The sequence below is a fragment of the Paraburkholderia sp. J12 genome, from assembly GCF_905220215.1.
Classification (GTDB): Bacteria; Pseudomonadota; Gammaproteobacteria; order Burkholderiales; family Burkholderiaceae; genus Paraburkholderia.
The window spans coordinates 1-57,671 of record NZ_CAJMZC010000008.1 but is presented as its reverse complement, the minus strand read 5'-3'; the positions used below and the strand labels follow the sequence as shown (position 1 = coordinate 57,671).

Annotated in this window: 43 protein-coding genes and 2 pseudogenes (1 of these 45 running past the window's edge); 32 read left to right on the top strand and 13 right to left on the bottom strand. The window is 65.3% G+C overall.

The genetic code is table 11. The features are described from left to right. The 3 genes from msrA to cynS form a co-directional block, all read right to left on the bottom strand. Positions 1–576 carry the 5' portion of a peptide-methionine (S)-S-oxide reductase MsrA gene (msrA, locus tag U5760_RS18130; RefSeq protein WP_322013666.1) on the bottom strand. 189 nt of this gene lie to the left of the window's left edge, so the window shows 576 of its 765 coding nt (coding positions 1–576); the start codon lies at positions 574–576; the stop codon falls past the left edge of the window. A 46-nt stretch (positions 577–622) separates the two neighbouring features. Beyond that, complete coding sequence (locus U5760_RS18125) at positions 623–2,392, bottom strand: cytochrome c biogenesis protein DipZ (RefSeq protein WP_322013665.1); 1,770 nt, start codon at positions 2,390–2,392, stop codon at positions 623–625. A gap of 454 nt (positions 2,393–2,846) precedes the next feature. Then, positions 2,847–3,317 carry a cyanase gene (cynS, locus tag U5760_RS18120; protein WP_322013664.1) on the bottom strand — a complete coding sequence of 157 codons (471 nt, stop codon included), beginning with the start codon at positions 3,315–3,317 and terminating at the stop codon, positions 2,847–2,849. Between the two features lie 460 nt (positions 3,318–3,777). Here cynS and U5760_RS18115 point away from each other — a divergent pair, with 460 nt between their 5' ends. The 13 genes from U5760_RS18115 to U5760_RS18055 all read left to right on the top strand — a co-directional run bounded on the left by U5760_RS18115 (position 3,778) and on the right by U5760_RS18055 (position 17,443). Beyond that, positions 3,778–4,707, top strand: a complete 930-nt coding sequence (locus tag U5760_RS18115) for a VOC family protein (RefSeq protein WP_322013663.1) — start codon at positions 3,778–3,780, stop codon at positions 4,705–4,707. Continuing rightward, the gene (locus U5760_RS18110; RefSeq protein WP_322013662.1) at positions 4,704–5,342 is read left to right on the top strand and encodes a nuclear transport factor 2 family protein; all 639 of its coding nucleotides are present in this window, start codon (positions 4,704–4,706) and stop codon (positions 5,340–5,342) included. Before U5760_RS18115 ends, U5760_RS18110 begins: the two co-directional genes overlap by 4 nt. After that, positions 5,342–5,854: a cupin domain-containing protein gene (locus U5760_RS18105; RefSeq protein WP_322013661.1), complete on the top strand. Its 513-nt coding sequence runs from the start codon at positions 5,342–5,344 to the stop codon at positions 5,852–5,854. The genes U5760_RS18110 and U5760_RS18105 overlap by 1 nt, the downstream gene beginning before the upstream one ends. Position 5,855: 1 nt before the next feature. Continuing rightward, the gene (locus U5760_RS18100) at positions 5,856–6,866 is read left to right on the top strand and encodes a VOC family protein (RefSeq protein WP_322013660.1); all 1,011 of its coding nucleotides are present in this window, start codon (positions 5,856–5,858) and stop codon (positions 6,864–6,866) included. 12 nt (positions 6,867–6,878) lie between these two features. Continuing rightward, entirely contained in the window at positions 6,879–7,874 is a 996-nt protein-coding gene (locus tag U5760_RS18095; protein ID WP_322013659.1) for a fumarylacetoacetate hydrolase family protein, read from the top strand. 40 nt (positions 7,875–7,914) lie between these two features. After that, complete coding sequence (locus U5760_RS18090; RefSeq protein ID WP_322013658.1) at positions 7,915–8,571, top strand: TetR/AcrR family transcriptional regulator; 657 nt, start codon at positions 7,915–7,917, stop codon at positions 8,569–8,571. 90 nt (positions 8,572–8,661) lie between these two features. After that, on the top strand, positions 8,662–9,576 hold the full coding sequence (locus U5760_RS18085; protein ID WP_415914131.1) for a 3-keto-5-aminohexanoate cleavage protein: 915 nt from the start codon (positions 8,662–8,664) through the stop codon (positions 9,574–9,576). A 144-nt stretch (positions 9,577–9,720) separates the two neighbouring features. Continuing rightward, positions 9,721–10,872: a porin gene (locus U5760_RS18080; RefSeq protein WP_322013657.1), complete on the top strand. Its 1,152-nt coding sequence runs from the start codon at positions 9,721–9,723 to the stop codon at positions 10,870–10,872. A gap of 136 nt (positions 10,873–11,008) precedes the next feature. Continuing rightward, positions 11,009–12,589, top strand: coding sequence for an NAD(P)/FAD-dependent oxidoreductase (locus U5760_RS18075; protein ID WP_322013656.1), 1,581 nt, complete (start codon positions 11,009–11,011; stop codon positions 12,587–12,589). Then, entirely contained in the window at positions 12,586–13,581 is a 996-nt protein-coding gene (locus tag U5760_RS18070) for a quinone oxidoreductase family protein (RefSeq protein ID WP_322013655.1), read from the top strand. Before U5760_RS18075 ends, U5760_RS18070 begins: the two co-directional genes overlap by 4 nt. Before the next feature lie 76 nt (positions 13,582–13,657). Next, positions 13,658–14,989, top strand: a complete 1,332-nt coding sequence (locus tag U5760_RS18065) for an MFS transporter (protein WP_322013654.1) — start codon at positions 13,658–13,660, stop codon at positions 14,987–14,989. A gap of 53 nt (positions 14,990–15,042) precedes the next feature. Then, entirely contained in the window at positions 15,043–16,695 is a 1,653-nt protein-coding gene (locus U5760_RS18060) for a CocE/NonD family hydrolase (RefSeq protein ID WP_322013653.1), read from the top strand. 106 nt (positions 16,696–16,801) lie between these two features. Then, positions 16,802–17,443 (top strand): TetR/AcrR family transcriptional regulator, encoded by a 642-nt coding sequence (locus U5760_RS18055; RefSeq protein ID WP_322013652.1) that lies wholly within the window; start codon positions 16,802–16,804, stop codon positions 17,441–17,443. A 36-nt stretch (positions 17,444–17,479) separates the two neighbouring features. Here U5760_RS18055 and U5760_RS18050 read toward each other — a convergent pair whose 3' ends face one another. From U5760_RS18050 to U5760_RS18035, 4 genes are all read right to left on the bottom strand, one after another. Continuing rightward, entirely contained in the window at positions 17,480–18,601 is a 1,122-nt protein-coding gene (locus U5760_RS18050; RefSeq protein ID WP_322013651.1) for an alpha/beta hydrolase family protein, read from the bottom strand. Between the two features lie 89 nt (positions 18,602–18,690). Beyond that, positions 18,691–19,752, bottom strand: coding sequence for a zinc-binding alcohol dehydrogenase family protein (locus tag U5760_RS18045; RefSeq protein WP_322013650.1), 1,062 nt, complete (start codon positions 19,750–19,752; stop codon positions 18,691–18,693). 36 nt (positions 19,753–19,788) lie between these two features. Further along, a complete protein-coding gene (locus U5760_RS18040; RefSeq protein ID WP_322013649.1) occupies positions 19,789–20,295 on the bottom strand; it encodes a VOC family protein in 507 nt (168 codons plus the stop codon). A 19-nt stretch (positions 20,296–20,314) separates the two neighbouring features. Further along, positions 20,315–21,361: a CDP-6-deoxy-delta-3,4-glucoseen reductase gene (locus U5760_RS18035; protein ID WP_322013648.1), complete on the bottom strand. Its 1,047-nt coding sequence runs from the start codon at positions 21,359–21,361 to the stop codon at positions 20,315–20,317. Positions 21,362–21,661: 300 nt separating this feature from the next. On the opposite strand from U5760_RS18035, the gene U5760_RS18030 reads away from it, so the two are divergent. The 11 genes from U5760_RS18030 to U5760_RS17980 all read left to right on the top strand — a co-directional run bounded on the left by U5760_RS18030 (position 21,662) and on the right by U5760_RS17980 (position 33,841). Beyond that, on the top strand, positions 21,662–22,597 hold the full coding sequence (locus U5760_RS18030; protein WP_322013647.1) for a LysR substrate-binding domain-containing protein: 936 nt from the start codon (positions 21,662–21,664) through the stop codon (positions 22,595–22,597). After that, positions 22,594–23,529 carry a LysR family transcriptional regulator gene (locus tag U5760_RS18025; protein ID WP_322013646.1) on the top strand — a complete coding sequence of 312 codons (936 nt, stop codon included), beginning with the start codon at positions 22,594–22,596 and terminating at the stop codon, positions 23,527–23,529. The genes U5760_RS18030 and U5760_RS18025 overlap by 4 nt, the downstream gene beginning before the upstream one ends. 310 nt (positions 23,530–23,839) lie before the next feature. Continuing rightward, positions 23,840–24,601, top strand: coding sequence for an SDR family oxidoreductase (locus tag U5760_RS18020; RefSeq protein WP_322013645.1), 762 nt, complete (start codon positions 23,840–23,842; stop codon positions 24,599–24,601). A gap of 13 nt (positions 24,602–24,614) precedes the next feature. After that, positions 24,615–26,261: a (2,3-dihydroxybenzoyl)adenylate synthase gene (locus U5760_RS18015; protein WP_322013644.1), complete on the top strand. Its 1,647-nt coding sequence runs from the start codon at positions 24,615–24,617 to the stop codon at positions 26,259–26,261. A gap of 29 nt (positions 26,262–26,290) precedes the next feature. Then, positions 26,291–27,133 carry an amidohydrolase family protein gene (locus tag U5760_RS18010; RefSeq protein WP_322013643.1) on the top strand — a complete coding sequence of 281 codons (843 nt, stop codon included), beginning with the start codon at positions 26,291–26,293 and terminating at the stop codon, positions 27,131–27,133. Beyond that, entirely contained in the window at positions 27,133–28,344 is a 1,212-nt protein-coding gene (gene pcaF / locus U5760_RS18005; protein WP_415914130.1) for a 3-oxoadipyl-CoA thiolase, read from the top strand. Before U5760_RS18010 ends, pcaF begins: the two co-directional genes overlap by 1 nt. 5 nt (positions 28,345–28,349) lie before the next feature. After that, positions 28,350–29,162: a crotonase/enoyl-CoA hydratase family protein gene (locus U5760_RS18000; RefSeq protein ID WP_322013641.1), complete on the top strand. Its 813-nt coding sequence runs from the start codon at positions 28,350–28,352 to the stop codon at positions 29,160–29,162. Beyond that, positions 29,159–29,959: an enoyl-CoA hydratase-related protein gene (locus U5760_RS17995; RefSeq protein WP_322013639.1), complete on the top strand. Its 801-nt coding sequence runs from the start codon at positions 29,159–29,161 to the stop codon at positions 29,957–29,959. Before U5760_RS18000 ends, U5760_RS17995 begins: the two co-directional genes overlap by 4 nt. A gap of 214 nt (positions 29,960–30,173) precedes the next feature. Further along, positions 30,174–31,133 carry a fumarylacetoacetate hydrolase family protein gene (locus U5760_RS17990; RefSeq protein ID WP_322013637.1) on the top strand — a complete coding sequence of 320 codons (960 nt, stop codon included), beginning with the start codon at positions 30,174–30,176 and terminating at the stop codon, positions 31,131–31,133. Positions 31,134–31,296: 163 nt separating this feature from the next. Further along, a complete protein-coding gene (locus U5760_RS17985; RefSeq protein WP_322013635.1) occupies positions 31,297–32,448 on the top strand; it encodes a porin in 1,152 nt (383 codons plus the stop codon). Positions 32,449–32,497: 49 nt separating this feature from the next. Beyond that, a complete protein-coding gene (locus U5760_RS17980; RefSeq protein ID WP_322013634.1) occupies positions 32,498–33,841 on the top strand; it encodes an MFS transporter in 1,344 nt (447 codons plus the stop codon). Between the two features lie 138 nt (positions 33,842–33,979). On the opposite strand, the gene U5760_RS17975 is transcribed toward U5760_RS17980, so the two are convergent. From U5760_RS17975 to U5760_RS17950, 6 genes are all read right to left on the bottom strand, one after another. Further along, positions 33,980–35,107, bottom strand: coding sequence for an ABC transporter permease (locus U5760_RS17975; RefSeq protein WP_322013633.1), 1,128 nt, complete (start codon positions 35,105–35,107; stop codon positions 33,980–33,982). Position 35,108: 1 nt separating this feature from the next. After that, positions 35,109–37,844, bottom strand: a complete 2,736-nt coding sequence (gene rbbA / locus U5760_RS17970; RefSeq protein WP_322013632.1) for a ribosome-associated ATPase/putative transporter RbbA — start codon at positions 37,842–37,844, stop codon at positions 35,109–35,111. After that, entirely contained in the window at positions 37,844–38,911 is a 1,068-nt protein-coding gene (locus U5760_RS17965; RefSeq protein ID WP_322013630.1) for an HlyD family secretion protein, read from the bottom strand. The genes rbbA and U5760_RS17965 overlap by 1 nt, the downstream gene beginning before the upstream one ends. Positions 38,912–38,927: 16 nt before the next feature. Beyond that, positions 38,928–40,595, bottom strand: coding sequence for an efflux transporter outer membrane subunit (locus U5760_RS17960; protein WP_322013629.1), 1,668 nt, complete (start codon positions 40,593–40,595; stop codon positions 38,928–38,930). Positions 40,596–40,937: 342 nt separating this feature from the next. Further along, complete coding sequence (locus tag U5760_RS17955) at positions 40,938–42,026, bottom strand: hybrid sensor histidine kinase/response regulator (RefSeq protein ID WP_322013627.1); 1,089 nt, start codon at positions 42,024–42,026, stop codon at positions 40,938–40,940. Positions 42,027–42,117: 91 nt separating this feature from the next. After that, the gene (locus tag U5760_RS17950; RefSeq protein ID WP_322013625.1) at positions 42,118–43,791 is read right to left on the bottom strand and encodes a HAMP domain-containing sensor histidine kinase; all 1,674 of its coding nucleotides are present in this window, start codon (positions 43,789–43,791) and stop codon (positions 42,118–42,120) included. A 653-nt stretch (positions 43,792–44,444) separates the two neighbouring features. Between U5760_RS17950 and U5760_RS17945 the strand changes: the two genes are divergently transcribed. The 8 genes and pseudogenes from U5760_RS17945 to U5760_RS17915 all read left to right on the top strand — a co-directional run. Further along, the gene (locus tag U5760_RS17945) at positions 44,445–45,716 is read left to right on the top strand and encodes an EAL domain-containing protein (protein WP_322013624.1); all 1,272 of its coding nucleotides are present in this window, start codon (positions 44,445–44,447) and stop codon (positions 45,714–45,716) included. 111 nt (positions 45,717–45,827) lie between these two features. After that, positions 45,828–45,923 (top strand): annotated as a pseudogene (locus U5760_RS31685) (ESPR-type extended signal peptide-containing protein); the annotation flags it as partial. A 483-nt stretch (positions 45,924–46,406) separates the two neighbouring features. Continuing rightward, a pseudogene (locus tag U5760_RS17940) lies at positions 46,407–52,541 on the top strand (YadA-like family protein); the annotation flags it as partial. 179 nt (positions 52,542–52,720) lie between these two features. Continuing rightward, complete coding sequence (locus U5760_RS17935; protein WP_322013621.1) at positions 52,721–53,401, top strand: OmpA family protein; 681 nt, start codon at positions 52,721–52,723, stop codon at positions 53,399–53,401. A gap of 68 nt (positions 53,402–53,469) precedes the next feature. Next, on the top strand, positions 53,470–55,164 hold the full coding sequence (locus U5760_RS17930) for a hypothetical protein (protein WP_415914133.1): 1,695 nt from the start codon (positions 53,470–53,472) through the stop codon (positions 55,162–55,164). A 17-nt stretch (positions 55,165–55,181) separates the two neighbouring features. Further along, complete coding sequence (locus tag U5760_RS17925; RefSeq protein ID WP_322013619.1) at positions 55,182–56,339, top strand: DUF2827 domain-containing protein; 1,158 nt, start codon at positions 55,182–55,184, stop codon at positions 56,337–56,339. Next, positions 56,336–57,490, top strand: a complete 1,155-nt coding sequence (locus U5760_RS17920) for a DUF2827 domain-containing protein (protein ID WP_322013618.1) — start codon at positions 56,336–56,338, stop codon at positions 57,488–57,490. Before U5760_RS17925 ends, U5760_RS17920 begins: the two co-directional genes overlap by 4 nt. A gap of 36 nt (positions 57,491–57,526) precedes the next feature. Further along, positions 57,527–57,671 (top strand): DUF2827 family protein (locus U5760_RS17915; protein ID WP_322013880.1); only part of this gene is annotated, 145 nt, incomplete at its 3' end.

Here is a 57,671-nt window from a genome sequence, read left to right as displayed (position 1 = left end):
GGTCGTGACGGGCGGAGCGGAGAATGCGTGCGCATCGCGCAGTTGCGCGAGATAGGCGCGCGCGATGCGGGCCTGGTCGGGCGTCGTGGGGAAGATCGTGGAGCGGTATTGCGTGCCGGTGTCCGGTCCCTGGCGGTTCAGTTCGGTCGGGTCGTGCGCGACCGAAAAGTAGATCTGCAGGATCTGGCCGTAGCTGACGACGCGCGGATCGAACGTGATGCGAACCGATTCCGCGTGACCGGTCGTGCCCGTGCTGACCGTCTCGTACTGCGCCGATTCGCGATCGCCGCCGGTGTAGCCCGACACGGCTGCCGTCACGCCCTTCACGTGCTGAAACACCCCCTGAACGCCCCAAAAGCAGCCGCCCGCCAGCACGGCGGTTTCGGTAGCGGGAGCGCCGCCCGTGGCGGCCTTCTCGTCGACAGCCGGCGCCGGCACGACATGGATCTCGTCGGCTTGCACGCGCGGCTGGACGAGGACGGCCGCGACGACGAGCGCCGTTACCGCGGCGGCGAGCGGCCAGCGCCAGCCGTGACGGCCGGCGGTAGAGCGGGAGACGCGGGTTTCTGTGTCCATGACGATGGCTCCATGAGGAAGTCGACGAAGCGGCTGCGCCGTCTCGCTAACCGAAAGTGAACGAGAACGCTTGCACGCCGGGATCGAGGAAGCGGATCTCGAACGTGTGATCGACGATCGTGCCGTGCTGGCGGATCAGCTGGTACAGCCGCTGGCCGGTGACGGTGCCGTTGCCTTCGGCGTCGACGTCGGCGCCGTGGCTGTCGCCGGGCGGCTGGCCGTCGATCGTCACGCGCAAGCGCACCGGGCGGCCGTCGGCGCCGGGTCCGAGCACGAGATGCAGATCGCGCGCATGGAAGCGATAGACGATGGCGCCGCCCGCGCGGTCGAGGTCGGTGTGTTCGGCGCCGAGCGTCCACGAGCCGGCCAGCGCCCACTGGTTCAGGTCGAGCGGGCCGGCCGCGTAGACGTGCGGCTCATCGGCCACCGGCGCCCCCGGCGACGCGAAGCCGTGCGCGCGCTCGTAGCCGAGATAGGTTTCCGGCGAGCGGACGTCTTCCATCGCCGGCGGCGCTTCGGCGCCCGAGCCGGTATCGTCGACGAAGCCGGTCGGCAGGTCGCGCGCGCCGGCCTCGGTCAGCAACTGCCGGATCACCTGCTCCGATTCCTGATAGTTGCCCTCGCCGAAATGATGATGACGGATGCGGCCCTGTGCATCGACGAAATAGTGTGCGGGCCAATACTGGTTGTCGAACGCGCGCCAGATCGCGTACTGATTGTCGATGGCGACCGGGTAGTCGATCTTCAGGTCCGATACGGCGCGCCGCACGTTGCCGATGTCTTTTTCGAACGCGAACTCGGGCGCGTGCACGCCGATCACGACGAGGCCGGCCGCGCGGTATTTGTCGGCCCAGGCCTTCACGTAGGGCAGCGCGCGCAGGCAGTTGATGCACGAGTAGGTCCAGAAGTCGACGAGCACGACCTTGCCGCGCAGCGCGGCGGGCGTGAGCGGCGGCGAGTTCAGCCATTGCACGGCGCCGTCGAGCGACGGGAGCGTGCCTTCGACAGGCAGCGCGTCGGCCGATGCCGGCTGCGCGGCCTGCAACGACGGGGCTGCCTGCATGGAGCCGCTTGCCGCGGCCGCCGCAGCCGGATGAAAACGGTCAAGCAGCGTTTGTTCGAGCTGGTTCGTTCCGGCGAGCGAGAGCCGCGTGAGCACGCCGGTATCGAGATGCAGCGCGATCGCCGCGACTCCGGCCAGGACGGCGACGCCGAGCACGCGTCGGATCCATTCGCTGACGCCGAGCGAGCGTTTCATCGCGGCGAAGACCCGGCCGCCGGCCGCGAGCGCCAGCGCGAGCGAAGTCGCGGCGCCGGCCGCGTAGGCGAGCAGCAGGAGCGACGTGTGGACGCTCGCCCCTTGCAGCGCGGCGCCGGTCAGGATCAGGCCGAGAATCGGGCCGGCGCACGGAGCCCAGAGCATGCCGGTCGCGACGCCGAGCAGCAGCGACGCCGCGACGCCGGCGGGCGGCCGCTGGGGATCGTCACCGGGCGCCGAGAGCCGGGCGCCGAGCGCGACGACGGGGCGGGCGAGCCGTTCGGCCAGCGACGGCAGCAATAGCGCGACGCCGAAAACGGCGATGAGCGCGAGCGCGACATACCGCGCGTACTGGTTGGCGGCGACGGCCCAGCCGCCGCCGACCGCGGCGAGCGCGCCGACTGCGCTGAACGCGACGGCCATGCCGGCGAGCAGCGGCAATCCGCTGCGCACGAACGGCTGTCCGGTGCGGGCGAACACGAAGGGCAGTACGGGCAGGATGCAGGGGCTGAGGATCGTCAGCACGCCGCCGAGCCAGGCGACCAGAAACAAGGGCATGAACAGGGTGCTCCAAAGCATTCGCTTGCCGTGTGCCGGCAAGGTGAGTACAGGCAATCTGACTGGTGAACGTTCGATTCCACCGGTTATTCCGCAGCGGATGGCGATAGCGCCCGGGTGTCGTTCGCAGTGGGATTGGCTAATGCTATTTCGTCGAGACCGGGGCGAAAGTTACAGAGGGGATCCGGCATGACGCGGCCCGGTCCCCACCCGTGCAGCGGGCTGAGCGACCGGGCAGAGAGGCGAACGATACGGAAGGGGTGTTCCGCCAGGAGGCGAAACAGGGGAAAGGGCGTGCAATTCGTCGCTTGCACGCTCGCGGTGCGGCGTTCGCCCCTTAGCGGCCCGAACCGGCGGCGCGCACGCCGAAAGGCCCCCGGCTCTGCCGCCACCGGGGCATGGTTTCAGAAAGACGATTCGTGCGTCAGTGTGAATCAGAACGAACCAGAACAAATCAGAACGGCTTGTAGGGCAGGAACTTGCCGTCCAGCGTGATCACCGCACGCGAGCCGCCTTCGGGGTCGTCGACCTTTTTGATGCTGATCCGGAAGTTGATCGCGCTGATAATCCCGTCTCCGAACTGCTCGTGAACGAGCGCCTTGAGTGTCGTGCCATAGACCTGCACCATTTCATAAAAGCGGTAGATGGTCGGGTCGGTGGGCACACCGCCGGGAATGCTGCCCCGCAGCGGTATGGTCTGGAGCAGGGCGACCGCATCGTCGCCGAGGCCCAGCTTTGTTCCCACCGCTTTCGCGGCCTCTGCGGGCAGGGGGTGCTGGCCGAGCAGGGCGGCCGTGACATATTCGACGCTCAGGCCCGTCCCCTGCGCGATGTCGGCAAACGATAGATCCCGGGCGCCTTTGGCGGCAAGAATTCCGGCGGTCAGGCCAGCACGTTCGTCCTGCGTCGTTTGCGACTGGATCATGGTGTTCTCCATGTGAATAACGAAAGGGGCCCTGGCCTGACATCGCTTCTCGCGGCGTGGGCCAGGCTCGTACGCGGTCTTCGCATCTTCAGCTTGCTGAATTCACAAAACTAGCCGCTCTTCGCTCCGCCAGCAACGAAAAATAAATGTATCGGCGGAGCCGTTCATGCGGTGCCTGTCTCAACGCGCGGACGCGTCTAGTCGGGTTGCCCGAAGTGTTATCGCGTTCTTTGCACTCCACTCGATCCCGCCCGGATCGCTTCGATTCAATCCGGTCGACTCCATCCGTTCGTCCCCGGACTGCGTTCAGCTACATCTGCCCTTGCCTCTACACATCGGTACAGGAATTCCCTGGCCACAAAAAACTATATCGTGTTCTAAAAATAGAATAGACTTCAAAAATGCGAGTGGCCAGCAAGGCACGCACCAACGGTCAATCATTGAAAAAGTAGGGGTGGAGATGGCGATTAAAGGCCTGGACCTCGTGACGTTCGGCGTCGACGATCTGGACGCGGCGGAGAGATTCTTGTCGCAGTGGGGGTTGCAGAAGGCGGTCGCGGGATCGGCAGCCGGACACTACGTCTGTGCAGACGGCTCGGGCGTGCGCTTCGCGCCTTCGGATGAGCCGTGGCTGCCGCCGGCCGCGCAAGCGGGCCCGACGGTCCGCGAAATCATGTGGGGCGTCGAATCGGTTGCCGACCTCGACCGGTTGAACGACGAACTCTCGAAGGATCGGGCCGTCGCCGTGGACAAAGAAGGCGTGCTGCGCACGATCGACCCGTCGGGCTTCGCGCTTGCGTTTCGCGTCTCCGTGAAGGTGCCGCTGCAGGCCGACCCGCTGCGCTTCAATACGCCCGGCGACCCGCAACGCGTGAATAGCCCGTCGCGCTTCTACAAGTCGGCGCAGCCTCAGGAACTGAGCCACATCGTGCTGGGCGTGGAGGATTTTGCGGCGGCCGAGCACTTCTACCGGCAGCGGCTTGGCTTTACGGTATCCGACCGCTACGAGGGCCGTGGCGTATTCCTGCGCGGTGCGCTGCGCGGCAATCACCACCACCTGTTCCTGCTCGACGACGGCAAGGTGAGCTTCAATCACCTCGCCTTCAAGGTGCGCGACATCCACGAAATGATCGGCGGCGGTCAGCACTTCCGCTCGCTCGGCTGGGAGACGCACATCGGCCCGGGCCGTCACTACGCCTCGTCGGGATGCTTCTGGTACTTCAAGAGCCCGTTCGGCGGCGCGCTGGAGTACGTGGCCGACGAGGACATCCTGACCGAAGCCTGGCAGGCCAGCACGTTCACACCGACGCCGGAGATGTTCTCCGAATGGCATTTCGCTGCGCCGGCGCCGCAGTTGGGTCCGCTCGCGAAGCCGGAGAACCCGTCGTGAGCGCGCCTTCGGTCAACGCAGATGTCGCAGCGATCCGCGCCGTGGTCGACGCGTGGATTCTGCTGCGCGACACCGGCGACTGGGCGGGCCTCGCGGCCTGCTGGCATGCCGGCGGCACGATGAGTTCCACCCGCTACTGCGGGCCCGCGGACGCATTCGTCGCCCAGACGCGTGCGGCGTTCGAACGTGGCGCGAACGTTCAGCACATGCAGTGCGGGTTCTTGTGCGAGGTGGCGGGCGATCGCGCGATTGCCCAGGTGCGCATGCAGATCCGTCAACGTGCGCCATTGCATGGCATGCAGGTGGAGGCGACCTGCACCGGGCGCTTCTACGACTTCTTCGAGAAGCGCGAGGGGCGCTGGGCGATCGTGCGGCGCCAGCCGGTGTACGAGGTGGACCGGCTCGATACCGTCGAGCCCGGTGCGCGCCTCGAACTCGACGCAGCGCTGCTCGCGCAGTTTCCCGCGTCGTATCGCCATCTGGCCTACCTGCAGACGCATAACGGATTCGAAGTGCAGCGCGACTTGCCGGAACTGCGCGGGCCGCGCGTCGAGGCGCTTTACGAAGAGGGCCGCCGCTGGCTGCAGGGTGGGGGCGTGCGTGCCGCCGGCACCGATCAACGAGGAGAGGGGTGATGAACGAGCAGGATCAGGAAGCGACGACGGCGTTTGTGCCGCTGCGGCGCGTGGTGACCGGGCACGACGAGCAGGGGCGCAGCACGGTGTGGCTGGACGGCGCCGCCAGCAATCAGCGCGAACCGGCCGATCGTCTGCGCACGACGCTCATGTGGCTCACCGGTGCGGCGCCCGACTACCTGCGCGACGAGGATGCCGGGCTGCATCGTACCGGCATCGCGCCGCCGGCAGCGGGCAGCCGCTTTTCGGTGCTGCAGATCGCACCGGGCAACGAAGTCGCGGGACTGCACCGCACCGACAGCATCGATTACGCGATCTGTCTGCAGGGTCCGTTGCAGATGGTGCTCGACACCGGCGAGACGACGCTGCAGACAGGCGATGTCGTAATCCAGCGCGGCACGAACCACGCCTGGCGCAACCGCTCGGACACAGTGGCCGTGCTGGCGGTCGTGCTCGTCGACGCATGGCCCAAGCGCGCGGATTCGATCAGCGGCGAACAGATGGCGCATTGATATGGAAAACGCACTGAACAGGCGAGCGGACGCGGCGCCGCTGCCGCTCGCCGGACTCGCCTATCTGGGCGTGGGCGCGAAGGGACTGGAGAGCTGGCGCACCTTCGCGTCCACGATCCTCGGCGTCGCGCCCGTCGAATTCGATGCCCGTACGCTCGCCCTCAGATTCGATGCGTGCGTCGCGCGGCTCGTCGTCGAAGATGTGCTGGACGACGATGCGCAGGGCCTGCGCTATATCGGCTGGCAGCTTGCCCCGGGCGTGTCGCTCGACGACGCGGCTGCCTGCCTGCATATGCACGGCATCGAGGTCGAGCGGGGGCGCGAGGAGGCGTGCGCGCGGCGCGGCGTAGCAGGATTCATCGGCTTTCACGATCCGCTGGGAAACCGCGTCGAATGCTGCGCGAGTCAGCACGAAGCCCTGGAGCCGCCCGTGTTCACGCGTCCGCTCGCGGGCTTCAAGACCGACGAACTCGGTCTTGGCCACGTCGTGCTGCTCGCGACCGACCCGGCACCCGCGCTCGACTTCTACCAGCGCGTGCTGGGTTTTCGCGTGAGCGACAGCGCGGCGCGGCCGTTCGACGCGACCTTCCTGCACATCAATGCGCGGCATCACAGTCTCGCCGTCATCCGCAGTCAGCGCACGGGATTGCATCACCTGATGCTCGAACTGCTGTCGCTCGACGACGTGGGGCAGGCCTACGACCTCGTCGCCCATCATCGCGTGCCGCTGGGCGCGAGTCTCGGCCGGCACAGCAACGACTACATGACCTCGTTCTACGTGCGCACGCCCTCGGACTTCATGATCGAGCTCGGCTGGGGAGGCCGTCTCGTCGATATGGCGAACTGGGAGCCGGAGGAACTCAGCTGTGGCCCCAGCCTGTGGGGCCACGAGCGGACCTGGCTGCCCGAACCGGCGCGCAGCGAGGCGGAACGGATGCGGCTGGAGGCCGCCGTGGCGGGATTGAAGGCGCCGGTGCAGGTGCGCGCCGGCTTTTTTGACGAAATCAGTTGAGGAATCGAATTCATGAAACTCGCAACGCTCAGGAACGGGGGACGCGATGGCCGCCTGGTCGTGGTCGACAAGAGCCTGCAGTACGCATTGGCCGTGGGCACGATCGCGCCCACCCTGCGCGAGGCCATCGAGCGGTGGGATGAGGTCGCTCCGCGGCTCGAAGCGGTGTACCGCTCGCTGCACGATCCGCGGCAGTTGCCCGCAGACGCTTTTGCCTTCGATCCGCAGCAGTGCATGGCGCCGCTGCCGCGCAGCTTCCAGTGGCTCGACGGTTCGGCCTACCTGAACCATGCGGAGCTCGTGCGGCGCGCGCGCAACGCCGAGATGCCCGAGCTGCTGTATCGGGAACCGATGATCTATCAGGGCGCGTCGGACAGCTTCATCGGCTCGCGCGAGCCCATCCTCGTCGCCGACGAAGCCGCCGGCATCGACCTCGAAGCCGAGATCGCGGTGATCTGCGACGACGTGCCGATGGGCGTGAGCCGGGAAGCGGCACGCGGCCATATCAGGCTGCTCATGCTCGTCAACGACGTCAGCCTGCGCAATCTGATGCCGGCCGAGCTCCCGAAGGGTTTCGGTTTTCTGACCTCCAAGCCGGCGACGGCGTTCGCACCGGTTGCGGTGACGCCCGACGAACTCGGCGACGCCTGGGACGGCGTCAAGCTCGCGCTGCCGGTGCATAGCCACGTGAACGACGCCTGGCTCGGCGCTCCCAACGCGGCCGTGGACATGGACTTCGACTTCGCCGACCTGATCGCGCACGCGGCCAGCACGCGCGAACTCGAGGCGGGCACGATCGTCGGCTCGGGCACCGTGTCGAATCGGGACCGGGCGGCGGGCAGTTCGTGCCTGCAGGAAAAACGCATGCTGGAAGTGCTGGAGTTTGGCGCCGCGCGCACGCCGCATCTGCGCTTCGGAGACGTCGTGTCGATCGAGGTGGTGGACGATGCCGGCGAGTCCGTATTTGGAGCGATCGTCCAGGAGGTCGTACCATACGCATGCGCGTAGCCGCGCCCCCGTTTTCCCCTACCCCCATTCGAGCCACCCTATGCCCAGCGTGACGACGCCTCCCACCGACAACTCGAAGCCACTCGGCCTTCGCGAGCGCAACAAGCTCGAGAAGTTCGCGCGCATTCAGGACGCTGCCCGCATGCTGTTCGGCTCGAAGGGTTACGACGAGACCACGATGCGCGAGGTGGCCGACACGGCAGCCGTAAGCCTCGGCACGCTGTTCTCCTACGCGCACGACAAGCGCGACCTGTTGTTTCTCGTCGTGACGGATGGCCTCGAGCGCAAGAATCGCGTGGTGTTCACGACGATTCCAGAGAACAAGCCCCTGCTCGATCAGCTGATGTACGTGTTCCGCGGCTTCTACGAATTTTTCGGCACCGAGCCGCAATTGTCGCGACTCGTCCTGCGCGAGATGGTGTTTTTCTCCGAGGGGCCGCACGCCACCCGCTTGCAGCAGGACCGGGCGTCGATGCTCGAACAGTTTGGTGCTCTCGTCAAGGCCGCACAGAAGCGCGGCGAAGTCAGGACGTTTGGCGGCCGGCGCGGCCCGGCGAAGATCGGCGAGCTGGTCTTCGCGATCTATGCCGCACACGTGCGCAAGTGGCTGCAGGAACCCCTGCTGCCGCTCGATGCCGGCCTCCAGGAGTTGCGCGACTCGCTGACTCTCTTGTTCGAGGGGATTTCCGTCACGTAATCACGAACCGCGCGCGGCGCGGGATTTTCTTTCAATTAATCAGGATTGCGAATCATAGAGAAAACTAAAAATACCGTTCGACGACGCAAGGTGATCGTGAGTTGTGCGATTACCGGGTCGATCCATACGCCTTCGATGTCGCCTTACCTGCCGGTCACGCCGGCCCAGATCGCGGCCTCCGCAATCGAGGCGGCCGAGGCCGGCGCGGCGATCGTCCATCTGCACGCGCGCGACCCGCAGAGCGGCCGGCCGACGCAGGACCCGGCCATATATCGGCAGTTTCTGCCGGTCATTGCTAACGGCTGCGATGCCGTCATCAACGTGACGACGGGCGGCTCGCCGGTGCTGTCGCTCGAACAGCGGCTGGAGCCGGCCCGGGTGTTCGAGCCCGAGATCGCCTCGCTGAACATGGGGTCGATGAACTTCGGCATGTACGAAATGCTGGGCCGCTTCAAGTCCTTCGATCATGCGTGGGAGCGGCCCTATCTGGAAGGCAGCGATGATCTCGTGTTTCGCAATACCTTTCGGGACATCGAGCAGATCCTGCGTCAGTGCGGCGCAAGCGGAACGCGCTTCGAGATCGAGTGCTACGACATCGGCCACCTGTACACGGCTGCCCATTTTCTCGACCGCGGTCTGCTGCACGGACCGCTCTTCATTCAGAGCGCGTTCGGCATTCGCGGTGGCATTGGCACGCATCCCGAAGACGTGCAGATGATGAAGCGGACCGCCGACCGGCTATTCGGCGAGGACTATGTGTGGTCGGTCCTGAGCACCGGGCGCACGCAGATGCCGGTCGCCACGCTGGCGATGGCAAGCGGCGGCAACGTGCGGGTTGGGCTCGAGGATTCGCTATGGGACGGCCCCGGCCAGCTCGCGACCAGCAACGCGCAACAGGTGCGGCGCATGCGGACGATTATCGAGGCGCTCTCGTGCGACGTCGCCACACCGGCCGAAGCGCGGGAGATGCTGCGCTTGAAGGGGCGCGCGGCGACGCGCATCTGAAATACCGATTTATACCGATTGAATCAGGAGACGGGCGACGGTCCGCTTCGAAGGAGGAGAGAGCAGGGGAAACAGGTTGTCTCGCGGTTCGGTGGTTTCGTGTCAATCATTCAGGTATCCAAACAAAATATCAAGGAGACAGACGTGAAACGAGGCTTCGGGTTGGGCGGGTGGGTGGGTGCGGTCGCGCTGGCGGGGTTATGCCCGCTGGCGCAGGGTCAGAGCGTAACGCTGTTCGGCACGCTCGATACGGGCGTGGAGTACATCAACCACGCCAATGCAGCGGGGCAGTCCGTAGTGCGGATGCCTTCCTATACGGGCGAGTTTCCCTCGCGCTTCGGGTTGCAGGGCAACGAGCCGCTAGGAGCCGGCTACAAGGCGATCTTCACGCTGGAGAGCGGCGTAAATGTCGGCACCGGCGCGTCGAGTCAGGTGGGGCGTCTGTTCGGACGCCAGGCGTGGGTGGGGATTTCGAGTCCTTATGGCGACCTCACGTTCGGCCGCCAGTATTCGATGATCCTCTGGACCATCATGGATTCTGACCTGGTCGGCCCGAGCATGTACGCGATGACCTCGCTGGATCCGTACATTTCGACTTCGCGCGCCGATAATTCGGTCGCGTGGCGCGGCAAGTTCGGCAACTTCACGGCGGGCGCGTCCTGGTCGTTCGGGCGTGACGGCTCGCAGGCCGGCGCGAGCAACACACCGGGGCAGGGCAACTGCGCGGGCAATCTGCCCGGCGACGCCGCAGCCTGCCGCGACTGGTCGGCGATGCTCAAGTACCAGGGCGCCTATGGCGGCGGCGGGGTCGTGTACGAGCGCCAATACGGCGGACCGGGTGCCGCGATCAATCTGTTCAACGGCCTCGCGCCCCTGGGGTTCGCGGCGAGCGGAGATCACGATTCGCGGCTCATCCTGGCAGGTAACACGACGTTCGGCAGCCTGAGACTGGGTGCGCTCTGGATCAACCGCCATGTCACGTTCACGGAGCCCGCGGCGGCGGGCGGCATTACGACCAACCAGTATGTGCTGGAGGCGGCCTATCAACTCACGCCGTTCCTGAATGTGGACAGTCTCGTGCAACGCATGATCAACAGCCAGCAGGACACGCGCGCGACCATGGAAACGCTGCGCGCGACGTATTTCCTGTCGAAGCGCACGTCGGTCTATGCCCAGTGCGGCTGGCTGCAGAACAGTGCGCGTGGCGCGTACACGGTCACGGGCGGCGGCCCCGCCACGCCCGGTCGCGGCATGAACCAGTTCGGCACGATGATCGGCATGAGGCACGACTTCTAGTCGAGTCGCGTGCGACGCGACCTGGGGTATCTATTTAATTTACTGAACAGTTTAGTATAATTTATAGTGGTTCATGGAAGGTGCTGCTTTGTCCGCAGCGCCGTTTTGAGCGGGACATGATTCAAAGGAGACAGACGTGACAGACAGACACTATGACGTGGTAGTGGCCGGCGGCGGCCACAACAGCCTGATCTCGGCGGCCTATCTGGCCAGCGCGGGCTACAGCGTGGGGCTCGTCGAGGCGATGGACGAGGTCGGCGGAAACTGCGTGACCGACGAGTTGTTTCCGGGCTATTTCTTCGACACGTGTTCGTCGGCGCATAGCCAGATCCAGTCGAATCCCATCATCAGCCGCAACGAACTGGGGCTGCTCGATTTCGGGCTCGAGTACATCTACCCGGAGGTCAAGTCGGTTTCGGTGTTCGAAGGGGGCGATTCGATCGCGTTCATGAAGGACGTGGACGCGACGGTGGCGCAGATCGAGGCGTACTCGAAGGCGGACGGCGAGGCGTATCGCCAGTTGCTCAAGGAGATCGCGGGATTTCGCGACTTCTTCCAGGTCGACGCGACGACGCCGGGCGGCGTGCCACCGCAAACGCGCGACCCCGGCCTCATGAAGCTCTCGCGCTTCCTGTCGCTGTCGGCCTACGACATCGTCAAGGAGCGCTTCAGGCATCCCGTCGTGCAGGCGAGCCTGTTGTTCAAGGCGTCGCTCACGATCTATCCCGTGAACTACCCGGGATCGGCGCGGCCGCTCCTGACCGGCATCGTCTCGAACCACCTGGGCGGCTGGGCAACCCCGAAGGGCGGGGCCGGGCAGCTCACCCAGGCGCTGCGCCGCCTGATCGAGGCGCGCGGCGCCGAGATCTTCTGCGGCCGCCAGGTGGGCGCGCTCATGCTGGAGGGCGATCGTTGCGTAGGCATCGAAACGCTCACGGGCGAGCGCTTCTTCGCACGGCACGCCGTGATTTCGACCATCCACGTCAAGCACCTCGTCGACATGGCGCCGGCCAGGCTCTGGGGCGACGAGTTCCTGTTCGGCGCCAGCACGTTCAAGCCCGGTTTCACGCTCTTCGCGCAGTACCTGGCGACCACGGAGCCGCCGCGCTTCCAGTGTCGCGATGGCGAGCGCGTCACGATCGCCGGCGAACTGCCGTTTTCCGCGGAGGAAATGGTGCGAGGCATGGCAGACCACGTGCTCGGACGTTTCAATCCGCGCACGGGCATCGTCGTGCACACGGGTAGCGTGGTGGACGACGGACGCGCGCCCGCCGGCTGTCACACAATCAAGATCGTCGGACCGCAGCCCTACGCGTTGGCGGGCACCGGCGCGGCAGGGTGGGACGCGCGCGGGCAGGAGTACGCGGACGCCATCCTCGCCGAGGTGCGCAAGGTGGCGCCCAATCTCACCGACGACAAGATCGTGCACCGCGCGATCAAGACGCCGCTCGATCTCGAACGCCGCAATCTCCACAACATCGAAGGCTCGTGCCACGGCGGTTCGTCGCTGCCCTCGCAGAACGGACACATGCGGCCGGTCCCCGGCTGGGCGCATCACCGCATGCCGATCAAAGGCCTGTACCAGACCGGTGCGACCACTCATCCGGGCGGTGCGATCTCGGGCCACCCGGGCCGCAACGCCGCCCGCGTGGTGCTCGAAGATCTCGGCGGCAGCCTCGAAGCCGTGGTCGCAAACGTAACAGGAGGCCGCGCATGAAGGCCGTGCAACTCGTCGCGCTCGGCGGGACCGAGAATCTCCACGTCGTCGATTTGCCGGTTCCGGTGCCGGCTGCGCGGCAGGTGCTGATCGAGGTGGAAGCGGCCGGGGTCATCTTCGCCGATACGCTGCTACGCCGCGGCACCTATGTGCACCATCCGGCGCTGCCCTATGTGCCGGGTCGCGAAGTGGTGGGCCGGATCGTCGCGGCAGGCGAGGAGGTCAGGGGTTATGCCGTCGGGCAGCGCGTGCTCGCCATCATGATGGGCGGCGGTTACGCGCAATACGTGGCCGCCGATGTGGAGAGCGGCGTCACGGCCGAGGGGCTGAGGCTCGGGCGCGTGCTGTTTCCGGTGGGCGACGAAGTGGACGCCGCGCAGGCGGTCTCGCACGGTTCGAACCTGCGCATCGCCTATCTCATCCTGCATGGTCGGGCCAACGCGAAGGCCGGGCAGCGGGTTCTGCTGCATGCGGCGTCGGGCGGCGTGGGCGCACATCTCACGCGGCTCGCGCGCGAACACGGGCTGCACGTGATCGCTCTCGCGGGTTCGCCCGAGAAAGCCGGTTACTGCCGGCAAAACGGCGCGCACGACGTCGTGCTCTACAAGACCTGCGACTACGTCGAGGCCGTGCGCGAACTCACCGGCGGCAAGGGCGTGCACTTGTCGATCAACAGCGTGGGCGCCGATACGCTGGGGCGCGATGCGACGATTCTTCTGCCGGAGGGCGAGCTGCTCATCACGGGCAAGGCGGCGGGACCCGGCTCGATCGAGCCGGCCCGCTATTCGAAGTCGCTCACGTACAAGCACTTCGCGAGCTACGTCCACTTCGGGCGCCCCGAGGACGACGCGGCGTGCGATTACGTGGCGCGTCAACTGCTCGCGCCGTCTCACGAGGACCGCATCGTGCGCGTGCCGCTCGACGACGTGCGGCACGCGCACGACATGCTCGAAGCCGGGGCCAATTTCGGGAAGATCGTGCTGATGCCTTGAGCGTCGGCATGGCGATGCCCGCGGGCCAGCCCGGTTCCTTCGAGGCCGGCCCACGGGCGAGCAGAAAGGAGGAGACATGAAATACCCAGTTCCATCGCCCGATTCCATGCGGCGCGAAACCCTGCGTGACGGCGGCGGGCACCTGTACGCCGGTTGGCGGAGTACGTTTGGCGCTGCGGCGGCCCTCTCGGTGGGCGCCAGTACCACCACCATCATCTGCTTCGGCGTGTTCGTGCCGTATCTGCACCGCGCGTTCGGCTGGGGCATCGGCGCGATTGCGATGGCCGCCACGCTGATCTCGGTGGCGATCATGGTGATCTCGCCGATCCAGGGGCTGCTGGTCGACCGCTTCGGCGCGCGTCCGATCATCCTCGCGTCGATTCCGCTGTTCGGCGCAGGCTACGCGTCGCTGTCGCTGCTGTCGGGCGACATCCACCAGTTCTATCTGATGTGGGTACTCGTGCCGCTGCTGGGATTCGGCGTCTGGCCGTCGAGCTACATCAAGGTCGTCTCGGGCTGGTTCGAGCGCCGCCTCGGGCTGGCCATCGGCGTGGCCAATGTCGGCATCGGCGTCGGCTCGGTGCTGCTGCCCGCGCTGATCGGCGTGGTGGCGAGCCGCTACGGCTTTCGCACGGCGTTCGTCGTGGTCGGCGCGCTGTCCGTGGCAATCGCGTGGCCCTGCGCGTTCTTCTTCGTTCACGAGCGACCGCGCGCGGAGCGCTCCACGGCGCGGCTGCCGGGCGCGGATACGGTGCCCGGCCTCACGCTAGGCGAGGCATGGCGCGACGGGGCGTTCTGGAAGATCGTCGTGTCGTTCCTGTTCCTGGGCGCGTGCAGCACGTCGCTGCTCGTGAACCAGGTCGCCATTCTCGTCGACAACGGGGCGAGCGTGCGCACTGCCGTGGCCATGCAGTCGGTCGTGGGGATCGCCACGCTCGTCGCGCGGCTGGCGGTCGGCTGGCTGCTCGACCGCGCGTCGGTGAAGCTCGTCATGCCCGTGCTGGCGCTGTGCGGCGCCGGCGCCATGGTCCTTTATGCGGGCGGCGCGGCCGGTGCGCCGGGCGCGTTGTGCGCCGTGCTCATCGGCATCATGACCGGGGCCGAGTTCAATGTGATCGGCTATGCGCTGCGGCGTTATTGCGGCCCGCGCGCGCTCGGCGCGCTGTTCGGCTGCGTGTTCGCCGTGTTCCAGCTGGGCGGCGCGGTGGGGACCGCCGTTATCGGCTATCTGCGCGGCCAGACCGGTTCGTACCACGACTGCCTTTACGGGCTGACGCTCGCAACGCTCCTCACCGCGCTGCTGTTCGGCACGCTCGGCCGCTACCGCTATCTCGAGCGCGCGCCCGGACTGCCGGACGCCCCGCCTTCCGCCGCCTGTCCCGAAGACACGCAGGGGCAAATGCATTGAGGGCGGCGCAAGACGCCGCCTGCCATTCTCAAACGCTATGGAGTCAGACTGAGATGAACCTCGTCGATCAACGAGACGTATCCATCACCCTGAGTGACGGCGTCGAAGTCGCCGTGCGCGTATTCCGTCCGATGGGCGATGCGCGCGTGCCGACCTTGTTCGCCGCTTCGCCGTACCGCTACGACAACGACGACCTGCCGCCGGGCACGGTGTTCTTCTGGCACGAGACGGGGCCGATCCACTGGTACGTGTCGCACGGCTATGCCTATGTGCATCTCGACGTGCGCGGCACCGGCAAGTCGAAGGGGGACTATGGCTTCCTGAACGAGCGCGAACGTCGGGACCTCTACGAAGTGATCGAATGGATCGCTGCCCAGCCCTGGTCGAACGGTCGCGTGGGCGGGATCGGTCAGTCGTACTATGCGGCGTCGCAGTGGGCGATGGCGGCCGTGCAGCCGCCGCATCTCACCTGTATCGCGCCGTTCGACGGCAACATCGATCCGTATCGCGGCTGGGCGTATCAGGGCGGCATCGCGTCCAGCTTCATGGCGGGCTGGTGGAACGGATCGGTTCGGATTGCGAATAAATTTCCGCACAACGGCTCGGAGCCGCGAGACGTGCCGGTCGATCTGCCCGCGATCGTCATGCAGCATCCCACGCTCGACGCCTTCTGGGACGAGCGGCTGGTGGCGCCGCTATTGCGCGACGTGACGATTCCGGTCTATTCGATCGGGGTGTGGGCGAAGCGCGACATCCACCTCGAAGGCAATATTCGCGGCTATGGCCTCGTGCGCGGGCCAAAAAAGCTCAAGCTCATGAGCGCGGCGAACGGCGCGGCCACGCTCGGCCTTTACGCCTCGGAGCGTTTTCACGAGGACGTGCTGCTGCCGTTCTACGACCACTGGCTCAAAGGCAAGGAGACGGCGTATCCGTCGCGACCGGATGTGGAGTTTACCTACGACGGCACGAACATCACCGACGCGGCGTCCTCGTGGCCGCCGCCGGACGTGCAGCAGGCCACCCTGTGGCTGGCGCAAGGGCCGACAGGAAGCGTGAAGTCGGTCAACGACGGCGCGCTGGTCGGGCAGCCGGAGGAACGGGAGGCGGGTTCGTCGTATTCCTATCCGGCGCCGGACTGGATCGGCGGCCCCGTGGTCGCGACGCCCTACGGCCTCGATCCGGTGCGCGGCGTGCTCACCTTCACTTCGGCGCCGCTGGCCGAAGAACTGGCCTTGGCAGGCCCCGTCGAACTCGTGCTGCATGCCTCCTCGACGCGCACCGACATGAACGTGATCGTCCGTCTCTCGGAGCAGTCGCCGCAGGATCCGCAGACGGCGCAGGGGCGCCAGCCCGCGGCGCGCGTGGTCACGAAAGGCTGGCTGCGGGCTTCGCACCGCGCGATCGACGAAGCGGCCAGCATGCCCGGCGCGCCGGTGCACCCGCATCGCGAGGCCGTGCCGCTCGAGCCGGGCGTTCCTGTCGAGCTGCGGATCGCATTGATGCCGTGCGCGCACCTGTTCCGGCGCGGCTCGCGGATTCGCATCGAGATCGCCTGCGCGGATTCGGCGCTCACCGACCAGCAGTTCACGCATATTTTCACGCCGGACATGGTCGGCACCGACACGGTCCACCACGGCAAGGCGTTGCCGTCGCGCTTGCTGCTGCCCGTCATCGGCGGCTCGGCGCTGGCGTTCGAAAGCGCGTGAGCGTCCGGCGTGGCGCGCGCGGCGATTTGCCGGGCAGGCGCGCCGCGTCGTACAGTACAGGTTTTTGTGTCTGGCGCTGCTGCGCCGCGCTTTCAGGCCGTCGAACATGACACGTATCGCTTCCGTTACCGCACCCAGAGGCCGTCCGAAGGATCCCGCGAAACGCGAGGCCCTGCTGAACGCCGCGCGCGACCTGTTTCTTTCGCAGGGCCCGGACGGCGTCACCGTCGACGAGATCGCCGCGCGCGCGGGCGTTTCGAAGGTCACGCTCTACGCCAACTTTGCAGACCGCAACGCGCTGCTCGAGGCGGTCATGGCGCGCGAGTCCGAACGTATCATCTCGAACGACTACCTCGCCGACACGGCGGGCCGCGATCTGGAGGCGGCCTTGTGCGGGCTCGGCGAGCGCGTGCTGGGTTTTCTTGCCAATCCGCAGATGGTCGGCCTCGAGCGCCTGATCGCCGTGGCTGCGGAAAGTCACCCGGAAAAGGCCCGGCGCTTCTTCGAAGTCGGCCCCGGCCGCAACCGCGACATTCTCGTCAAGCTCATCGAAATGGGGATTGAGCAAGGGCGGATCGCCACCGACGACCCGGTCGAGGCGGCATCCGACCTGATCGGACTCTGGCAGGGCTTTCTGCGGCTCGAAACGATCTTCCGCTATCGCCAGCCGCCGGGGAACGCGGAGATTCGACGCCGCGCGGCGCGCGGAGTCGAACTGTTCATGCGTCTGTATGGTTGTACGAAGTAGTCGGATCGTGGCGGCTGACTTGCTCCGTCCGCTCCGTCACCCTGCGATCCCGAGCGTCGCCTTGAGCCAGCCGATCATCAGCGGGATGGTTTGCGCGCCGGGACCCATATGGCCGCCGGGATAGAAGCGTGCGGTTTTCGCCTGGCCCTGGCGCAGCAGCAGATACATGTCGTCGATCGGAAAGATCGAGTCGTCCACGCCGTTGACGAGCAGCATGGGCGCACACGGCGTATCGACCACGCCACTGCGCAGTAGCGACAGCGACGGCGCGTACGCGATCCATTCCTCGCGCGTCGAGAGGCCCCAGGCGCTGGCGAGCGTCTCCGGCAACTCGAGCGCGTATTCGCCCTGATCCATCGTCGCGATCCAGCTCTGATCGAAGGCGTAGTGCGCGCAACCGCCCTGGTTGATCGCCGCCGCGATCCGGTTCTTGTAGACATGGGCCACCTGGGTCGCCCAATAGCCGCCGGTGCTCAGTCCGTGCACGGCGACCCGCGCATGATCCACGTCGTCGCGCGCATCCAGCCAGTCGAATACCGCACCCCACACACGCAAGGCGTCCGACGCGCCGTTGACCGGACTTTCGCCGGTCCCCGGCATATCGATGGCGAGGACGGCGAAGCCCGCCTTGAGGAAGGGTTCGACGAGCACCGAACGCTCTTCCTTGAACGTGTCGATGCCGCCCCAGGTGAGTATCGTCGGCAGTGCATGCGTGCCGCTGCCCGGCGGCCGGCGCAGGAAGGCGGGAATGACACGGCCCTCGGATTCGCGGCCGGAAAACGGAATTTCGACGCGCTGCGCCTCGGGATCGAGCCGGTGCAGCAGGTGTCGATGATTCGCGCGCGCACGGGCGTAGGCCGCCCGTTTTCCGGCCGAGTTGGCCGCCGGGTAGCGACCGAGCCAGCACAGGCCATAGGCGATCTTCAGGGCGGCGAGTTCGTCTTCGGGGCGCGCTTCGGCACGCGCCGCATCGGCCTGCCGTTCGTAGGGGATGGCCGCTTCCAGGAACGCGTGCGCCCATGCGTCGCGGTCGGTGCTCGTGAGCGGCGCCATCGCTTCGGTCAGGATTTCCGGCGGTACGAAAACCACCGGGTTGAGCTTGCGTCTGGCCTTGTCGAGCAGAACAGCGCGTATTTCGTCGAGGGTCCGTTGAGGCATGATGGCGTTTCAATGAGTGGAGTAAACCGGGCATGCGCGGTGCGGAGTGCCGTGCACGACGCACCGGGAAGGCAGCTCTCGTAGCGGCATCAGGCCCACGGATCGAGCACGATGCGGCCTGCCACGTCGCCGCGTTCGAGCAGCGCCTGGGCTGCTCGTCCCTCGGACAGCGGCATCACGGCGTGGATGGCGGGGTGGATCGCGCCCTGGGCCAGCAAGCGCAGCACGGTGCGCTGGTCGTGTAGCGTCGAGGCGCGCGCGCCCCGGATGTTCAGTTCGAGGCGTACGCAATCGCTGGCCGTGATCGGCATCGGACTGCGCACGCCTTCGCCCGCGACCGGCACGAGTGTGCCGCCCGGACGCAGCACGTCGACGCCGAGCCGCAGCATGTCCGGGTCGCCGCTGTAGTCGACGGCGCCGTCGAGTCCCAGCGTGTCGCCCACCGCGCGAATCTGCGCTGCCGCCTGCTCGCCGGGCACGATGAAAACGTGGGCGGCGCCGCGCTCTTTCAGGAACGCTGTCTTGGCGGGCGAGCGGGTGACGGCCACCGTGCGCACGCCCATCAGCCGGGCAAGATCGAGTGTGGCGGAGCCCATGCCGCCCGATCCGCCCACCACGAGCACGCAGTCGCCTGCGCGTGCCTGCAGCCGGTCGTTCAGGATGCGGTGCGAGGTGGCATACGACCACATCGCCGCGGCCGCCAGTTGCGGCGATACGCCTTCGGGCAGCGGAAGCCAACAGGATTGCGGCCGCGCCACGAATTGCGCGTTGCCGCCGAATGACGTATGGCCCGGATAGTCGACATCGGTCGAGAGGTTGCTCAAGCCGCGAAGGGTCATGGGCGAAAGGGGATTCGCCGGATGCACGAGGCCCACTACGGCGTCCCCTGGCTTGAACGCGCGCACGCCGGCGCCGACTGCTTCGACCACGCCGGCCGCGTCGCGTCCGGGCTGCATCGGCAGCGGGAACATCTTGCGTCCGGGCAGCGCCGTGCCTTTCATCTCGCCGATGCGGAACTTGATGTCCCAACGCGAAACAGTGGTTGCGAGCACGCGCACGAGCACGTCGTGTTCGCCGACTTCCGGCATGGGGAAGTCGTCATAGATCACTTCGTTCAGGTCGCCGTGGCGAAATATACGAATGGCTTTCATCATAAATTCGTAGGGAATGCTAAGCGTGTGTGCGCATCAGGACTGTGCAACACCGGAAGGCGCGCGCGTGAAGCGGTCGCCGAAATCGAAATAGTCGTCGTGGCAAAAGCCGTTTTCGTAGTACTGGATTTCCCACCAGTTGTGGTCGAGGTCTTCCATGTAGAACGAATAGACGCCGTGCATGTGCTGGACGTCGAGAATCTGCCGGATGCCGTACTGCTCCTTGTACTCGTGTGCGAGCGCATGCGCCGCGTCCACTTCGTCGCGGCTCGCGACATCGAGCCCCCAGTGATTCAGCACGTTGCACGGATGCACTTCGTTGCCGACCTCGACGCAGACGATGTGAAAACGCATGCCGAGACGTAGCGAGAGCGCGGTGATCGCGTGCTGAACGACTTCGAGGCCGAGGAACTCTTCGTAGAAACGTCGGGACTGCGCGAGATCGGCGCACTCGAGCGTGCCGTGGCCGAGGCAGTAGGGTTTGAGCACCGATTGGCGGCTGGCCGGATCGACGCGGCAATTTTCGGGAAGCGGAGTGGTCATGTTCGGTCGGGGAAACGGGTCAGGAAATCGTCTGCGCAACGGCAAGGTCGGCTTGCGAGACGAATGAGTCGGCAAAGAAGCGGTCTTCCGGGAGGTTGCGCCGTGCGCAGAAGTCGCGCCGCGCCGCCTCGACCATCGCGGGCGCGCCGCAAGCGTAGACGTCGAATGCGCCGAGGTCGCCGTGATCCTCCAGCACGGCTTCGTGCACGAAGCCGGTCCGTCCCTGCCAGTCGCACGCCGGGGTGGCGGCGCTCAGCACCGGCGTATAGGCGATGTGCGCATGGTCGTGCGCCCATTGCCGCGCGAGGGCGTCGAGGTAAAGGTCCTGGCGTGCGCGGCCGCCCCAGTAAACATGCAGCGGCCGGTGGCTCGCCGCGGCGAGCGAGGCTTCCACCATCGCCTTGATCGGCGCGAAGCCCGTGCCCGATGCGAGCAGGATAGCCGGGCGGCGGGCGTCGTCGCGAAGATGAAACTGGCCAAGCGGCGCTTCGATGCGCAACATGTCGCGCACTTTCACCGTCGAGAAGAGCCGGTCGGTGAAGAGCCCGCCCGGCATGTGGCGGACATGGAGATCGAACTGACGCAGACCGTCCACGTGCGGTGCGCTCGCGATCGAGTAGGCGCGGCGCACGCCGTCGGCGAGCAGCACCTCGACATATTGGCCGGCATTGAAGCGGACCGGCTCGTTCGGCGGCACGCCCAGTTGCACGCGCATGACGTCGGCGGCGAGGCGTTCGAGCTGAAGCACGCGGGCGGGCAGTCCGAGCACCGGAAACGACTGCGCCGGATCGAGCTCGTCGATTTCGATGACGCAATCGCTGAGCGGCCGGGCCTGGCACAGGTGCACGTAGCCAGCGGCGATGTCGGACGCGCTCAGATAGTTCGGATGCACGAGGCCCGGATCGGCCGAGCCCGAGACGATCTTGCCGCGGCACGTGCGGCACACGCCCGAGCGGCAGCTGAACGGCAGGCGGCTGCCTGCGTCGAGTCCGGCGCGCAGCAGGGTCGTTGCCTCGTCGCATTCGAAGCGGGTGCCGCCGGGTTGAAGGGTAATGCCGAACTTCATGATGCAGGGATTCTCCTTGTCGCGAAGGACGCCGGGAACGTCGTGGTTTGAACCGACTATACGAACCGCTCGGCGCGGAATCCAACAAAAAGGCGTGATGGTCCCAATCACCGGAAGAAATGGGCGGCCGCCGCGGCGCTCGCGTGCTGCGATGCGGCGTGAGGGGGCGTGAGGCGGCCTGAAGCGGTGGCGCTGCGCACGCGGACCTGGGTGAAGTGCTGAATTGTCAGGGATACCCTGGCTGCATCAGAATCCGCCGTGTGATCGGGAGCAGGTATCACTGGAAACAGAGGCTGGACAATGAGGCTGAATCACTTTCGCGACATGGTCGCTATCGTCGAGCACGGCAGTTTGCGAGCGGCGGCGCGGCACCTCGGCATGGCGCAGCCCGTGCTGACGCGCAGCATCCGTTCGCTCGAACGCGAGCTCGGTGTCGTGCTGTTCGAGCGCGAGGCGCGCGGCATGACGCTCACGGCGCTCGGCCGGCTCTTTTATCAGCGCGCGAGCGCGGTCGTGAACGAAGTCCAGCGCGCGCAAGACGAGCTGGCGCAGAATCAGGGCGACGCGGGCGGCACGCTGGTGGCGGGCCTCTCGATCATGCCGCACGTCGGCATGCTGCCGCATGCGCTGTCGCGTTTCAGGCAGCGTTATCCGCTGGTGCGCCTGCAACTGATCGAGGGCTTGTTTCCCGATGTCGAAGCGGCGCTGCGCAACGGCCAGATCGACTTCTACCTCGGCGCCGCGCCGCGCGTGCCACCGGCCCCTGGACTCACCACCGAGCGGCTCTTCGAGAACACCCGCGCCGTGGTCGCGCGGCGCGGGCATCCCCTTTCGGCGGCGAAGCGGTTCAAGGACCTCGCGGGCGCGGAGTGGGCGACGACGTCTGTCGACTACAACGCCGAAGCCGACCTGCAATCGCTGTTCGCGCGCTACCGGCTCGGCGAGCCGCGCGTGATGCTCAAGACGCGTTCGGCGCTTTCCATGATGGTGGGTCTCGCGCATAGCGACCTGCTGGCGCTCCTGCCGGTGCAATGGGGCGAGTTTCCGCTCACGCGCGACGCGCTCGCGCTCATTCCCATCAAGGAGCGGCTGCCCGCGCCGCCCATCGTGCTGATCCGGCGTTCGGGGCTGCCGCTCACGCCGGCGGCCGAGTACTTCTGCGACGTCATGCGGCGCTACGCCCCCGACACCGCCGCCACGCCACCTGCCCCGAATTCGTCCGGACGCACGACATGAACATCAATACGGTCGACCTCAATCTGTTCCTCGTATTCCGGGCGATCTACGTCACGCGCAGCGTCACCCAGGCCGGCGACTCGCTCAACATGACGCAGTCGGCGGTCAGCAACGCGCTCAAACGCCTGCGCGAGCGCTTCGACGATCCGCTTTTCGTTCGCACGCCGTCGGGCATGGAACCGACGCCGATGGCGCGCGAGATCATCGATCTCGTCGAAGAGGGGATCGAGAAGTTCACGCGGGCCATCGACCAGGCGCGGCGCTTCGAGCCTGCGCAGTCGGACCGGCGCTTTCGTCTCGCGATGAACGATATCGGCCAGTTCGTCCTGATGCCGGGCCTGCTGTCCGCGGCACACGGCATCGCGCCCGGCGTGCGCTTCGAGACGGTCGGCGCGTCGTCGGCCGAAGAGGCGCGGGACCTGCTGATCGAAGGCAAGATCGACGTGGCGATCGGCAGCTGGCCGCTATTCGGCCAGGGTTTTTGCCGCGCGAAGATGTGCGACGAAACCTTTGTGGTCGTGCTCGGGGCGGGACACGAGATCGTCTCGGAAACGCTGAGCACCGAGGAGTACCTGGCTGCGGAGCACTTGACCTACCGCCCGAGCGGCGCGAGCGACGCGGCGTTGCAGCAGACGCTGTTCGCGCACGGCCTGCTCGCACAGCGCAAGGTGGTGCTCACCGCGGCGCATTCGCTCGGGCTCGATCGCGTGGTGGCAAGCTCGCGGCTCTTACTGACCGTTCCTTCACGGCTCGCGCGGGCCATGGTGGAGGCGAATGCGGGATTGCGGCTGGCTCACCTTCCGTTCGCGGTCACGCCGTTCCAGATCTGGATGCAGTGGCACGAACGCTTCGACTCCGATAGCGGCAACCGCTGGCTTCGCACGCTCACAGAAGCCGTCTTCCACTCGCTGCCGCTACCCATCGTCGCCTGAGGGGCATACCGTCGGCTGCGGGGTGTATGCCTCGCGCCGCGTCGTGCCTGTGGGGATACCAAAACGGTATCGCCTCGCACTTCGAGATATCTTCTGTGAAGCTGCCCTCGCTTCTATAGTGGTTTCCAGTCCGGCGCGAGACCGGCATGAGGAGACCTCCCAAGGCACGACTTCATGCCCGGTCTTGCCGCGTGACAGACGGCGGCCACGCGGCCGCCCGCATTCCCGACGTTCGTTCGCCAACCGGTGCCTCCCGCGCCGGCGGACGGCGCACGCCGGTTCAATGCGTTCATCTTCAGGAGACAGAAACATGACGGATCGAAAGAGGGCGCTCGTCACGGGCGGGGCGACGGGCATTGGCCGCAGCGCCGTGCTGGCACTCGCGCGGGCGGGTTATGACGTCGCGCTCAACTATGCGACGAGCGCGGCCGGGGCCGAGGAAACGGCTGCCGAGGCGCGCGAACTCGGGGCGAAAACGCGGGTGCTGCAATGCGACGTCAGCGACGACGCCCAGGTGCGCCGCATGATGGCGGAGATCGACGGCGAATTCGGCGGCCTCGAAGCGCTCGTCAACAACGCGGGCACCACGGCGAGCTGGAAGGTCAAGGACCTCGAAAGCCTGGATCTGGCGGAATGGGATCGTACCTTCGCGGTCAATGTGCGCGGCACATTCCAGGTCACGCGCGCGGCGGTGCCGCTGCTGCGCAAGGGTCATCAACCCGCCGTCGTCAACACCGCGAGCATCGTGGGTCTGCGGCCCGGCCCCCAGCCGCTGCCGTACGCGGCGAGCAAGGCGGCTGTCGTCAATCTGACGAAGACGCTGGCGTGGAATCTCGGCCCGGAGATCCGCGTGAATGCCGTGGCGCCGGGCTGGATGGAAGGCGAGTGGATGGAGCGCATGCTCGGCGAGCGGTATGGCGACCTCATGGGCAAGCGCGCCCGCGCGACGCCGCTGCGCCGCTGCGTGACGTCGGACGACGTGGCCGAGACGATGCTGAACCTGCTGCAGGGCAACCGCTTCGTGACCGGCGAGATCGTCGTGATCGACGGCGGCTACACCAGCTCGACGTGAGGAGGGCATACGCATGTTGAACGGTTTCGTTCCCTTTCCGGCGGAGTTCGCCGAGCGCTATCGCGCGCGCGGCTACTGGCAGGATCGCTCGCTCGCCGCCGAGTTCGCGGATGTGTTCGCGCGCTTCGCCGGGCGCACCGCGCTCATCGACGGCGAGCGCGTCTACACCTACGCGGACGTGGACCGGCTGTCCACGAATCTCGCGCTGAACCTCTACGCGCTCGGCCTTCGGCCCCAGGATCGCGTGGTCCCGGCGCTGCCGAATGTCGCCGAGTTCGTGCTGCTTTACTTTGCATTGCAGAAGATTGGCTGTATTCCCATCGCGGCGCTGGTCACGCATCGCCATACCGAGCTGAACCAGTTCGTGAAGCTTGCCGGTGCGCGCTGCTGCATCTACCCGGAGCGGGCTGGCGATTTTGCGTTCGCGCCCGTCGTCTCGCGCATTCAGGACGAAAACGCCTGCCTGCAATGGCGTATCGTTCTCGGGCAGGCGGGCCCCGGCGAGCACTCGTTGACCGCGCTGATCGAGCAGCCGGCCGAACTGGCTCCCGAACTGCTCGCCACGCTGCATATCGATCCGCTCGACCCGTGCATTTTCCAGCTATCGGGCGGCACGACCGGCATCCCCAAACTGATTCCGCGCACCGGCAACGACTATGCGTACAACTCGCGCGTGGCGGCCGAAGTGGCCGGCGTGGACGCCGAATCGGTCCTGCTGCTGGTACTGCCCATCGCGCACAATCTGCCGCTTGCGTGCCCGGGCATCCAGGGTTTCCTGTTCAACGGCGCGACGGTCGTCCTGCACGCGAATACGCGGCCGGCCGAGATGTTCGCGTTGATCGAGAAGCATCGCGTCACGCACCTGAAGGTCGTGCCGGCGCTGCTCATCCGTCTCATCAACGAGCCGACGATCGGCCACTACGACCTGACTTCGCTGCGGCAGATCCAGAGCGGCGGCCAGCGCATGCAGCCCGAGGTGCGGCTGCGCACGCGCGAGCTGATTCCCTCGGCTTTCGTGCAGGAGAACTTCGGCATGTCGGAAGGCCTCCTGATGTTCGTGCGCGCCAACGACCCCGAGGACGTACTGCTCGAAACCTGCGGCCGCCCGGTTTGTGCGGACGACGAGGTGCGCCTGCTCGACGACGAAGGGCGCGAGGTGCCGCCCGGCGAAGTGGGCGAGCTGGCGTGTCGCGGGCCTTATACGCTGCGCGGCTACTTCGGCGCGCCCGAGTACAACGCGCGGCAGTTCACGCCCGACGGCTTCTATCGCTCCGGCGACCTGATGCGGCTGCATCCGTCCGGCAACTACATCGTGGAAGGCCGCAAGAAGGATCTCATCAACCGCGGCGGCGAAAAGATCAGCGCCGAAGAGGTGGAGAACCTGATCCTCATGCACCCGGCGGTGCAGAACGTCGCTTGCGTGCCGATGCCCGACGCGGCGATGGGCGAAAAAATGTGCGCGTGCGTCGTGCTCAAGCCGGGCGGGGCGCTCGACCTGGCGGAACTCGTCGCCTTTCTCGCCGCGCGCGAGATCGCGAAGTTCAAGCTGCCCGAGCGGCTCGAAATCCTGCCGGAGTTTCCGGTTTCGACGTTCGGCAAGGTATCGAAGAAGGCGCTGGCCGAACGCGTCGCATCGACGATCGCGGCACCCTCCCACTAACGGCGATATGACTCAACGAGATATCAGCGATGCGCATTATTGATTTGCACTGCTATCCAGGTACGCAGACCTGGATCGACGCACAAGGCCCCTACGTGGAGGCGCTTGCGACCTACTGGAAGCGCAACTGGGTGGCGAAGAGCGAGGAAGCCGTGGTGGCCGAATTCAGCGATGCCGGCGTCGAGGCATGCCTCGTCGCGCTCGACCTCGAAACGACGGTGGCCACGCCGCCGTGCACGAACGAATACGTGCACGACATGTGGAAGCGCAACCCGTCGCGCATCCTCCAGTGCTGGGGCGCGCTCGAGCCGGCCAAAGGCGAGATCGCGATCCGGCAGGCGCGCAAGGCCGTGCGCGAACTCGGCTTCATGGGCTTTCACTTTCACCCCATCATGCAGCACTTCGCCGTCAACGACCGGCGCTACTACCCGCTGTTCGAAGAGATTGCCCATCTCGGCGCGGCTGTGATGATCGACGTGGGCACGACCGGCATGGGCGCGGGGCTGCCCGGCGGCATGGGCGCGCGCATTCGGCACGCACATCCCGCGGCGATCGACGACCTCGCGGCGGACTTCCCGAACCTGAAGATCATCATGGCGCATCCCGGCTGGCCCTGGGTCGACGAAACCACGGCCGTGGCCCTGCACAAAGGCAATGTGTACTGGGAAATGTCGGGTTGGGCGCCGAAGCATTTTCCGGGCAATCTGAAGGTGGACATACGCGGGCGTCTGCAGGACAAGATCATGTTCGGCAGCGATTACCCGAGCCTGCCCTACGAGCGGATCTTGCGCGAATGGCGCGAGCTCGGTTATTCGGACGAGGTGCTCGCCAAGGTCTTTCACGCAAACGCCGAGCGCGTGCTGGGGCTGTGATGGGACACGCCTATATCTGCGACGGCGTGCGCACGCCGATCGGGCGTTACGGCGGCGCGCTCGCATCCGTGCGGGCCGACGATCTGGGCGCCCTGCCGATCGCCGCGCTCATGCAGCGCAACCCGGGAACCGACTGGGCGCGCGTCGAAGAGGTCTACTACGGCTGCGTCAATCAGGCCGGCGAGGACAACCGCAACGTCGCGCGCATGTCCGCTCTGCTCGCGGGCCTGCCGCCCGAGGTGCCCGCGGCGACCGTCAATCGCCTCTGCGGCTCGGGCCTGGAAGCGCTCGCGAGCGCGGCGCGCGGCATCGTCTCCGGTCAGCTCGGGCTCGCCATTGCCGGCGGCGTGGAGAGCATGAGCCGCGCCCCGTTCGTGATGGCCAAGCCGGCCAGCGCGTTTTCGCGTCAGCCGGAAATCCACGATTCGACCATCGGCTGGCGATTCGTGAACCCGCGCATGGAGGCGCTGTACGGGATCGATTCGATGGGCGAGACCGCGGAAAACGTTGCGCACGAACATCGCGTCAGCCGCGGGGACCAGGACGCGTTCGCGCTGCGCAGCCAGCTTCGCGCACAACGGGCCATCGAAGCAGGACTCTTCTCCGCCGAGATCGTGCCGGTCGAGGTCCCGGGCCGGCGACGCGGCGAAACGGCGACGGTGGCGCACGACGAACATCCGCGCGCCGACGCGAGTGAGGGCGCATTGGCCGCGTTGCCGCCGCTATTCCGGGCCGGGGGGACCGTGACGGCCGGCAATGCTTCGGGTGTGAACGACGGCGCCGCTGCGCTGCTCGTCGCCGACGAGCAGCGCGCCGCGAAGAGCGGGCTCACGCCGATGGCGCGTATCGCCGGCATCGCGACGGCGGGTGTCGAGCCGCGCGTCATGGGGCTCGGCCCGCTGCCGGCGGTGCACAAGCTGCTCGCGCAGACCGGCCTCGGCATCGGCGATTTCGACGTCATCGAGCTCAACGAGGCGTTTGCCGCGCAGGCGCTCGCAGTGTTGCGCGGCCTCGGTCTGCCCGACGATGCGCCGCACGTCAATCCGAACGGCGGTGCGATTGCGCTGGGGCATCCGCTCGGCATGTCGGGCATCCGGCTCGTATTGACGGCGATCCGGCAACTGCAACGCACGGGTGGCCGGCGTGCGCTGTGCACGATGTGCATCGGCGTTGGTCAGGGCATTGCCGTCGCGCTCGAGCGCGTGGAGTGACTGCCATGAACGATCCGATTCTGGTCGCGCGCGAAGGCGCGGTGGCCATCCTGACGCTGAACCGGCCCGACACGCGCAACGCGCTGGCCGGCGAGGTGATGTTTGCGGCCTTCGAAACGCTCTTCGCGGCGCTGAACCGCGACGCGAGTATTCGCGCGGCGATCCTGACTGGCGCGGGACCGGCGTTCTGCTCCGGCGGCAACGTGGTCGACATGCGCGATCGCGCGGGCATGTTCGCAGGCTCGCCGGCCGAGATCGCCGCGCACTATCGCAATGGCATCCAGCGCATTCCCCGCGCGTTCGAGCAGCTCGAGGTGCCGATCATTGCGGCCGTGAACGGGGCCGCGATCGGCGCCGGCTGCGATCTTGCCTGCATGTGCGATATCCGCATTGCGTCGACCGAGGCCCGTTTTGCGGAGAGTTTCGTGAAGCTCGGCATCGTTCCCGGCGACGGCGGATGCTGGTATCTGCCCCGCGTGGTGGGGTGGTCGCGTGCGGCGCAACTGGCCTTCACGGGTGACACGCTCGGGGCGCGCGAAGCGCTGGAGATCGGCCTCGTTTCGAGTCTGGCCCAGCCGGAGGCGCTGATGGACGCAGCCCTGGCGCTCGCGCAGCGTATCGCCGCGAACCCGCCGCAGGCGCTGCGCTGGACCAAGCGCCTGCTGCGGGCCGCCCGGCAAGGCACCGTGAGCGAAGCGCTCGACGCGGCCGGCGTGCTGCAAGGGCAGGCGCATCACACCGCCGATCATGCCGAGGCCGTGCATGCCTTCTTCGAGAAGCGCACGCCGGTCTTTAGCGATGCGGGAGCGCTGGAATGACGACCGATCTCGTGCTCGTCTCGACGCTCGCGCCGGGTGTCGCCTGCGTGCGGCTGAACCGGCCGCACGTGCTCAACGCGCTGAATCTGGCGCTGCGGCGCGAGCTGGCGGCGGCGTTCGCGCGCTGCGATGCCGACGACACCGTGCGCGTGGTCGTGCTCGCGGGCGGCGAGCGTGCCTTCTGCGCCGGCGCGGATCTGGCCGAATACGTCGACGCTGATCCGCTCGAGATCGCCGGCCGCGACATGGGCCGGCTCTGGGACGCGGTGGGCGGCTGCCGCAAGCCGGTTATTGCGGCGGTGCGCGGCTACGCGCTGGGCGGCGGATGCGAACTGGCCATGCACGCGGATCTCATCGTCGCGGGCACGTCGGCCCGCTTCGGGCAGCCGGAAGTGTCGATCGGGCTCATGCCCGGCGGCGGCGCGACCCAGCGGCTCACGCGGGCAATTGGCAAGTTTCGCGCGATGCAGTTGCTGCTGACGGGCGAAGCGATCGATGCCGGTGAAGCGCTGCGTTGCGGCCTCGTGAGCGAGGTGGTCGACGACGCAGCCGTCGAGCCGCGCGCACTCGCGCTCGCGAAGCAACTGGCCGCGCTGCCCGTGCTCGCCGTTCGCTCCATCAAGGAAGCCGTGCTCGAAAGCATGGCCGGCACGCTCGACGCCGGCCTGCGCTTCGAGCGCAAGTCTTTCCAGTTGCTGTTCGCCACGAGCGACAAGACCGAGGGCATTCGCGCACGGCTGGAAAAACGTCCCGCGCGCTTCGCGGGCACGCCGCCCGGGGGCGACGACAGTCGATGAGCGCCGCCGGAACCGGCCGCTGCCCCGCCGCATTTCGGCCAGTGATGACGGCCATCATCGCTTTTTGTTGGTTTCTGCGAGGCGGTCTTTGTAGCCTGCCAACAGGGTCAGGGGTTCGGGGTTAGGGGTTCGGACCAAGGGCGGATATCGCCAGGACATCGCGGCCGCCTTGTGGCGCTTTTCATCAACAGAATCGATAAGGAAACCTTTTGACATGAAGCTCGTCACCATCGATGCCGGAATCGCGGGCGCGCCTGGCGCCATTCTCCGCTCGGGCGAGATATTGCATCTGGCGCGCGCCGCGCTGCCGGGTTCGCTCGAAGCGTGGCTGCCCGGCTCGCTGCGCGAGATTCTGGCGGCCGGCGAGGCCGGGCTCGCAATCGTGCGGCAAATCGTGCAGCGGGTCGAAGCGATGGAGCACACGCCGCGCGAGCGGTTGCGTGCCGCGGGCACGCTGACGGGCGCCGCGACGCCGCTGCTCGCGCCGATTCCGCGCCCGGGCCTCGTGCTGGCCGCGGGACTCGCCTACCGCTCGCACCTGGCCGAGATGGCCGGGACGCCGGCTCCGCCTCACCCCACCGGGTTTCTGAAGAGTCCGCATTCGATCGCGGCGCCCGACACGCCGGTGATACTGCCGCCCGACGCGGACCGCCAGGTGGATTACGAAGGCGAACTGGCGGTGGTGTTCGGCAGGACCTGCCACGGCGTGACGGCGCAGACCGCGCTCGACTACGTCGGCGGCTATACGGTGGCCAACGATCTCTCCGCGCGCGACTGGGTGCGGGCAGTGTGGGAAGCCCGCGAGCCCTGGCAGGCGCGCACCGCCTGGGAGGTCAACATCATGGGCAAGCAGTTCGACGGCTTCACGCCGCTGGGTCCGGCGCTCGTGACGAGCGACGAGATTCCCGATCCTGCGCTCCTGCAGCTCACCACGCGGCTCAACGGCGAGGTCATGCAGCAGGCGAGCGTGAGCGATCTGATCTTCGACGTTGCGCACACGATCGCGCACTTCGCCCGCTGGTACACGTTCGAACCCGGCGACGTTCTGCTGACCGGGACGCCTGCCGGCGTCGGCGTGGGGCGCAAGCCGCCGGTCTTTTTGCGCGATGGCGACGTGGTGGACGTCACCGTCACGGGGATCGGGCATTTGAGAAGCACCGTTTGCCGCGCTTGAGCCGGTCCGTGATCGCACCGGACGGCCACGCGGCAGACGTGGCCGTTTATCGATGTCGTGTTGGGGTTGTGTTGAGGTTGTATTGAGTTCGTATTTGGCATTTGCAGCATCGTAGTCACAGAAAAATAAATTAGTTATCCATATATAAGGTAAGGAGACGAATGTGAAGCAACGAAGAAAGCGTGGCTGGCAAGCGTGCGTCTGGGTGTCGATGTGCCTCGCCGGCGTCGTCCATGCACAGAGCGTGACGCTGTACGGCACGCTCGACACGGGCGTGGAGTACATCAATCACGCCAATGCGGCAGGCCAGTCGATGGTGCGGGTGCCGTCCAATACCGGCGAATTCCCCTCGAACTTCGGACTGCAGGGCAACGAGCCGCTTGGCAGCGGCTACAAGGCGATTTTCAAGCTCGAAAGCGGCATCAATGTCGGCACGGGGTCGTCGACCCAGGTGGGCCGGCTCTTCGGGCGACAGGCATGGGTCGGCATCTCGACGCCGTACGGCGATCTCACGTTCGGCCGCCAGTACTCGATGATCGTCTGGGCCATCGACTCATCGGACATGATCGGGCCGAGCTTGTACAGCATTGCGTCGCTGGATCCGTACATCGCCACATCGCGCGCCGACAATACGGTGGAGTGGCGGGGCCGCTTCGGCGATTTCACGGCGGGCGCGTCCTGGTCGTTCGGCCGCGACGGCTCGCCCGCGGGCGCGAGCAATACGCCAGGGCAGGGCAACTGCGCGGGCAACTTGCCAGGCGACCCCGCCGCGTGCCGCGACTGGTCCGCCATGCTGAAGTACCAGAGCGCCTACGGCGGCGGCGCCGTAGTGTACGAACAGCAGAATGGCGGCCCCGGTGCGGCCATCAACCTCTTCAATGGACTCGCCCCGCTGGGGTTCGCCGCGAGCGGGGATCACGATTCCCGTTTGATCGTTGCCGCCAATACGACGCTCGGCAGCTTGCGGCTGGCGGCGCTGTGGCTGAACCGTCACGTCGATTTCGCGCAACCGGCACAGGCGGGCGGGGTGACGACGAATCAGTACGTGCTGGAAGCGGGCTATCAGGTGACGCCGTATTTCAACGTGGATGGCCTCGCGCAACGCATCGTCAATAGCCAGCAGGACACGCGGGCGACGATGGAAGCGCTGCGCGGAACGTATTTTCTCTCGAAGCGCACGTCGGCATATGCCCAGTTCGGCTGGCTGCAAAACAGCAGGAACGGTGCGTATTCCGTGAGCGGCGGCGGTCTGGCGACGCCCGGCAAGGGCATGAACCAGGTCGGTGCGATGGTCGGGATGCGTCATACGTTCTGATGCCGGGCGCACCCGGACCCACGAACCCGCAAGTACAACAGGAGGAGACATGAAACACCATCACGCGGCGCCGGACGGCTGCCCCCCGCAGGAAAGGCTGCGCGCGCCCGATGGGCGCCTCAATCCCGGCTGGCGCAGCACGTTCGGTGCAGCGGCCGCGCTCTCGGTCGGCGCGAGCACCACTACCGTTCTGTGCTTCGGCGTATTCGTCCCGTATCTGCATCGCGCGTTCGGCTGGGGCTTCGGCGCTATCGCGCTGGCCGCGACGCTGATCTCGATCGCCGTCATGGTCGCTTCGCCGATTCAGGGCATGCTCGTGGACCGCCTCGGCGCGCGCCGCATCATTCTCGTTTCGATCCCGCTCTACGGGGCCGGTTACGCGATGCTGTCCCAGCTCTCGGGCGATATCCGGCAGTTCTATCTCCTGTGGGTGCTGGTGCCGCTGCTAGGCTTCGGCGTCTGGCCTTCAGGTTATATCAAGGTGGTCTCGGGATGGTTCGAGCAGCGGCTTGGGCTGGCCATCGGCGTGGCGAACGTGGGGATCGGCGTGGGGGCCGTGTTGTTGCCGGCGCTCATCGGCGCGACGGCCGCTCACTTCGGCTGGCGGGCCGCCTATGTCGTGATCGGCGTGTTGTCGGTCGTCGTCGCCTGGCCCTGCGCGTGGTACTTCGTTCACGAACGCGCCCGGCCCGCGACGCAGCACGACCGGGCGGCCGGCGCGGCCGTGGCGCCCGGCCTGACGCTCGCGCAGGCATGGCTCGATGCGTCGTTCTGGAAGATCGCGCTCGCGTTCCTGCTGCTGGGCGGCTGCAGTACCGCCGTGCTGGTCAACCAGGTTGCCATTCTGGTCGACAACGGATCGAGCATTGCCGTCGCCGTGACGTTGCAGTCAGTGGTGGGCGTGGCGACGCTCGTCGCGCGGCTGGCGATCGGCTGGCTGCTCGATCGCGTGCCCGTGAAGCTCGTGATGCCGGTGCTGGCGCTGTGCGGCGCCGGTGCGATGCTGCTTTATGCGGGCGGCGCGTCGGGCCTGTCGGCAGCGCCTTGTGCCGTCTTCATCGGCGTCATGGTGGGCGCCGAATTCAGCGTGCTCGGTTACGCGCTGCGCCGCTATTGCGGGCCGCGTGCGCTCGGTTCGCTGTTTGGCTCCGTATTTGCCGTTTTTCAGCTCGGGGCCGCGGGAGGCACCGCCGCCATCGGCTATCTGCGCAGCGAGACTGGGTCGTGGTCTCAGGCGCTCTACGGGCTCGCTGCCGCCACCGTCGTGACCGCGATACTGTTCGGCGTGCTGGGATGCTATCGCTACGCGCCTCTCCAGGGCAGCGCGACCGACGACATGGCGAACCACGATGGCGCCGGTGCCGGAGCGCTGGGAGCGGCGGATAGCCGCTAGCCGGCGATTCGTGTCAACCCCGGGCTGCGCGGGCGGGTTGGCACGCTGCGGGGCTGAACGGTTGCCTGACGCACCCCTCATGCACGCTAGCCTGCCGGCGTTGGCGCGGTTTCATCACCGCTCCGCAGACCACACGGTTCACGCCATCTGGCTGAGCGTTTTGCGAAAACGCACGAGCGAGAACGCGAACAGCACGCTGCCGATCACGGCGAGCCAAAGAAACGGCTGCCACACGACCGAAATGCCGGCGCCCCGGAACAGGATCGCCTGGCCCAGCTCCACGAAGTGCGTGGTGGGGGCGACGAGCATGATGTCCTGCACGAACTGCGGCATGCTCTCGCGCGGCGTACTGCCGCCCGAGAGCATTTGCAGCGGCAGCAGCACCAGCACCAGCAGCATGCCGAACTGCGGCATGCTGCGCGCGAGCGTGGCCATGAAGATGCCCATCGACGTGGTGGCGAACAGGTGCAGCGCCGCGCCCGCCAGAAAGAGCGCCACCGACCCTTCCACCGGCACGTGCAGCGCGCCGCGCACGACGAAGGTGAGCGAGAGCGCCGCGGCCACCAGCACCACGATCCCCATCGACCAGACCTTGGCGAGCATGATTTCGGTGGGCGTCACCGGCATCACCAGCAAGTGCTCGATGGTGCCGTGCTCGCGCTCGCGGATCAGCGCCGCGCCCGTGAGGATGATCGAGAGCATCGTCACGTTGTTGATGATCTCCATGAGCGCGCCGAACCACGACTGCGTGAGATTGGGATTGAAGCGCATGCGCACCGCAAGATCGACGGGCGACTCGATGGGCGCGCGGTAGCGGTTCACGAACTCCGTCACTTCGTCGTTAGTGATCTGCTGGATATAACTGCTGCCCGTGAAGGCCTGGCTCATGCGTGTCGCGTCCACGTTGAGCTGGACTTCGGCGGCACGCCCCGCGAGCACGTCGCGCTGCAGGTTAGGGGGGATGTTGAGGACGAAGGTGTAGTTGCCGGCGTCCATGCCCTTGTCGGCTTCGTCGGGCGTGACGAGTTTCGGTGCGAGGAAGTGCGGCGGGAAGAACGCCTGGATGAGACGCTGCGAGAGCGGCGAAACATCGTTGTCGATCACGGCGATCGGTGCCTTGTGCAACGTTTCGGGGCGCGAGCTGGCCGACGAGTAGATCATCGCCGTAAACGAGAACACGATGAGGATCAGCAGCATGGGATCGCGCGCGAGGCTCCAGAGCTCTTTCACGCCGAGGCGGTAAACGTTGGCGAGGTGTCGGCGCATCTCACGTCTCCTGCTTCTTGAGCAACGCGACGGTCAGGCCGAGCACGATGGGCGTGGCGAGGGCGAGCGGCCAGATCGACTCGTACAGGTCGCCGAAGTGCAGGGCCTTGTTGAAGACGCCGCGGCTGATCGTGAGCATATAGCTGGCCGGATAGATCTGGCCGATCACGCGCCCGGCGCCTTCCAGCGACGAGACCGGGTTCAGCAGGCCGGCAAACTGCACCGCGGGGACCATCGTGCCGATCATCGTGAAGAACAGCGCGGCGATCTGGCTGTTCGTGAAAGTAGAGGCGAGCAAGCCGATGGCGGTCGCGCACAGGCAATAGAGCACCGCAGCGCCGGCCAGCGTCGGAAAGCTGCCTTTGATTGGTACACCGAACAAGGTGATGGCGAGCAGCACCATCAGCACGAAGTTCAGCATCGCGAGCAGTACGTAGGGTGCCTGCTTGCCGAGCAGGAATTCGAGCCGTGTCACCGGCGTCACGTAGAGGTTGATGATCGAGCCGAGCTCCTTCTCGCGCACCACGGCGAGCGCCGTGAGCATGGCGGGCATCATGAGCAGCAGGACCGGAATGACGGCGGGCACCATGGCGGGCAGGCTGCGCACGTCGGGGTTGTAGCGAAAGCGTGTTTCGACCGAGACGGGTGCGTGCGCGTCGGCGCCGAGGCGCAACTTCGCCTGTTCGAGCAGCCAGCCCTGATGCATGCCCATCACGTAGCCGCGCACCGTTTCCGCGCGCTGCGGCATCGCGCCGTCGATCCAGACGCCGATCTGCACCGCCTTGCCGCGCGCCACGTCGCGCGCGAAGCCAGGCGGAATCTCGAGGGCGAGCGCGAGTTCGCCGCTGCGCATGCGCTTGTCCATCTCCGCGTAGTTCGAGATGGGCGGCCGCTCGATGAAGTAGCGCGAGCCCGCGAGGTTGAGCTCGTAGTTGTGCGAAAGCGAAGTCTGGTCGTGGTCCAGCACCGCGAAGCGCAGGTCCTCCACGTCCATGCTGATGCCAAAACCCATCACGAAGAGCAGAAGCAGCGATCCCGCGAGCGCGAGCGTCGCGCGCACCGGGTCGCGGCGCAGTTCGAGCGCCTCGCGCCACATGTAGCTATAAGCGCGCTGGAAGCTGAAGCCGCGGTGTGGTGCGGGATGCGCGAGCGCGTCGGGATTTTCCGCAAGCGCCGAGAGTTCCGTGGTCGCGCTCGCCTCGGTGCCGGCCCCCGCATCGACGAGGTAGGCGATAAAGGCTTCTTCGAGCGTCGCCGCACCGCGCTTTTCCGTGATGGCGGCGGGCGTGTCGCTCACCAGCACGCGGCCTGCGTGCATCAGCGAGATGCGGTCGCAGCGCGCCGCCTCGTTCATGAAGTGAGTGGAGATGAAGATCGTCACCTGATCCTCGCGGGCGAGCGCGATGAGCAGGCGCCAGAAGTTGTCGCGCGCGACCGGGTCGACGCCCGAGGTGGGCTCGTCGAGTATCAGCAGCTCGGGCCGGTGCACCATCGCCACCGCGAGCGAGAGCCGCTGGCGCACGCCGAGCGGCAGGCTCGCGGGCAGCGTGTCGAGCACCTCGGCAAGATCGAAGCGCTCGACCATCTCGTCCACGCGTGCGGGAATGTCGGCCTCGGGCACGTGAAAGAGCCGCGCGTGCAGCACGAGGTTCTGGCGCACCGTGAGTTCGCCGTACAGCGAAAACGCCTGCGACATGTAGCCGACGCGCCGCCGCGTGTCGAGGTCGCGCGGATCGACTTCGTGGCCGAACAACCAGGCCTTGCCTTCGCTCGCGGGCAACAGGCCGGTCAGCATCTTCATGGTCGTGGACTTGCCGCAGCCGTTCGAGCCGAGAAAGCCGAAAATCTCGCCACGCCGGATGCGAAAGCTCACGTGATCGACCGCGACGAAGTCGCCGAAGCGCATCGTCAGGTCCTCCGCCTTGATGGCGATCTCCGCATGCTCGTCGGCTTGAAGCGGCACGAATTCGACGGGCTCGTGGCCGCGCGTCTTCGCTTCGGGCAAGAGCGCGATGAAGGCCTCTTCGAGCGATTCCGTGTGCGTGCGGCCGAGGAGCTCCGCAGGCGTGCCGGTGGCGAGAATGGCGCCGTCGTCCATCGCGATCAGCCAGTCGAAGCGCTGCGCCTCGTCCATGTAGGCGGTCGCAACGATCACGGTCATCGAGGGCCGTTCCTTGCGGATGCCGTTGATGAGGTCCCAGAACTGCGCGCGCGCGAGCGGATCGACGCCCGTGGTGGGCTCGTCGAGGATCAGCAGGTCGGGGTCGTGGATCAGCGCACAGCACAGGCCGAGCTTTTGCTTCATGCCGCCCGAGAGCTTGCCCGCGGGCCGCGCGAGAAACGGATCGAGGCCGGTGCTGCGCGTGAGCGCGTCGATGCGGCGGCGCCGTTCGGCTTCGCCGTGGCCGAACAGGCGGCCGAAGAACTGCAGGTTTTCCTCGACCGACAGGGTGGGGTAGAGGTTCTTGCCGAGACCCTGCGGCATATAGGCGATGCGCGGGCAGACGTCGTCGCGATGCTTCTTGCTCGACATGTCGCCGCCCAGCACCCACACCGTGCCTTCCTGGACCGCGCGCGAGCCGGCCACGAGCGCGAGCAGGCTCGACTTGCCGACGCCGTCGGGGCCGATCAGGCCCACCATCAGCCCGGCGGGCACGTCCTGGGTCACGTCGCGCAGCGCGACGGTCTTGCCGTAATGCAGGCTGACGTGTTCGATGCGGACTGCGGCCTCGCTCATCAGGGCACCTTCACCTGGAGGTTGGCCGGCCAGTCTTCATTGGCGTCGAGCTTGACCCACGCCACGCCCGGTAATCCGGTCTTCACGTACTTCAGGTGCTTTTGCAGGAGGTCCCGGTCGATCTGCGCCTTCACGCGGAACATGAGCTTCTGGCGCTCGCTTTGTGTTTCGACCGTCTTCGGCGTGAACTGCGCGGTGGCCGAGACGAACGTGACCTTGGCGGGGATCACCCACTGCGGCGCGGCGTCGAGGACGATGTGCACGTCCTGGCCCAGGGCCACGCGGCCGGCCGCCTGCTCGGGCAGGAAGAAAGTCATATAGACATCCGAAAGATCGACCATGTTGAGGACCTTGCCGCCCGCGCCGAGCACTTCGCCCGGCTGCGCCACGCGATATTGCACGCGGCCCGCGCGCGGTGCCTTCAGGTCGCTGTCCTGAATGTCGGCCTGGACGCGGTCGATGGTGGCCTGCGCGGCCGCGACAGCGGATTCCGCGCCGGTCTGCTGCGCGCGCGCCGCGGTCACGGCCGCCGCCGCCGCGGCGACCTGCGCCTTCGCGGCGGCCACGGCAGCCTGCGCGCTGCGCACGCGCGCGCGGTCGTCGTCGAGCTCCTGCATCGACGAGGCCCCTTCCTTCGACAGCGTTTCGGAGCGGGCAAGACGGCGGCGTGCCGCGTCGAGCTCGCTCTCGCGTTGCGCGACACTGGCCTCCGCGGCACGCTGATCGCTTTCGCGCAGGGCGATCTGCGCCTTGGCGCTGGCGTCGGTGTTCACGGCCTGCTGATGTTGCGCCGTGGCCTCGCTGCGTTGCGCCTGCAACGTGTCGATCTGCATGTGCGCGAGCGTCTGCCCGGCGCTCACGAAGTCGCCCTCCTGCACGAGCACGTCCTGTACGCGGCCCGCGAGCTTGGTGGCGACGTCGATCTCGGTGGCCTCGATGCGGCCGTTGCCGCTGACGAAGCCGGCGCCCGGACCGCGATCCGCAAAATAGCGCCAGCCGAAATAGCCGCCCGCCGCGACGGCGATCACGATGACGGCGGGGATCCATTTACGGGCGAAGATCTGCATGACGGGAACCTCGGAATCAGGGATTTTTCGGTGCGGCGGCGGGCATGGACGGCGGCGCTTTCGGAATCGGCGCCGCGCTGGGCGTACCGGTCCCGGGCGCGGCGATTTCCGGCGCGATGACGTCCACGGCGGCGGCTCCCGCCGGCGCGCTGCGCGATGTTTCGGTACCCGGCGCGCTGGTGGCGAAGCCGCCGCCGCCCAGCGCGGCGTAGAGCGAGACACGGCTCGACAGCAGCGCGCGGCGCGTCTGCACGAACTCCTGCTGCGCGGCGAGCAGATCGCGTTGCGCGTCGAGCACTTCGAGGAAAGGCGAGGCGCCGTGGTCGTAGCGCAGCTGGGCGAGGCGCGCGCGCTCGGCTTGCGCCTCCACGGTCGCGCGCAGTGCGTCCACCTGATCGGCGAGCCACTGGCGCGCGGCCAGCGCGTCGGCCACGTCGCGGAACGCCGACTGGATGGCGAGCTCGTAAGAGGTCACGGCCTGGTCGCGCTGTGCCTTGGCGACTTCGAGATTCGACTCGCGGCGCCCCATGTCGAAGATCGGCAGCGAAACGCTCGGCCCGAAGTTCCAGGCGCGGCTCGGCCCGGTGAAGAGATCGGAGAGCTGCGTACTCGCCGTACCGAACGAGCCGGTGAGCGTGATCTTCGGGAAGAACTCCGCGCGCGCCGCGCCGATGTTGGCGTTGGCGGCGCGCAACTGGTACTCGGCCGCGACGATATCGGGGCGGTTCGTCAGCAGATCGGAGGGCAGGCCCGGCGGGAGGTCGCTCATTACGGCGGCGTCGTCGAGGCGGATGTCTTCGTGCGGCAGATCGACGGGCTTGCCGACCAGCACCTGCAATGCGTTCACGCGGATGGCGCGCTCCTGCTGCAACTGCGCGCCGAGCGCGACGGCCTGGCGCCAGAGCGTTTCGACCTGCTTGAGATCGAGCTTCGAGATCGCGCCCACTTCGTGACGGCGCTTGAAGATGCGATACGACTTTTCTCGGCTCGCGATGGTTTCCTGCGTGAGCATGATGCGTTCGTCGAGTTCGCGCAGGCTGAGGTAACTGTTCGCGACCTGCTCGACGAGCGTGAGCGTGACGGCCTGGCGGGCGGCGTCGCTGGCGAGATAGTTCTGCAGCGCGGCTTCCTTGAGATTGGCCACGCGGCCCCAGAAGTCGAGTTCCCAACTGGCGAGGCCGACGCCCACCTGATATTGCGAGGCCGTCACGGGACGCCCGTAACCCGAAAGTTGCGCCGGCACGCGCGCTCGCGCGAGATCGGCTTCGACGCCGAGGGTGGGGAACTGGTCCGCGCGGCGGATGCCATACAGCGCGCGTGCTTCTTCGACGCGCTGGATCGCCAGCTGCAGATCCCGGTTGTATTCGAGGGCGTCGCCAATCAGGCCTTGCAGCACCGGATCGGTGAAGTAGTCCTTCCAGCCCACGGTGGTGGCGCTCAGGGCGCTTTCGCTTCCGTTGGCCGCGCCGCTTGCAGGGAAGGTCTCGGGCACGGGCAGCGGCGGTTGCTCGTAGTTCGGCGCAAGCGAGACGCAGCCGGCCAGCGTCGCTGCGAGCAGCGCCAGCGTTAGCACCCAGGCTCGCCTGTCGGGCACCGTGCGGGCCTCCTGCGACGTGCAAGGCGTGCCGGCGGACATGGCCGTGCGCTTCGCGGACCGGTGATTCAATCGGAGCGGGGTCGTCATCGGGTTTCGTGATCGGGTTGCGCGGTTGGCGGACGTGGGGCGACTGCGTGATGCGGCGTGCATCGCGTCGGGACCATGCGCGACGCACGTATCCCGGATTGCGATTCATCCTCGCACAAAGCGTAAAGCCGTGACGGCCCGGTGCGCGCGAGCGCCGGGCCGGGCGGCTGTGACGGCGCCGACGCGCGGCACTGGCGGAATGAATCGGGGGAGACGGAGGGTGTAATTGAGCGCCGCTATACCGGCTTTTTGTCTGCCCATGATTGGTGCGCAGCCCTTCGAGACCGAGGCGCCGAGGCAGAGGGAAGAATTACCGTGGTGTGCGCATGAACCGCAGCGTGGTCAGCCCGACTGCTTGGGTAGGCGCAGTGCAACGCTGAAACCGCGTTCGGTATCGCCCATCACAATCTGGCCGTGATGCCGCGCTGCTGCCGTGCAGACGAACGCCAACCCGAGACCAAAGCCATCGCGGGTCCGACTGTGTCCCGGCCCGAACTGTACGAACGACCGGGTTGCCGCTTCGCGCTGGTCCAGTGCGATACCGTTTCCCGCGTCTTCCACGCCGATGACCCACGCATTGCCATCGTCGCGCAGCGTGCAGTGCACGCTTGCTCCGGGCGGTCCGTATTTGAGTGCGTTATCGATCAGGTTGGATATTGCGCGCGTCAACATCATACGGTCTCCGAAGATTTTATCTTCGATGTCAGGCAGGGGTGCGACGATCCGATTCCCAAGTGCGGCGGCTTTTTCCCATAGTTGATCCACTGCATCCAGAACGATCTCCTTGAGAAAGACGGCTCCTCGTTCGTCCTGCTGTGACTGGGCGCGGGTCAGATGAATGAAGCTGTCGGCAAGGGCGAGCGCCCGTCGCGCGTGCGCGTCTATGCGCGCCAGCGGTGCGGGGAGTTCGCCGTGTTCCCTGCGGTAGGTGTCGAGAAGCGCAAGAATCGACGTCTGCGGCGAGCGCATGTCATGCGAGAGAAAGTCGAGTGCCTCGTCGCGCTGGCGTGCAACCAGATAGGAATGCGAATGGTATCGAATCCGTGCGGTTAACTCGATGGTGTCGGGCAACTTCACAAGATAATCGTTCGCGCCCGCGATAAACGCTGCGCGTTTGACGACAGGCTCTTCTTTTGCCGACAAAACGATAATCGGTACCCGCGCTGTTTCGGGAGCGGCTCGCCACGCGCGGACAAGATCGAGGCCATCGATCCCCGGCATGATGAGATCCTGCAAGATCAGCGACGGCTTGACTTCCCGGGCCATGCTCATGGCCTCGTGTGCATTCGTGCAAACATGCAGGGCAATGTCATGCTCCGTACGCAATGCACGACGTATCACCTCGCCGACAATCGGTTGATCGTCGACGAGCAAGATCGAGAGGGCAGACCCCGAAAAATCGAGGAAGAATGATGTGTCGGTATTTTTCATTTTACTCAAGCTCCGAACCCTAGCTAACGATCGGTAGTCGATGTTGACTGGGCGTTAGCGACGCAGCGCTGCGTTGTCGGATCAGCTGTGCCTAGTGGTCGGTGGTTCGCGGTTCGGACGTCGTGGCCAGGCCGACGATTCCATGAAAATCGAGTTGAAGAAGGCATTCCTGCACTTCGCTGGTGAAGGCCGGATACTGCCCGGTCCCGGAGAACCGGGCGATCCACTGTTCGATGTCGGTCAGGCTTCCCTGTTTTGCAAGCTTTGCCAGTTCGTCAAGATCGGCTACGGGCGGGCGGCTCATATGAACCCGCTTTTCCTCAGCTATCCGAACTGCATCGGAGACGATTGCCGTTGCGCCAGGGACGTGAGGCTGCGGTTCCGTTTCCGATTTGAGCACGAGGACCGTCAGTTCGAAGTAGAACGTAGTCCCGCATCCCAGCGTGCTCGCTACCCGAAGCTCGCTGCCCATGGCATTGACAATGCTACGTGCGATGAAGAGTCCCAATCCCGTCCCGCCGCCGGTTTCCTTAACCTGCCGAAACGCGTCAAAGATGTCGGCGTGTTGCGATAGATCGATGCCGATTCCGGTATCCGAGACCTCAAAGCCAATGCCGAGTCCCTGCACGGAAGGCACGAGATGGACGGCAAGCGTCACGGTGCCCTCACGGGTAAATTTCGCGGCATTGGAAAGTAGGTTGAGCAGGACCTGTTGCAAGCGCCGCCCGTCGCATTCCACAAGCACCGGCAGGGTGGTTTGCAACTGAAAGCGAAATTCATTGTCCTGCCGTGAACACAGTGCCGAGGAAAATTCCGCGACGTCGAGCAGCAGTGCCGAAATGTCGGTGGGTACCGGCTTGATATCAAGCGGCTTCAGTTCGGCCTTTGTGTATTCCAGCAGTTCTTCAATCAGGCTGAGCTGGTAGCCGACACTACGCTCGATTGCACGGATGAGCGGGACCTGTTTGTCGTGAGCATGGTGGATCAGCCGTTTCGAATACATGCTGATCGTCGAAAGCGGGGCACGGAGGTCGTGTCCGATATAACCGATGGTCTCGACCTTTTGCCGGTTCAAGTCCTCCGAGTAACGCAATGCCTGGTTGAGAGCCTCTGCCTGATGTTTCATCGTCACCTGATTGCGGAACATTTCGCGCAGATGCCCTTCCAAGCGCGCTGCCACCACCAGGCCAAAGCCGTTGATCAGGACCAGTATCATCAGGGCAGGCCCATCGGATCGACCGATCTCTCGTTGCTTCACGGCAATCAGTACAAAGACTACGCTCGCGATGAGTGCAATGGCCGCTGAGATTGCAAACCGGTTGGGCACGAAGAAGTACATCAGCATCAACAGCGCGCACATCGACATCGCATGCCGCAGGAATTGGCCCGGCAACGACCACGTGATGATCATGAATATCGTCATTCCACCGGCCGCGATGATGGTTGCCACGATCCTGGGTGTCAGGATTGAATCCGGCCAACGCCTGAGGGCGTAGAAGCAGCACACTGCAATCCAGGCGAACGATAGGCGTACCAGCAGAAGAAACAACGTAAGAGGCGCGAAGCCCAGAATTTCAAAGTCTGAGAAAGAGAACGCCAGGAAGAGCGCGGGGCCGGCAAGCAAGGCGATCCGCAGCGATGAGCGAGTCATCGTCAAATGGTGCTGCTGGAAAGCGGCTTCCGAAGCCTCACCTACGAAGACTCTCCAGAAGAGCAAATGCTTAACGCCGGTCATCGATTGCGTAATGGTACTTGCCGCTGACATTGGGCATCTCCCGAACGGATAGGAGAAATGATGGGAGTGATCGGGAGAAGGCTATGCCAGGAGATTCCCCGTAATAGTATGGATTGCTAATGTATTAGTAGATAAAGGCTGCCGGAATGCTTTCGTTTTAGCAATCTTGTGACAAACAAATGAAGTGTTTCCTTCATTATTCATTCCGTCCGGCCCGCATGCTTTCAGCATATCAGACAGACTGGATAGTTAACACTTTTTCGCCGGTCGTCGGCTTTGTCTGATGTAACGCGGAATTACCACCGAATGGCCTGTGGCGCGCGCAGCGCGGCGAACAGTCCGACCGTATGAAAGGCCTGTAGGCCTTACGGGATGGGGCTTTGAGCGAGATGGGTATCCGCTTCGGGCAGTGTGGCGATATCAGACCAGAACCGCTCTTCGGTTGCCGACGCCATCCGCTGTTTACGATTTCCAGTCGACATGAACCAACGTTTATTAACTTTTGATTCTCCCACGGAGTTATGTGCGCTGGGTCATATTCGAATTGTTAAATTAAGTCATCCGGGGAAAAACAAGAACATTAGTCCGCTATTCAAAAGTCCGGCAACGCGTCGAAGTGTTTAATCCGCTCACTTTAACGAAAAGCTCAACTGTGGCTCTCGTTGTCGCGTTGACGGTTCATCATGCGTCTGATCACTCCCTCCTCTCAAGGTGCCAGCCCGGTATCCAGAGTTAATCCGCACAAGGCCTCGAATGCCTTGGCTATGGAAACTCGATACGTGCTGGTCGAGATGCACAACCATGTGCATCTGAGCACGGTCTATGGTGACGCGTTCGCCGACGAAGCCATCCAGACGCTGCAACAGCGCGTTCGACTATGGGGTGCGTTGGTGGTGGATCTGCGACCGGGCGTTTTTCTGGCCATGTTCATGACGGGGGCGGCCACGTTCACAGCGGACGATCCCTCCGACTTCGCTCGACGCGTAGAAAACTGGCAGTTGGAGTTGGCGGCCGTTCTGTTTGAATTCGAGGGGGGTACCGCTCTTCCGGTCGTCACGGTGAGATCGGTGGAATCGAGTCGTCTGGGGCCCGTCGGTAGCGGCTTTTGCTACCCGGAGGCGCTGGATCATCTCGACGCTTTGTCGCCCCAATTGCCGTTGCCGCAGTTCGGTGCGGGATGGTGCCTCGACTACAAACGCAGCATGGCGCAGGCAGTCGCCCTGGTCGAGGCGTTGAATGCCGGGCAAATCTGTCTTGAGTTCCAGCCGGTGATGCGTCATGACCGGGCTGGCGTGGAGCTTTACGCAGAAGGGTTGCTGCGCGTTTCGGATTTTGCCGCGAGCAGCGGTCCGGCGACTTTCATCCCGGCGCTCGAGCGACTGGGCCTCGTCCGCATGCTGGACCGCGCGGTCGTCCTGGCGGCACTGAACGAACTGGAGCAGCGCCCCAACGCGCGGCTTGGCTGCAATGTGTCCGCCTGCAGCGTGATGCTCGACAGCTTCTGGGGGCGCGTGGTCGATCGCCTTGCGGCCCAGCCGGACGTGGCGGGCCGCCTCACGATTGAAATCACGGAAACCGCGCCGCTTCCTGACTTTGATGTTGCGGTGGCTTTTGTTCGGCGCCTCAAGGCGTTGGGCTGTCAAATCGCGCTGGATGACTTCGGTGCGGGCCACAGCAGTATCGCGTTTGCGCGCGCCGTGAAGCCGGATGTGATCAAGGTCGACGGAAGCTATCTGCACCGTGCCCGAGAGTCGGTCGAGGATGCGCAGGTATTGCGCAACATGGTGTCGCTGTGCCGGGCTCTTGCGCCGATGGTGGTCGTTGAGAAAGTCGAGGGCGAGCAGGATGCGCGAATGGCCATCGAGGCCGGAGCGGTTGGGTTGCAGGGTTTTGGCGTGGCGTGCCTTGAAGCACGTCATCGATGTTTGGTCCGGGGCATCAAAGCGAAGAACTAGACCGGGAAATTGGGACAACTAAGCGTTTTGTAGCGCAGAAAAGCGCTGGCAGTTTCGAAAGCGCTATCAGGTTGGCAGATCGTAACGATAGAAATCTGTAGGTGAGTGGTCATGAATAGTCATTATCGAATTGTCTGGAGCCGTGCGAGAAACGCCTGGATTGTCGCATCGGAGTTGGCTAAAGGCTATTGCGCGGGCGGACGAACGGGACGCGCGGTTCAGAGCCGGGAAGGCTTTCCCGGCGTGCTCAAGGCGATATCCTCCGCTGCGCTGCTGGTTGTCTCTCTGGCTGGCGCGGTCTTTCCCTTCGCGGCGCAAGCCGGCGTTATTGCGAACAACACCGGGGTGTCGAGTGCGAACTCGAATGTCTCGAACAGCTTCGATAGCCAGTTGCTGGGCGGCGGCTACACCACCGCATCCATGAATGGTGTCGCGCTCGTGGGCGCATCGGATACATGCGGCATGGTCAATCCGTTGACTGCGAGCTCAGTTTACGGAACCGGTGCGAGTTACACCGGTGGCCTGTACGGATTTGGCCAGCAAACGACGGCTACGACGTGGGGCGTCGCGTCAAACGTAGGGTCTGGGCAGGCAGCCGGGATTAATGACTTTACCGGTGCGCAGACGCTGGGTCAGGTAACGGTTACCGCAGCCACTGTGGATACGGCATCCCAAGGGACGGCCGCACTGGGTATGAATACCCTGGCCGTGGGCTGCGGCAGTTCTGCAACGGGCCTGGGCGCCACTGCCATCGGCTGGGGAGCTCAAGCCCAGGGCGTGAGCTCTGTTGCGATGGGTATCAATGCAACGGCTTCGGGCCAGGGCTCCTTTGCCTTTGGCGCGCAAACGACGGCGTCGGGCACGGATTCGCTCGCCTTCGGCACGCTGTCGAATGCCACGGGAACCAGCGCAATCGCGATGGGCGCTACCTCTACCGCAAGCGGTTCGGACGACGTCTCCATCGGATACGGAGCTAGTGCCACGGGCAGTGGCGATACGATGGCGCTGGGCAGCTATGCCACTGCCAGCGCAGCGGGTGCCACGGCAATTGGTACTGGCACGAATGCGTCAGGGGCGGATGCTGTGGCGATGGGACCGCTTGCGTCTGCCACGGGAACCAACACAATCGCGATTGGCGATGGTGCGAGCGCTGGTGCGGCGAACGCCGTGGCAATCGGCACGGGTGCGTCGGCAAGCGGCGGCCAGGCCGTCTCGATCGGAACAGCCAATGTTGCCAGCGGCAATGGTGCCGTGGCGATCGGCGACCCGAATGCTGCGACAGGCACGGGCGCCGTGGCGATGGGGCAAAACAACACCTCGACGGGCAACGGCGCTGTGGCGATCGGTAACGCCAATTCGGCCAGTGGCACCGGAACGGTCGCGATCGGTAACAGCAGCACCGCCACCATCAGCGGGGTGGCAGTCGGCGATGGTGCGACTGCTACCGGTGCTAACGGCTCGGTTGCAATCGGCAGCTCGGCTACGGCAACGGGCAATGGCGCGATCGCTTTTGGCAATCTGGGAAGTTTCAACGCAACGGCGCTTGCCACCGGCGCGGATGCACTGGCATTCGGCGATGGCTCGACGGCGACCGGTAGTGCCGGTTCGGTCGCCGTGGGCGCATCGAGCACCTCGAGCGCGGCCAATGCAACGGCGCTCGGCGCGGGTGCGGCGGCGACGGCCCTGGATGCCACGGCAGTGGGTCGTGCCACTACCGCGAGCGGGACATCGTCGGTTGCGATTGGCGATTCGTCGCTTGTCACGAATGCCAGCGAAGGCGTGGCGCTCGGCGCGGCGTCGACGACTTCGGCAAACAATGCCGTCGCACTGGGCTCGTCGGCGAGCGCCACGGTCGCGGGCTCGGTCGCGCTCGGCGCCAACGCCGCGACGACCAGCACCGCGAGCGCTGCAACCGGCGGTACAGGCGCGGTCGGCAGTTCCACGATCGGTGGTCAAACCTTCAGCGGATATGCGGGCACCAGCTCTGCCGCCGGTGTGGTCAGTGTCGGCTCGCCGGGTTCCGAGCGCCGGATCCAGAATGTGGCGGCCGGCCTCGTGACGGCCACCAGTACCGATGCCGTGAACGGCAGCCAGCTCTATAGCGTGGCGAGCACGACTGTGTCGAGCATTACCAGTCTCTCGACGTCGGCTTCGACGGGTATCAGCTCGCTCTCGACGGGTTTGAGCACGACCAATAGCAGCGTTTCATCGCTGTCGAGCTCCACCTCGACGACGGCAGCCTCGCTGTCGACGGGCCTGAGCACGACCAGCAGCAAGGTTGCATCGTTGTCGAGCTCCACCTCGACGACGGAGGCCTCGCTGTCGACCGGTCTGAGCACGACCAACAGCAATGTCGCCAGCCTGTCGACGGGCCTGAGCACCACGAACAGCAACGTGGCGTCGCTGTCGAGTTCGACTTCGTCGGGTATCGCTTCACTGTCGACCTCGGCGTCGACGGGCATCGGCTCGCTCTCGACGGGGCTGAGCACGACGAACAGCAACGTGACGTCGCTGTCGAGTTCGGCTTCGACCGGTATCGCTTCGCTCTCGACGTCCGCTTCGACGGGCATCAGTTCGTTGTCGACGGGGCTGAGTACGACCAATAGCACGGTTACCTCGTTGTCTAGCGGCGTTTCGACGACCAACAGCACTGTGGCGTCGCTCTCGACGGGCCTGAGCACGACGAACAGCACCGTTGCATCGTTGTCCTCGGGTGTCGGCTCGATTTCGGGCAGCCTGAGCACGATCAACAGCAATATCGCTTCGCTGTCGAGCTCCGCCTCGACGACGGCTGGCTCGCTGTCGACAGGCCTGAGCACGACGAACAGCGCAGTGGCGTCGCTGTCGAGCTCGACTTCGTCTGGTATCGCTTTGCTGTCGACGTCCGCTTCGACGGGCATTGGCTCGCTGTCGACGGGTCTGAGCACGACGAACAGCAACGTGGCGTCGCTGTCGAGCTCGACTTCGTCTGGTATCGCTTTGCTGTCGACGTCGGCGTCGACGGGCATCGGCTCGCTGTCGACGGGCCTGAGCACCACGAACAGCAACGTGGCTTCGCTATCGAGCTCGGCTTCGTCCGGTATCGCTTTGCTGTCGACGTCGGCGTCGACGGGCATCGGCTCGCTGTCGACGGGCCTGAGCACGACCAACAGCAACGTGGCGTCGCTGTCGGGCTCGACTTCGTCCGGTATCGCTTCGCTGTCGACGTCGACTTCGACGGGCATCAGCTCGTTGTCCACCGGTCTGTCGAATGCAGTGATGTACGACGATTCAACCCATACGAAGGTGACGTTGGGCGGGGTCGGTTCGACGACCCCGGTGACGCTGACGAATGTCGCGCCTGGTGCAGTGAATGCAACGAGTACGGATGCGATCAACGGCAGCCAGCTCTACTCGCTCTCTACGTCGGCTTCGACGGGCATCACGTCGCTCTCGACGGGGCTGAGCACGACGAATAGCACCATTGCATCGTTGTCCTCGGGTGTCGGCTCGATTTCGGGTAGCCTGAGCACGATCAACAGCAATATCGCTTCGCTGTCGACGGGCAACAGTTCGCTCTCTACGGGCCTGAGCACGACGAACAGCAATGTGACGTCGCTGTCGACGTCGGCGTCGACGGGTATCAGCTCGGTTTCGACGGGCCTGAGCACGACGAACAGCAATGTGGCGTCGCTGTCGACCTCGGCGTCGACGGGTATCAGTTCGCTCTCGTCGGGTCTGAGCACGACCAACAGTAATGTGGCGTCGCTGTCGACCTCGGCTTCCACGGGCATCAGCTCGGTTTCGACGAGCGTGGATTCGTTGTCGACCGCAACCTCGACGGGCATCAGTTCGCTCTCAACGGGTCTGAGCACGACCAACAGCAACGTGGCGTCGCTGTCGACGTCGGCGTCGACCGGCATCGACTCGCTCTCGACGGGTCTGAGCACGACCAATAGCAATGTGACGTCGCTGTCGACGTCGGCGTCGACCGGCATCGACTCGCTCTCGACGGGTTTGAGCACAACGAACAGCAATGTGACGTCGCTGTCGACGTCGGCTTCCACGGGGATCGACTCGCTGTCGACGGGCCTGAGCACGACGAACAGCGATGTGGCATCGCTGTCGACGTCGGCGTCGACGGGTATCGACTCGCTCTCGACGGGTCTGAGCACGACCAACAGCAATGTGGCGTCACTGTCGACGTCGGCGTCGACGGGTATCGATTCGCTGTCGACGGGTCTGAGCACGACTAATAGCAATGTGACGTCGCTGTCGACGTCGGCCTCGACCGGCATCAGCTCGCTTTCGACCGGCCTGAGCACGACGGATAGCAACGTGGCTTCGCTTTCGACGGGTCTGGATTCGCTGTCGACGTCGGCCTCGACCGGCATCAGCTCGCTTTCGACGGGCCTGAGCACGACTGATAGCAATGTGGCGTCGCTTTCGACGGGCCTGGATTCGCTGTCGACGTCGGCTTCGACCGGCATCAGCTCGCTCTCGACCGGCCTGAGCACGACGGACAGCAACGTGGCTTCGCTTTCGACGAGTGTGGATTCGCTATCGACGTCAGCGTCGACGGGTATCAGTTCGCTGTCGACTGGCCTGAGCACGACCGATAGCAATGTGGCGTCGCTCTCGACGGGGCTGGATTCTTTGTCGACGTCGGCCTCGACGGGTATCAGCTCGCTCTCGACCGGCCTGAGCACGACGGACAGCAACGTGGCTTCGCTTTCGACGGGTCTGAGCACGACCAACAGCAACGTGACGTCGCTCTCGACCTCTGCTTCCACGGGCATCAGCTCGGTTTCGACGAGCGTGGATTCGTTGTCGACCGCGACCTCGACGGGCATCAGTTCGCTGTCGACTGGCCTGAGCACGACCAACAGCAACGTGGCGTCGCTGTCGACGTCGGCTTCGACGGGCATCAGTTCGCTGTCGACGAGTGTGGACTCGCTCTCGACCTCGGCTTCGACCGGCATCGGCTCGCTCTCAACCGGCCTGAGTACCACCAACAGCAACATGGCGTCGCTGTCGACCTCGGCCTCGACGGGCATCAACTCGCTCTCAACCGGCCTGAGCACGACCAACAGCAACGTGGCCTCGTTGTCGACCTCCACCTCGACGACGGAAGCCTCGCTTTCAACCGGCCTGAGCACCACCAACAGCAACGTCGCCTCGCTGTCGACCTCGGCTTCAACGGGCATCAACTCGCTCTCGACCGGCCTGAGCACGACCAACAGCAACGTGACGTCGCTCTCGACCTCAACCTCGACCGCGATTGCCGTTGCGAAGACGCACTACTACAGCGTCAACGACAACGGCACGCAGCAAGGCAACTACAACAACGACGGCGCAACGGGCGTCAATTCTCTGGCCTCCGGTACCAACGCTACGGCGTCCGGCGCGAGCAGCGTCGCGGTGGGCGACGGTGCCAACGCCAACTCGAACGGCGCGGTTGCCGTGGGTCAGAACGCACTGGCCAGCGGTGGTCAGGCGGTTTCGATCGGTGCGTCCAACACGGCGAGCGGTGATGGTGCGGTGGCGATCGGCGACCCGAACGTCGCCACGGGGACGGGCGCTGTCGCGCTGGGTGCGAACAACACGGCTACCGGCAACGGCGCCGTTGCTCTCGGCAACGCGAACATCGCTTCCGGCGACGGTTCGGTGGCGCTCGGCAACAGCTCGACGGCGGCAGGTGTGGGTTCGCTGGCTTTCGGTACGAACGCCGTCGCGAACAATGCGAACGATGTGGCGCTCGGCAGCGGTTCGGTAACGGCTGCACCGAACCCGACAACGAGCGCGACCATCGGCGGCCTCTCGTACTCGTTCGCGGGCTCCAATCCGGCCAGCGTCGTCAGCATCGGCGCACCGGGTGCCGAGCGTCAGCTCACGAACGTCGCGGCGGGCCAGCTTTCGGCCACGAGCACGGACGCGGTCAACGGCAGCCAGCTCAACGCGACGAACCAGGCGTTGAACAGCCTCTCGACCTCGACCGCGAACAGCGTCAGCTCGCTGTCCACGGGCATCAACTCGCTCTCGACCGGCCTGAGCACGACCAACAGCACGGTAGCTTCGCTGTCCACCTCGACGTCGACCAGCATCAATTCGCTCTCGACGGGGCTTTCGAGCGTCAACAGCAATGTTTCGTCGCTGTCGACCTCGACCTCGACGGGCCTGAGTTCGCTCTCGACCGGCTTGAGCACGACGAACAGTTCGGTGGCTTCGCTGTCGACCGGCGTGAACAGCATCAACAATCAGTTAAGCCAACTGTCGACGTCGATCGTCAATAACAACACCACCACGACGCGCTCGCTGTCCAACACGGGCATCGCCGCCGACATGAGTGCGCCGAACGCGGCCGCGCCGACGGTGACCCCGGGTTCGAACTCCGTCGCCGTCGGCGCGAATTCGACGGACGGCGGGCGCTCGAACGTGGTCTCGGTCGGTAGTGCAACGCAGCAACGCCAGATCACGAACGTCGCACCGGGTACGGAAGGCACCGATGCCGTCAACGTGGACCAGTTGAATGCGGTTTCGTCGACGATGTCGTCGTCGCTGAACAGTCTGGGCAACCAGGTTGCGCAGCAGCAGCAGCAGATCCAGCAGACCGACCAGATGGCGCGTCAGGGCATTGCCGCAACCGCGGCGGTCGCCTCGATTCCGCAGATGGATCGCGACTCCGACTTCGGCGTGGGTCTCGGTACCGCGGCGTTCGGCGGTCAGGAGGCGGTGGCGGTCGGCATGCAGGCACGCATCTCCGAGAACCTGAAGGCATCGCTGAACGGCGGCTTTAGCGGCAGCCAGCACGTGGTGGGCGCTGGCGTGCTGTATCAGTGGAAGTAATCGCTGTTGACCGGAACCGGGCTTCGTCCTGGTTCCGGCTTCTCGTCGGCCGGGTTTTCTTCTGGAATATCGGGAGCGCGGCCGCTCTTTCTTATATGATGAACAGAGCGCGCACGCCGGTACGCTGTCGTTCCGGCGCACTGCGTGCATGCGCTCTGATGCAAAAGGGAGGAGTTCTCGTGAAACTCTTCAATGTCTCGCTTTTCTTCAGTGTTTTGTCTCTTGCTGCGTGCTCCAGCGCCTCGGGCCCGACGTTCAGCGCCAACGAACTGACGCCGCAAAACGGTCTTCGCACTTTCGAAGTCGATTGCCACGGTCTATTTTCCGGCCCCAATACCTGCATGAATGCGGCTACCCGCATTTGCGGCGACAAGCCCGTTACGGTATTGGAGTCGGCAAAGTCATTGCGCGAAAAGTCGGATCCGAATTCGATGGTGTTTCAGTGCGGAAAGCCCGAGGCGGTCGAACCGGCGGCTGCCGGGGTCGCACCGGCCGTGGTCGATGCTCATCCGCAGGCGGAAACGGTGGCTCTTGCGGGCGACGCGTACTTTGCTTTCGGGCGAGCCGAGCTCACGCCGGCGGCCCGCACGGTACTCGACAAAATGTTGGGCGAGCAGGGCGACAAGCACTTCTCGCAAGTCACCGTGACCGGTTATACCGATTCGGTTGGCCGCGCAACGGCCAATCTCGCGTTGTCGCAGCGGCGTGCCGATGCTGTCGCAAGTTATCTGCGTGCTCACGGACTGAATGCAGACAAGGTCGTTGCCGTGGGACGCGGGAGTGCCAATACGGTTACTTCGAACGATACGGCAGAGGGGCGCGCGAACAATCGGCGCGTCGAGGTCGCGATGCAGCCTTGATGCCAGGTTGATTCGAGAACCTGGTCGACGCTCTGCTTGCACCTCGCATCTGATACATTTTGAGGCGTGTGTCCAGGCGGAGCGCTGGAAATATCATGCAAAGTGATTTCCGTGATTCACTGCAGTTTGTCTGGCAACGCGTCATTGATCTTGTCGACGCTGCGACCCGCCCGGCTTCGGACGATGCCGTGCGCGCGTTGCTCGACGAGACGACCAGGGGGTTGCGCGCGCTCGACGACGATACGCTGGTTGCAGGCGTCAATGCCGCACACCATGCAGGCAGGGTAGACGAAGCCATCCGCATTACGGCTGCCGTCGCTCGCCTGTCGCCGGATCGCGCCGGTGCGCATTTTGCGGCGGGATTGGCCCTGCAATATGCCGATCGTCACGCGGAAGCCCTGAAAGCGTACCGCTTTGCCTACGCAATCAAGCCTGATTTTCATCATCTCCGGAACAACCTGGCGGTCTCGCTGATGCAAACCGATCCCGCCAATCCGGAGATCATCGGCTTGCTCGAACAGGCAGTGATCGACGATCCAGGGTATGCGGGTGCCTGGATCAATCTTTCGCGACTCAGGCCAGACGAAACGACGCTCGCGCGCGCCGAAGCGGCGGCGCAACGTGCGGTCACCCTTGCGCCCGACGACCAGCTTGCGTTGAACAACTACGCGATGCTAAAGAAAGAAGCGCAGCAGTGGGACGAAGCTGAACAGGCCGCTCGTGCAGGCTGCAAAGTTGCGCCAAACGATCCCACCATGCAGTTCAATCTGGCCGCGATCCAGCTGGTGCGCGGTAATTTCAGCGCTGGTTGGGTGGGGCACGAATTCCGCTGGCAGGGCGCGCGCGAACTGAAATCGGGGCGCCCGGTTTTCCCCCGGCCGCAATGGCGGGGCGAACCGCTTCTCGGCCGCACGCTGCTGGTTTGGGGCGAGCAGGGGATGGGCGATCTGCTGCAATTTTGCCGCTACGTGCCGATGCTTGCCGAACACGTGCATCGCGAAGGCGGAAAGCTCGTGTGGAATTCGTTTCCGCAGATGGGCGCGTTGCTCAAGCGCAGTCTCGGCGAGCATTGCGACCTGTGCACCATCGGTGGCGGCATCGCGGATCTGCCGCATTACGATTGCGAGGTATCGCTCCTGAGTTTGCCGATGCTGTTCGGCACGAGGGAAGACGCCATTCCGGGTCCAGTGCGTTATCTCTCGTCCGATCCCGAGGCGGCTGCGCAATGGCGAAGACGGCTTGCCGGAGAGCGGCGGCTGAAGGTAGGGCTCGTCTGGACCGGCAGTCACGTGCATCAGCGCAATCTTTATCGTCGCGTTGGGCTCGAGTGCTATGCCGCCCATTTCGGCGCGCTGACCGGTGACGTTGCGTTTTATTCGCTCCAGCCGGGCGCGGCCGAAGACGTTGCCAACGCGCGAGCCGCGGGTTTCGAAATCGCGGACTTCAGTGGTGAATGGCGTACGTTCGACGACACCGCCGCGTTTGTCGATTCTCTCGATCTCGTCATTTCGGTATGCACCTCGACGGCGCACCTGGCGGGTGCGCTCGGCCAGCCGACATGGGTGCTGCTGGACGTGAATCCCCACTGGGTCTGGCAACTCGAGCGGCGCGACAACCCGTGGTATCCGAATACCACGCTGTATCGGCAAAAGCAGTTCCGGCAGTGGGAGCCGGTGCTGGCTGAAGTCGCTGTCGATCTTGCGGCGCGTGCTGCCGCGCATCGCGCATCCGCCGGCGAATTTTTTCCGTCCGGTACAACCTGAACGATAGCGGTGCCAACATGCGAATCGGAATTTCCGTGCTCACGCACGCATCGCAGAACATCTGGTCCAATGGGCTTGGCCAGAACGTGATCTTTCTCGCGCAACTCTTGCAGCGCGTGCCGTTCGTTACGGCCGTGGTGCTGATCGACTGTGGTGACCAGGGCGCCATGCCGCCCCAGGTCGACCTCGGCGGTCTGGGGCTGCGCATCATGTCGATGCGAGACGCGACTGACGAAGTGGATGTCGTCATCGAGATGGCGGGTGCCCTCGACAGCAAATGGACCGATCTCATGCGCGCGCGCGGCCGCAAGGTTGTGTTCCACTGCTGTGGTCAGCCCTTTGTCGCACTCGCGGAAGCGGTGGTCTTCAACAAGCCGGCTACCGCACTGCGTCCCGATCGCTGTGACGAGGTCTGGTATTTGCCGAAGGATGACGCGCTCGCTCCCATGTTGCGCACGATCCATCGTTGCGACGCTTACGAGGTGCCGTTCATCTGGCATCCTCAGTTCGTGGAGGCGCGCTCGCGCGAGGTTGCCGAAAAGGGGTTTCGCTATGGCTATGTTCCGCGCCAGATTTCTCCGGAGGGAGTGCAAGCCGGTTGGCGTGTTGCCATTTTCGAGCCGAATATTTCGGTAGTGAAAACCTGCAGCATTCCCATGCTGGTGTGCGACGAGGCGTATCGCGTCGACCGCGACTGCATTCAGATGATGCACGTGCTCAATGCGCTGCACATCAAGGATCATCCGACCATGCTTTACCTCGCCAATTCGCTCGATATCGTAAAGACGCATCGCGCGACTTTCCACGGCAGGCACGACATCGTCGGCTTCATGGTGCAGTTCGCGGACGCCGTGGTCGCTCACCAGTGGGGGAACAGCCAGAATTACAGCTACCTCGATGCACTCTACGGCGACTATCCGCTCGTCCACAATTCGCCGTGGCTGAAGGACGTGGGCTACTACTACCCGGACTTCGACGCGAAAGAGGGCGGCGCGCAGTTGCGTCGCGCCGTGCAAACGCACGACGCCGGGCTGCCGGAGTATCGCACCCGCGCGCAGCGCCTTTTTCGGACGATTGATCCCACAGCCGGGCACAATGTCGAGCAATACGCCGCAAGGCTGGCTCACCTGTGTCGCGACACCGCGTTTTTCGCTTCGGGCGGAGGCCACGCATGACGACTGCTTCTTCCACTCATCCGCTTGCTCGGGGCTTGCGCGTCGGCGTATCGATCTTCGTGCGCAAGGGCGGCGGCCAGTCGATGTGGGAAAACGGCATCTTCCAGAACTGCCTCTTTCTCGTGATGCTGCTGATGCGCTCGCCCATCGTGTCGGAAACGTACCTCGTGATCGGCGGATCCGATGCGACGCCCGACGACGCGAGGGACTTTCTCGCGGGTGCCCCGGTTCCGATCATCGACATGAACGAGGCGGCTTCGAAGCTTGATGTCATGATCGAAATGAGCGCCCAGCTCGCGAAGGACTGGGTGGTGGCGTTCCGCGAACGAGGCGGCAAGACCGTGTCGATGCGGGTCGGCAACGACTATGTGATCGACATCGAGCGCATGATCTTCGACAAGCCGCAGGGCCTGCTGATCAGCGGGGCGCCATATCACGAGGTATGGACGCTCGCCGAGTACGAGCGCAGTTGCAAGCCGTATTACGAAAGCACCTTCCGCGCGCCCGTGCGTTTGATGCCGCATCTGTGGAGTCCGCTCGTGCTTGATCGCGAGATGGCGCGCCAGCATCCGGGACAGCGCTTCGAATACCAGCCGGGGAGGCGGCGCTGGCGAGCGGGTATCTTCGAGCCCAACATCTGCATGGTGAAGACGAGCTTCATCCCGATGCTGGTGTGCGAGACGGCGCACCGGGAAAACGCGGATATGCTTGAACGGGTCAGCGTTTACAACACGTTTCACCTGAAAGAGCACGCGGGCTTCAGCAATTTCGCCCTGGATCTGGATATCGTGCGTCACGGTATTGCGACCTTCGAGGGGCGTTTCCCGTTCGCCGAAGCGGTGACGAATCATGTAGACGTGATCGTGAGCCATCACTGGGAGAACGCGCAGAACTACGTCTATTACGAAGCGCTCTATGGCGGTTTCCCACTCGTACACAACTCGCATCTGATCGGCAACTGCGGTTATCGCTATCACGAGTTCGATTGCGAGGAAGGCGGGCGCGTCATGAATCAGGCTTTCGTCGGGCACGATGAGAACTTCGCCGCCTATCGCGCGACGGCCAACGCATTTCTGCGCACGCTCGACCCGGAGTCCGAAGAGAACGTGAGGACTTACAGCGAAGCGCTGGCTGCGCTCTATACGAATTGAGCGGGCGCCGCGAATAAGGACAATGGAGTGTCAGGCATGAATCCGTCGCAAGAAGGACTGACGATCGGTATCACGATCGGCCTGCACGCCGCGGGCGAAACCATGTGGAACAACGGCATCAAGCAGAATGCCGTCTACCTTGCGCTTGCGCTCGCCCAGTGCCCCGGTGTGGCCCGGGTCG

Coding starts and splice junctions, on each gene's coding strand:
- U5760_RS18125 (WP_322013665.1), bottom strand. CDS start 2,392: ATGCCCTTGTTTCTGGTCGCCTGGCTCGGCGGCGTGCTGACGATCCTC.
- cynS (WP_322013664.1), bottom strand. CDS start 3,317: ATGATCCAGTCGCAAACGACGCAGGACGAACGTGCTGGCCTGACCGCC.
- U5760_RS18115 (WP_322013663.1), top strand. CDS start 3,778: ATGGCGATTAAAGGCCTGGACCTCGTGACGTTCGGCGTCGACGATCTG.
- U5760_RS18105 (WP_322013661.1), top strand. CDS start 5,342: ATGAACGAGCAGGATCAGGAAGCGACGACGGCGTTTGTGCCGCTGCGG.
- U5760_RS18100 (WP_322013660.1), top strand. CDS start 5,856: ATGGAAAACGCACTGAACAGGCGAGCGGACGCGGCGCCGCTGCCGCTC.
- U5760_RS18095 (WP_322013659.1), top strand. CDS start 6,879: ATGAAACTCGCAACGCTCAGGAACGGGGGACGCGATGGCCGCCTGGTC.
- U5760_RS18090 (WP_322013658.1), top strand. CDS start 7,915: ATGCCCAGCGTGACGACGCCTCCCACCGACAACTCGAAGCCACTCGGC.
- U5760_RS18070 (WP_322013655.1), top strand. CDS start 12,586: ATGAAGGCCGTGCAACTCGTCGCGCTCGGCGGGACCGAGAATCTCCAC.
- U5760_RS18065 (WP_322013654.1), top strand. CDS start 13,658: ATGAAATACCCAGTTCCATCGCCCGATTCCATGCGGCGCGAAACCCTG.
- U5760_RS18060 (WP_322013653.1), top strand. CDS start 15,043: ATGAACCTCGTCGATCAACGAGACGTATCCATCACCCTGAGTGACGGC.
- U5760_RS18055 (WP_322013652.1), top strand. CDS start 16,802: ATGACACGTATCGCTTCCGTTACCGCACCCAGAGGCCGTCCGAAGGAT.
- U5760_RS18050 (WP_322013651.1), bottom strand. CDS start 18,601: ATGCCTCAACGGACCCTCGACGAAATACGCGCTGTTCTGCTCGACAAG.
- U5760_RS18045 (WP_322013650.1), bottom strand. CDS start 19,752: ATGAAAGCCATTCGTATATTTCGCCACGGCGACCTGAACGAAGTGATC.
- U5760_RS18040 (WP_322013649.1), bottom strand. CDS start 20,295: ATGACCACTCCGCTTCCCGAAAATTGCCGCGTCGATCCGGCCAGCCGC.
- U5760_RS18035 (WP_322013648.1), bottom strand. CDS start 21,361: ATGAAGTTCGGCATTACCCTTCAACCCGGCGGCACCCGCTTCGAATGC.
- U5760_RS18030 (WP_322013647.1), top strand. CDS start 21,662: ATGAGGCTGAATCACTTTCGCGACATGGTCGCTATCGTCGAGCACGGC.
- U5760_RS18025 (WP_322013646.1), top strand. CDS start 22,594: ATGAACATCAATACGGTCGACCTCAATCTGTTCCTCGTATTCCGGGCG.
- U5760_RS18020 (WP_322013645.1), top strand. CDS start 23,840: ATGACGGATCGAAAGAGGGCGCTCGTCACGGGCGGGGCGACGGGCATT.
- U5760_RS18015 (WP_322013644.1), top strand. CDS start 24,615: ATGTTGAACGGTTTCGTTCCCTTTCCGGCGGAGTTCGCCGAGCGCTAT.
- U5760_RS18010 (WP_322013643.1), top strand. CDS start 26,291: ATGCGCATTATTGATTTGCACTGCTATCCAGGTACGCAGACCTGGATC.
- pcaF (WP_415914130.1), top strand. CDS start 27,133: ATGGGACACGCCTATATCTGCGACGGCGTGCGCACGCCGATCGGGCGT.
- U5760_RS18000 (WP_322013641.1), top strand. CDS start 28,350: ATGAACGATCCGATTCTGGTCGCGCGCGAAGGCGCGGTGGCCATCCTG.
- U5760_RS17995 (WP_322013639.1), top strand. CDS start 29,159: ATGACGACCGATCTCGTGCTCGTCTCGACGCTCGCGCCGGGTGTCGCC.
- U5760_RS17990 (WP_322013637.1), top strand. CDS start 30,174: ATGAAGCTCGTCACCATCGATGCCGGAATCGCGGGCGCGCCTGGCGCC.
- U5760_RS17980 (WP_322013634.1), top strand. CDS start 32,498: ATGAAACACCATCACGCGGCGCCGGACGGCTGCCCCCCGCAGGAAAGG.
- U5760_RS17975 (WP_322013633.1), bottom strand. CDS start 35,107: ATGCGCCGACACCTCGCCAACGTTTACCGCCTCGGCGTGAAAGAGCTC.
- rbbA (WP_322013632.1), bottom strand. CDS start 37,844: ATGAGCGAGGCCGCAGTCCGCATCGAACACGTCAGCCTGCATTACGGC.
- U5760_RS17965 (WP_322013630.1), bottom strand. CDS start 38,911: ATGCAGATCTTCGCCCGTAAATGGATCCCCGCCGTCATCGTGATCGCC.
- U5760_RS17960 (WP_322013629.1), bottom strand. CDS start 40,595: ATGACGACCCCGCTCCGATTGAATCACCGGTCCGCGAAGCGCACGGCC.
- U5760_RS17955 (WP_322013627.1), bottom strand. CDS start 42,026: ATGAAAAATACCGACACATCATTCTTCCTCGATTTTTCGGGGTCTGCC.
- U5760_RS17950 (WP_322013625.1), bottom strand. CDS start 43,791: ATGTCAGCGGCAAGTACCATTACGCAATCGATGACCGGCGTTAAGCAT.
- U5760_RS17945 (WP_322013624.1), top strand. CDS start 44,445: ATGCGTCTGATCACTCCCTCCTCTCAAGGTGCCAGCCCGGTATCCAGA.
- U5760_RS17925 (WP_322013619.1), top strand. CDS start 55,182: ATGCGAATCGGAATTTCCGTGCTCACGCACGCATCGCAGAACATCTGG.
- U5760_RS17920 (WP_322013618.1), top strand. CDS start 56,336: ATGACGACTGCTTCTTCCACTCATCCGCTTGCTCGGGGCTTGCGCGTC.